Below are 56,577 nucleotides of genomic sequence, written 5' to 3' on the forward strand. Positions count from 1 at the left end.
GTCACCAGGCCGGATTGGTGCCCTATATTGTCTTCTTGGAGAAAGTGATGAAAAAGAATGGGAAGGTAAAACGTCGCTTTGTAAGGGATACTCCCAGTGAAAAATTTCAGCAACAAGTGTATGAGAACCTATTCATCAGTGATCGCTTTGAAGCAAAAATGAACCGTATGATCGACAGGTCCAAGGTTTCCGATGAAAAAAAATACAAGTATTCAGGACTTACCTTTCTCATCTATCCAAGGTTAATAGAACAACTCACCGGCACCGATTACGAAACCTATTTGGAGGAGAATTTCTATAAACCCCTTGGGTGTTATACTTTGGGTTACAATCCAAGTAAAAAGAATTATGTCAATGCCATTGTACCCACCGAAAATGATAGTGTATTCAGGAAGACTTTCGTCAAAGGTTGGGTCCATGACGAAAACGCTTCGTTAAAAGGTGGGGTATCCGGAAATGCAGGATTGTTTGGCACTGCAGACGACTTGGCCAAGATCATGATGTTTTATGAAAACTACGGTGCAGTAGGGGATAAACAAATTATCTCCAAGGAAATTGTAAAAGAGTTTGGCAGGGTCCAATATCCTGATAACGATAACCGAAGAGGACTTGGTTTCGACAAACCCTTACTTAACAATTCCGAGCTTGCTTTGGAAGATGCCTATCCCTCTCCCTTGGCAAGTCCAGAGAGTTTTGGTCACTCTGGATTTACTGGAACTTTTGTTTGGGCAGATCCAGAAAACAAGCTGGTTTATATTTTTCTTTCGAACAGGGTTTATCCCTCAAGGGAACATGGCCAAATATATCGTCTAAATATTCGGACAGCACTGCAAAATGTATTTTATCGTGCATCTTCCATGGATTAAATATATGGAGGGTTAAGCTCCTTAAAAAGTAGTAGTCGAAACATAAATTAATCTTTTTGGAAAAGTTTTGTAAGCTTTCCAAAATAGCACTCACTAATAAAGGGCATTCATTCAATAATTGAAAAATGTCCTTTATGGATTTTAAGCTTACTTCTTTTTGTGTTATTCTTGCTTTGCCCTTCTTAAGTTGTATTGGTGAGGATTACGTGGACGATTTTGTGGAGCCCACAATCCGTATCAACAATCCCATAACAGGTATCCAAATCTCGGATAGTCATCCCTACTCGGCTACATATTTGAACAATATTGGTCAACCTGAAGATGTAAAGGTCACTTGGTCTACCTCCAATGCATCCATCGTCACCATAGATGATCAAGGAGTAGCAACAGCCATTGCGGAAGGCGAGGCCACCATTAGTGCTACCATTCTGATTGACGGGAGCACGTTGACCGCCGAGGATTCCATTACCATTTCTTCTGATCCTGTTGAAAATAGCGAGGAATCCAACGGAGATGGAACCATTGCCACCACGAGTGCCTACGCCCTTGAGGGAACCTTTACCCTTCGGGCCGATAAGGGCAACCTCAACCTATCCTTCAATTCAGATTATAAAGCTTCATCAAGTTTACCTGGGCTTTATTTGTATCTATCCAACAACCCCAATTCTGTCAATGGAGCATTGGAAGTGGGTGCTGTAACCGTTTTTGAAGGGGCACATACCTATATCATTGAGGATGTTGGCCTCAATGAGTACCAATATCTTTTGTATTGGTGTAAACCCTTTAATGTTAAAGTTGGAGAGGGTCTCATTAATTGAATCATACATCGAACAGCCATGAAAATATACCAACTTGTTTTATTTGGGTTTTTAATACTTGGTCAAACCGTCCTTGGACAATGGACGCGCGAACGAGGAAACGGATACTACAAATTGTCTGCATGGTACCTTGAGGCCGACCAACATTACACGGATACCGGAGCTATAGAACCCAATGCCACCCGAGGGCAGTTCAATCTGAACCTGTATGCGGAATATGGCATAACCGATCGCTGGAATGTGGTGGGCTATGTTCCCTTTTTCTCCCGGACCTATCAGAACGATATTTTTTCAAAGACTACTGGAGAACTCATAACCTCAGGAGAATCGGTAAACTCAATTGGAGATATTGATCTTGGTATTACTTACGGACTGATTCAAAATGAAAAACTGGCCCTTTCAACCACATTGCTGTTTGGCATACCCTCTGGAAACGATTCTGGGGGCAGTGACGGGAGTTATCAGACCGGGGATGGAGAATTCAACCAAATGGTTCGGATAGCTGCAGGCAAACCCTTTTCCTTTGCCAAACTCCCTGCCTATGCCAAAGCATATCTAGGCTACAACAACAGAACCCAGAACTTCTCGGACGAATTACGGACGGGAGCCGAATTGGGTTTGCAATTTTTTAACCGCCTATGGGTCGCCGGAAAACTGGATGTGGTACAATCCATGCACAACGGCACCCTAAGTGCCCAAAATAGCCAAGGAAGTATTTTTGCCAACAATGTTGAATTTATTGGCCTTGGAGCCGAAGCTGCCTATTATATTTCTCCCAAATGGGGGATATCCGCAACCTATGGCGGGGCTCTGGATGGTCGTATTATTTATGCCGACCCTTCCTTTGCTATTGGAGTTTTTCTGGATATTAAGTAGCCCGTTTATAAAATGAAGGTAAGCAACTGCTTGGCTGTATGGAATTTTAGCTACTTTTGAATCAATACTTAGATTCATGGGACTACTACTATTCTACGCCCTTATTTCCATTTTCTTTTCTTTTTTATGCTCCATTTTGGAAGCAGTACTGTTGAGCGTCACACCAACGTTCATCAATCTAAAAAAACAGGAAGGCAAGGAATATGCTGGCACCTTGGAAGCTTTAAAAAAAGATGTGGACAAACCGTTGATTGCCATTCTTACCCTTAACACAGTTGCCCATACCGTAGGAGCCATATTAGTGGGAGTACAGGCCAAGGTAGCCTACGCCGATCTCTATGGAACCACAAAACGTACCATATTAGGGTTTCAATTTACCGAAGACCTTATGGTAGGTATTGTCTCCACTATCATGACTATTTTAATCTTGGTGGCTTCGGAAATCATTCCCAAAACCATTGGGGCCACCTATTGGAAACAATTGGCCAACTTTACCAGCAAAGCGCTTAGCATCATGGTATTTGCCCTCAAATGGACAGGGTTATTATGGGTCTTGCAACTATTCACCAAGTTGATTGGAGCGAAGGGAGAACATGGCAGTGTATTAAGCCGTGAGGATTTTACGGCCATGACCGATATTGCCCATGAGGAAGGGGTTTTTCATGAATCGGAATCCAAGGTCATCAAGAACCTCCTTAAGTTTGATGAAATATCGGCCAAAGATGTGATGACACCCCGAACCGTAATGAAAATTGCCTCGGAGGATACTACTATCCAAGCCTTTTTTGAAGCCAATCGTCCCTTGCGTTTTTCAAGGATTCCTTTGTACCAAGGTCGTATGGACAACATAACCGGTTTCTTTCTGAAAGATGAACTCATGGAGGCCATCATCAATAAAAAAGGAGGGGAAAAGCTTTCCACCTTGAAACGGGAAATCTTGGTATCTAACCGAAGCATCCCCATTCCTGAACTATTTGAAAAGTTTGTAGAGAAAAGGGAACACGTTTCCTTGGTGGTGGACGAGTATGGCTCCGTAAGTGGGCTGGTGACTATGGAAGATGTCATTGAAACCTTGTTGGGATTGGAAATCATGGACGAAAGTGACAACGTGGAAGACCTGCAAGTGTTGGCGAGAAGGAATTGGGAGACCCGGGCCAAGCGATTGGGAATCATTGAATCTAAAGGTAAAATAAAGTAATGGAAATTGCTTATTTACAAACACCTATAGGTTTTGCAGAATTTAGAGGTGATGAAAATGGGCTAGCCTCCGTGTCTGTATTTGACGATAAAAAACCTATTGGTATAATTCCAGAGGTGTTGGAAGACGCCATCTACCAATTCAAGGAATATTTTGAGGGTTCCCGAAAGGAATTTGACCTCAAGCTGAATCCTTCCGGCACCGATTTTCAAAAAAAGGTTTGGGATGCCCTTCTTGAAATCCCATTTGGAAAAACCATTTCTTATTTGGAACTTTCCAAAAGACTAGGCGATGTAAAAGCCATTCGTGCAGTAGCCTCGGCCAATGGCAAAAATCCTCTTTGGATTGTGGTTCCCTGTCATCGCGTTATTGGGACCAACGGAGACCTCACTGGATATGCAGGTGGCCTGCATAGAAAAAAATGGTTATTGGAACATGAGAGTCCTGCAAAGCAGACCACTCTTTTTTAATACGCTACCATGCTTTATAAACTTAACCTAGAGAATATCCTCTTTTTGGATATCGAGACCGTACCCCAAAATTCGAGTTTCCCAGATTTGGATGAAACCACCCAATTGCTTTGGGAACAAAAAACACAATACCAACGAAAGGACGAGATCAGTGCCGAAGACTTTTATGAACGGGCCGGAATTTGGGCCGAATTCGGAAAAATCGTTTGCATTTCGGTTGGGTATTTTGTGATTAAGGGAGAAAACCGAAATTTTCGAGTAACCTCTTTCCATGGAGAAGAGACGAACATTCTGAACCAGTTCAAGCAATTACTGAAAGACCACTTTAGCCAAGCAAAACATTTGTTGTGTGCCCACAATGGCAAGGAGTTCGACTTTCCCTATATTGCCCGCCGCATGGTCATCAATAGCATTAACCTGCCCTATAAATTGGACCTATTTGGCAAAAAACCTTGGGAAGTTCCCCATCTGGACACGATGGAACTTTGGAAATTTGGAGATTACAAACATTATACCTCCCTTAAATTACTGGCCCACATTCTTGGCATTCCATCCCCAAAAGAGGATATGGATGGCAGTATGGTGAAGGATGTCTATTATGAGAGCAAGGATATTGACAGGATCATCTCCTATTGCGAATTGGATGTGGTGACCACGGCCCAGGTCTTTCTTAGACTACGCAATGAGGAGTTGCTTTTCGAGGATGAAATCAAGAAGGTCTAATGATGAGTATGTTTTATTCAGATATCAGACGTCTGATGTCAGAATATTAGCCCTCGGTACAAATCATATCACTTTTATAATACCAATTTCCATTCTGAGTGTGCGATGAATCCCTTCAAATTGGATTTTTTGTGTTTCAGAAAAGTATGACAGGCAGCAAAAAGAGCTTGATGAACCACTCTGCCTTTCTTGCTTCCGATTCAATTACCTGTTTTGGGATGGAACCATTCATCTCCATTAATTTTTGTAAAACTTGGTACTTTTAATGCCCCCATAATCCTGCACGACCAAAACATACAAGCCCGAAGCCAGCGCAGAAACATTTATAGACCCCGTAATCTTTCCACTATCTATAATGTTCCCCGAGGTAGTAACTACAGAATACTCTGCATCAGGAGATAAATCTGATTGAATACTCAGGTAATCCACGGTTGGGTTGGGATATGCCTGTATTTGGTAATCTTGGGCATAGGTTAAAGATTCATAAACCATCGCTTCGGTATCCTCACCATTGAATTCGAACTGGAAAACTTCTGAAAATTCTGAAACCGCATTCTCAGTACAGATGGAACGGATTCGAGATTCATAAACCGTTCCAACCTCTAGATTGATAAGCTCAAGTTGATTGTCCCAAAGAAGTTCAGTAGTCCATTCATCCTTGTCAATAGCCTTGTATTGTACTTCAAAAAGAGTTTCATTGGCATCGGACCATGAGATGGTAGACCCTGTATCCGTTGATGAAACCAATTCAACATTGGATGGAATCTCAATGGAACACTGGGAAACCTGCGCCCCAGAAACAATTAACGAGAAATCTTGAAGTCCATTGGTCAAATTCCCCTTATGGGTAACGGTGATGGTATATTGTCCGTTGGCGTTCCCAATTTCGATTCGCTCATAAGGATCAACTGTATTGTCACCCTGCGTCGCTGCATCGTTGGCTTTCGCAGGATTCAATTTCCAAGGATAGTAGGTTTCCCCAGATTTGGTGATTCTGATGTCCAAATCGTTGGTAAGGGCAGCGGTGGTATTGTTCAACTCTCCCCTATTGATGTAATTTCCCTCAGGATCAGTCCAAGAAATGGAAGCCATTAGAGGCTCCGTCCCATTGGCCATAACGGTAATGGAAAAGGTTTCCCCGTTGGCCAGGCTTTCTTCATTGATCAAGGTGGTAAATTCTTTGTTCTGTAAAACTTCGGCAGCAGTCTTGGCGTTCATCACTCCCCACCCCATTTTATAATCAGGTCCTTGGGCATTTACATCATCAGCAGTATGTAGGGCAAGACCTTTCAAGGTTGCTGCCTTCATATAGGAACCAAACAATTCTTCATGGTATTGTTGTAACAACAAAAGCGATCCAGTAACCCCTGGCGCCGCCATGGAAGTCCCGGCAGAAAGTTGGTAACTGGAATTGGTTTCGGAACTGGTGGTTAGGATATTAGATCCATCCCCGGCCAAATCTGGCTTTATACGTCCATCATCAACAGGGCCAAAGCTGCTGTATCCAGCAACTGTAGCATTCTTCAACTCCCCTTTGCTGCCAATTTCAGTATTGGCGCCCGCAATGGTAAGTCCGTTTTTGGCTACGGTGAATCCGAGCAGAAGATCAAACCCATCTGCCGTTTTACCAAAGTTTGGGGAAGCGTTGTCGTAGGATTTCTGATTGTTTCCCGCAGCGGTTACCATTAAATAGTAAGGTGCGTTGTACATGATTCGGTCCCAATCTTGGGTCACTTTAATATAAGACCCAAAGTACCAATCCGGCACTCGGTCCGAAAGTATTCCATAGGAATGATTACTAAGCAACAGACCATTGGCTGCCGCTTCTGCCACTTCAATTTTGTCACGGGTCCAATCGTGGGTCATGGCTTGTGCACCATAGGCCACTCCTTTGGCGCTGGGCTCTACCCCAGATGCAATAAGGTTTCCTGTCACCAAAGTGGCATGTAAGCTTACTTCATCTGTATTGTCTGCATTAAGTGCGCGAGAATCAAACTCTTGATGGCTGGTCAATGCCACACCGGCATCCCAAACCCCAACTTGCATTCCAGTACCGTTCAACCCAAGATTCATAAGCCCATCGGCATAGAGAGTATATGCTCTTGCGGTCTTGGTCGATGGATCACTCAAAGTAGTATAGTAAAGAGGCGTGCCATCAGAACCTATGTCCTTAAGCGCTATCTGTCCACCATTGGCCGATTTTTCAGATTTTTTAAATCCTTTATTGGATTGAAGAAGTTGGTTTATTTTCAAGGTCTTGGACTGATGATCCTGTTCCATTTCGGAAATCAACGTTGCCATCTTTCCTTGGTTGTATGTAGTTTTGATCTGTTCCTTTGCTTTTTTGGATTGCCCCATTACAATAGAAACACCTAGAAGGGAAAATATGAAGGGGAGAAGAATTCCTGTCGCCCGAATAGGTTTTTTGTAGTCCATGTTGAAGTTTAGGTAAGATTTGGACTACGAATATATTATTGACAGTCAATAGCATCGACAAAAACCACAGTTTTTTCGATGAAATGCACATTCCTTTTCTCAAAGGTGTTGTGAAAATTCACTTTTGTGTTGTGTAGTATTTTTCTTAGTTAAATTATAGGTTTTCCTCCAGCACCACATACACGGGAAAATGGTCGCTATACCCGCCTAAATATTTTTCCCCTGCATAGGTCCTAAACGGGTTGCCCTTGTACTTCCCTTTCCACTCCTGAAGGAACTTGGGAGCAAACACTTCAGCCCTTACATAACTATGGGTACCCACTTCATAGTCCAAAAAAGTGTGTGAAAGTATCACTTGGTCGAAGAGACTCCATTCCCCTCTATAGTTGGCACTTCCGGAAAAGGGGGACAACAGCTTTTTCATGGGATTAATGAATCGGCCCGTCTCCATCAAGGTTTGTATACTCTCAGAGTTGGGGTCGTCATTAAAATCTCCCATGATGATACAATTGGGGTTATCATCTTCAAGGGTCTCCAATTTGTGCAGAATGGTCTCGGCCGCCTTTATCCGTTTGTAGCTGGTTTCAACACCTCCTGTCCTTCGGGAAGGCCAATGGTTTACAAAAACATGGACTTCTTCGGTATGCAATCTTCCATGGACATATAAAATGTCCCGGGTAAAGTCGCGCTCCCCACTGGTATTGTCAACCAACAAGGGAATGGTCTCGGCATCCAGCACCGTAAAATGTTTGCTGTGATAGATCAGTGCCGTATCTATGCCTCGTTCATCCGGGGATTCAAAGTGTACAAAATCATAGTCCACTCCTTTCAGCTCCTTGGTGTTGAGCAGGGTTTGGATGACTTGTTTGTTCTCCACTTCGGCAATGCCCAACAGCACCGGTGGAACATCGCTATCCTCCACACCTATTTCTGATATGGCCCGGGCTATTTTATGTGCTTTGTTGCTGTACTTGGATTCGTTCCATTCCCTATCCCCCTCCGGAGTAAAATCATCATCCAGTGAATGGGGGTCATTCTTGGTATCAAAAAAATTCTCAAGATTGTAAAAGGCTACGCTATATCGGTTCTTATGATGATACAATGAATCTTGTTTTTCTAATGAAGGATAATTCTAATAAAACCCAAAGTACAAAAAACCGCTTCCAAAACATTGATTAGATTTGCACTTTAATTGATTGCATGCTAGAAAAGAAAACCATAGACTACGAAAAAGCGGTACTCATTGGGGTCATCAACCAAAGTCAGGATGAGACCAAAGTAAATGAATATCTGGACGAATTGGAATTTTTGACCTATACCGCTGGTGGTGAGGTGGAAAAGCGATTTATCCAACGGGTTGAGGTGCCCAATCCCAAGACTTATATTGGAAGTGGAAAAATGGAAGAGGTGGAGCACTATGTTAAGGAGCATGAAATAGGCTCTGTCATCTTTGACGATGAGCTTACTCCTGCCCAGCAGAACAATATTGAGAAAATACTTCGCTGTAAAATACTGGATCGTACAGGATTGATCTTGGACATTTTTGCACAACGCGCCAAGACCAGCTACGCCCGTACCCAAGTAGAACTGGCCCAATACGAATATCTACTCCCACGACTGACAGGTCTTTGGACACACTTGGAACGACAACGCGGGGGTATTGGTATGCGTGGCCCCGGTGAAACCGAGATTGAAACGGATAGGCGTATCGTTCGGGACCGCATAGCACTTCTGAAGAAGAAGCTTACCAAAATTGACCGCCAGATGGAGACCCAACGTGGCAATCGTGGGGCTTTGGTCCGAGTGGCTTTGGTGGGGTACACCAACGTGGGCAAATCCACCTTGATGAACGTGATCAGCAAAAGCGATGTCTTTGCGGAAAACAAGCTCTTTGCCACGCTGGACACCACGGTACGAAAAGTAGTCATTGGCAATCTCCCTTTTCTATTGAGTGATACGGTTGGATTTATCCGAAAGCTCCCTACCCAATTGGTGGAAAGTTTCAAGAGTACCTTGGATGAGGTTCGTGAGGCCGATTTATTGTTACATGTGGTAGATATATCGCACCCCAACTTTGAGGAACATATCGCATCCGTGAACCAAATCTTGGATGAAATCAAAAGTTCCAATAAAAAGACCATTATGGTCTTCAATAAAATTGACCAATACCATCCAGAGACCATAGATGAGGATGATCTGGTCACCGAACGCACCTCCGCCCATTTTACCTTGGAGGAATGGAAGAATACCTGGTTCAACAAGATTGGGGACCGGGCCTTGTTCATCTCCGCTTTGAACAAGGAAAATCTGGATGAATTCAGAAAGCGTGTATATGATGAAGTAAGGGATATTCATGTAACACGTTTTCCGTACAACAACTTTTTGTATCCAGAGCACTTGGATGAATACTAAATCCGTATGGATGATGTGTTGAAATTCCTCGGCAAAACACTTCCTCTATCCTGTTCCACCACATATTTTAGGCAGTTCACAACAAAAGTTTAAAGGATAACCACATAAAAACTACTTTCATCCTGTTTTTAAGTCATTAGTGTCGACCCTTGATCTTCACATGATCTTAACCTACTTAGACCATGGTCTTAAAAACGGAAAAAATCATATTAGACCCCACAAAAAAGGCCCTCTTGATTGAGGGCTTTTTTTATGTTTTATATGTACGTGATTTCCTCTAGAACTTATAGCTCAATCCCAAGGTCCAATAGGTCTGTAACTTGTTGTCAATCGTATCAAAAGTGGCATTGGGGTCAGGTGTAGGGGCATTGTTGACCACATAATTCAAAGTTTCCTGCTTGTTGTTCCTCAAACCAAAATCAAACCCGACCCCGATCATCTTCCATAAGGTATAGCCAAAAGAGTTGGTCCAGGTCCAGTTGCTCAAATCGCTGCTCTCATAACTCTGGAAAAGGGACAGGTTACTCTTAAAGTTTACCGCTCCGATTTTCTTGGTATAATCGGCCACGATCTTGGCTCCCAAGGAGGATTCAAAAATGGTATCCTCACTACTGAACACAAAGTTGTAGTTGAGTGGATGAATCACCACTACCAAATCGGTTATGGGTGTCCATGTGGCCCCGATACCCAAATCGAGATACCCGGGATCATTGAAATTGCTCAAAAGCGTGGTCCTATATTCTGCCAAGGTAGATATGGCAAATTTCTCGCTCAGCTTTCTTCCGTACAAAGACGAAATATTGAACACGTCGGTCGCCTGTCTGAAACTATCATCGTCGGTGGGGTCGTCCTTATCGTCCAACTTTACCCAAGCAAGGTTTACCGTGGCCGCGTTTCTCCAAAAGAATTTCTCTTCTTGCAGATTGGCATAGGCATTCACCGTAAAGCCAATATTCCCTGATGAGTTGTTCGGGATACCTTGGGCATACCAATTATCAAAATTGGAAAAGTTCCCTCCAATGGTGCCAAAAGCGCCTATTTTCCAACCGGGCAGGGCATCCAATTGGGCCTGTAGGGCATTTACACGTCCCTGAATTGCGGCAATGGAATCTTTTTTAGGGGCAATCTGTGCTTTTAGCTCCTCTTCGGTCTGCGCCATAGATGCGGCCAGCACAAAAAACGCCGACAAGGTAAAAAGTAGTTTTTTCATAGTGTATGGAGTTTACTGTTTAGAACCACAAAAGTAAGAAATGTCACCTACAACATGCTCCGTTTCGCTAGATTCAACATTGCCTGTATCTTACTTACAGGGTCAATTTAAAGCCCCCATTCATCAATCCAAACCAGTGTTCCATCAACTGCGGATACCAAACTCCTCCTTTTTAGTGTTCCTTGGCGTTTTAAAATCTATACCATGAGAAAAATCATCCTAGGAACATCCTTTGTATTATCCTTTTGTTTAGTCATCTTTTCCTGTACAAAAGACGAAAACCCAGACCCGTCTGAACAGCAAGGCCCAAAAATTAGCAGTTTTAGTCCACTAAGTGGCCCTGTTGGCACCAATGTTTTTATCACAGGGAAAAATTTTGATCCTAAAGCGGCAAACAATGTGGTCAAAATTGGGGAGACCAAGGCAACAGTCACCAGTGCCAATGCCACAGAAATCTTCATTACTGTACCTGAAGGGGCTACCACTGGTAAAATCAGCATTTCCGTAAATGGAAATACCGATACAGGAGGGACCTTTACGGTTACACAACAGGAGTCGACTGCCTTATCCCTCGATAAGGAGACCTTGGAGCTTAGAACCCTGGAAGAGGGTATAATTGCCGCAACGGTCACCGGGGCCGGAGCCGAAGACCAAATCACTTGGGGTTCCGATGATGAAAACGTGGCCATTGTGGACGCCGAGGGAAGGGTTACCGCAACCGGGGCCGGCACCACCACCATTACGGCAACGGTTGACAATGCTTCTGCAAGCGCCATATTAACAGTCAATCCAGGAATTTTTGTTGGGGGTTATACTGAAAAAAACAATGGAGAATACGGTGTTGCAACGGTTTGGCAAAACGGTTTCTCACAAGAAATTTCGCAAATCAGCAGCTATGATACTTACATTGCCATCGAAGGGCCAAACCTGTACGCTACCCATGTTGAATATGGGGAAGGCACCAGACCTATAAAGGTTTACAAAAACAATACGCTATTTGAAACCATTGGAAGTCCTGAAGAAAACAACAAGGCTCCCAAGGGAATACAAGTCATTGATGGTCAAATACATATTTGTGGCCTTGAGGTAACCAACGGGACTCAATATGCCAAATATTGGGTAAACGGTGAGGAAACCCTTTTGAGTGAAGAGGGTCAACCTGCATCAGCCCAAGGCGCTTATGTCAAGGATGGGCATATCTATATTGCCGGAAGGGTTTATACCAACACACATAATGCCCTATATTGGGTTGATGGCAATACATATGATTTAACAGAGAACGTCTCTTCCAACACCTATGATATTTTTGTTGATGACAATAATGATGTTTATGTAGCTGGGCATATGGGTTCAGAGGCCACCATTTGGAAAAATACAGACGTATTGTATGATTTGGGCGATGGTATTAATAGCACGGCCACAAAATCTGTGGTTGTTCATGACAATAAAGTGTATGCAACTGGGGTAGATTGGACAAGCAACATGTCTAAATTTTGGATTGATGGGCAACTGGTTCACGAATGGCAAGCCGGTGGTGGCGCTGGTTATAGCGACATATCCGTGCATGAGGATAAGGTTTATGTGGCAGGTTGTAAATATGACCAAAATATGAATAGGCATAATGCCACTGTTTGGATCTATGACCTGAACGGTCAACTTCTAGAAGAATTGGATTACAGTGCGGTTAGTACAGATAGCTCTTATGCCACGTCCATCATTGTCAAATAACAAGTATCACTAGAGAAATTAAAGCTCCACAAACAAGTGTGGGGCTTTTTTATTTGCCTTGCTTGTATAATGGCACTGAGGAACAAGCCTCACCATACATCACAGTCTTGGCCACTTGTTGGATTTTGGCCATGGCCATGATATAGGCATTTTTAGGGACGGGTTTATTAGAGCACCCCTTAATAATTACAGGTTTGCCTTCAAATTGAGACACGTCCAAATCATCCAAAAGGGTTTGATAAAGCGAAGTTTCCATATCTTCCAAGGAACCTACAACTACTTTTTTGGCATAGGGATTCAGTCGTGAGGCCACCAATATAAAGGCCCAACCGGGAACAATGGCATCTGTGGAACATTGTAGAGCCACATAGGCATCTTGGTAGGTAGACCAATCGTGTCCCTCCACGTGGATTCTGAACTCCTTCTCACGAAGAATAAAGCCTTCGTGCAACCAGTCTTTTATATCCAATACCCTTCTCTCCCCGGGTGGATACAGGTCCTCCAGATCAAAAGTGACCAATTTGCTTTGGGCAACCCTATTTACAATTTCTTTTTCCATTCCGTCATTCCTGTGGAAGCAGGAATCTATTAATTTTAAGTTTGGATTCCGCATCAAGTGCAGAATGACATTATTCTTAAAGGAGCCCCAGTTCCAATTTAGCCTCCTCGCTCATTAATTCCTGGGTCCAAGGAGGGTCAAAGGTCAGCTCAACCTCCACATCTTTCAATTCGTCCAAAGATTTCACTTTTTCCTCAACCTCCACAGGCAGTGTTTCCGCCACAGGACAGTTAGGCGATGTTAGGGTCATTAGTATTTTAACATCGTAGTCTTCATTTACGAATACATCATAAATCAAGCCTAATTCATAAATGTCCACAGGGATTTCAGGGTCATAAATGGTCTTTAGTACCCTAACAATTTTTTCTCCCAGATCCTGTGTATCTATAGTGGTTTCTTCGCTCATTTTCTGCTATTTTAATTGTGTTTGATAGGCAACGGCATACAATTTCAGTTGCTTTACCATGCTCACCAAGCCATTGGCTCTTGTGGGTGATAGATGTTCCTTCAATCCAATTTCATCTATAAATGCTGTATCTGCATCAATAATGTCTTGGGGCTTTTGGTTACTGAACGCTCTGATCAAAATGGCAATGATTCCCTTGGTGATAATCGCATCACTATCTGCGGTAAACACCAGTTTGTCGTCATCCAGTTCTGCGTGTACCCAAACCTTACTCTGACAGCCTTTTATCAAGTTGTCATCTACTTTGTACTGCTCATCAATTATGGGAAGGGACTTTCCTAGCTCAATCATGTACTCATAACGTTGCATCCAATCATCGAACGTGGAGAACTCGTCTATGATCTCTTCCTGTATTTCTTGTATGGTCATGCTTTGGTTTTATTCAAAAATACAACTCGGCCAGTTGCTTATCAAGGATTTAAGATAAAGATAACTACTCTACTATTGTAGCATGCTTTTGGCCCTTTTCACCCCTTCTACCAATTTGTCCACTTCTTCTTTTGTATTGTAAAAGCTAAAGCTGGCTCTAACCGTTCCAGGTATTTTATAAAAATCCATAATAGGTTGTGCACAATGGTGCCCCGTTCTAACAGCAATGCCTAATTTATCCAGAATGGTACCAATGTCGTAAGGGTGTATACCTTCAATATTGAAAGAAATGACCGATGTTTTATGCTTTGCCGTCCCATAAATTTTGAGTCCATCAATAGCAAGCAATTGCGCTGTGGCATATTGGATAAGTTCATCCTCATATTGGGAAATCGCATCAAAACCAAGATGATTCATATAATCCAAGGCTGCCCCAAAGGCGATTCCACCGCAAATATTGGGTGTTCCCGCTTCAAACTTATGGGGCAAATCAGCATAAGTAGTCTTTTCAAAAGTGACTTCCGCAATCATCTCCCCACCTCCTTGATAAGGCGGTAGTTTCTTGAGCCATTCCTCCTTACCATAGAGCATCCCTACACCGGTAGGTCCACACATTTTATGGGCGGAAACGGTATAAAAATCAACATCCAAGGCCTGCAGGTCCGGTTTGATATGGGCCGCTGCCTGCGCACCATCAATCAAGACCGCTGCACCCACCTCGTGGGCCGCGTCAATAATCTCTTTAATGGGGTTAATGGTCCCCAACGCATTGGATACATGGTTGCAGAACACCAATTTGGTGTTCTCGCAGAGAAGCGATTGGTACTCCTCCATGACCAATTCCCCGTCCAAGTTCATGGGTATCACCTTTAATTGGGCACCGGTACGCTCGCAGAGCATTTGCCAGGGCACTATGTTGGAATGGTGTTCCATGGCCGATACCAGTACCTCATCCCCCTTCTTCAAAAAGGAGGTGAAACCGGTAGCCACTAAATTAATGCCGTGGGTAGTTCCCGAGGTAAAAATCACCTCATGGGATTTTGCGATGTTAAAATGCTTCTGGATTTTCTTCCGGGCCTCTTCATAGACATCGGTAGCTTCTTGCGAAAGACGGTGTACCCCACGATGAATATTGGCATTGTAGTTATGGTAATAGTCCACGATCACATCAATGACCTGTTGAGGGGTCTGAGATGTGGCCGCATTGTCCAAATACACCAAAGGTTGCCCATTGACTTCCCGGTTTAAAATGGGAAAGTCTTTTCGGATGGCCGCTATGTCCAAAGAGGTCTCTATCATGAAAATTGCCTAAAGATTGTTATAGGATTACAGCTCAAATCCAACACGAACACCTAATTTGTTGGCGATGATCTTGTTGATTCTGGTCTTCACCTCTGGAATACGCACACTTTCCAAAACGTTGTTGGCAAAAGCATACATCATCAAAGCGGTAGCTTCCTTTTTTGGGATTCCCCTGGACCGCAGATAAAACAATGCCTCATCATCCAACTGGCCAATGGTACATCCGTGGGAGCACTTTACATCATCAGCAAAAATCTCCAATTGTGGTTTGGTGTTGATGGTGGCCTTGTCGCTGATCAAAATATTATTGTTCTGCTGAAAAGCATTTGTTTTTTGGGCAATCTTGTCCACAATGATCTTTCCGTTAAAAACCCCTGTTGATTTCTCTCCAAAAATTCCTTTGTAATCCTGATGGCTCTCGCAGTTGGGTTGGGCATGGTGCACCAAGGTGTGATGGTCCACATGCTGCTTTTCACCCAAAATGGTAACTCCTTTCAAGGTGGAATCGATTCGTTCCCCATTCTGATAGAAGTTCAGGTTGTTCCTAATCAATTTACCTCCAAAGGAAAAGGTATGCACCCGCACTACACTATTGTCCTTTTGGGAAATATAGGTGTTGTCCACCAACGAGGCCGTATTGGCATCATTCTGCACTTTGTAATAGTCCACATTGGCATCTTTGGCCGCAAAAATTTCGGTTACGGAATTGGTAAAGACTTCGTTCTCCGTTAAACTTTGGTGTCGCTCAATAATCTGTACCTCTGCATTTTCCTCAACAACGACCAAATTTCTGGGTTGTAACATCAAAGCTGCCTCGTTACCCGTTGCCAAATGCAATATTTGGATGGGCTTCTTGGGCATTTTGTTCTTTGGAATGTAGATATAGGCTCCTTCTTTACAAAAGGCCGTATTCAAGGTGGTCAGGGACTCATCCTTGGAGGCCACTTGGTTAAAATACACATCTATCACCTGCCTGAACATGGGCTTGGTGAATGCAGAACTCATCAAGCAGACATCCACCCCATCATGGGTAGTCTCTGAAAGGTATGAGCTATAGACCCCGTCCACAAAAACAATCTTATAGGTGTCTATCTCGTGAAGGAAATACTTTTTAATATCCTTGTACTCCAAGGTGTTTTCCTGCTTTGGAAAAATACTGAAGTCTACTTTTTGAAGACTATTCAGGGAGGTATATTTCCAAGCTTCCTCTTTTTTGGAGGGAAATCCTTTTTCCTCAAAATTCTTTATGGCCTCTGAACGTATCTCATGGACCGGGTTCTCCAAATCCACATTGTTCTCAAAAGCCAAGAAAGAGGAAAGTAATTTATCTTTTAAATCCATTTCTTATTCAGTTGTCAGATTTCAAACATCACATATCCGATATCAGAAGTCTTTAAATTATTAAACCGTGGCCTCCTGCTTAATCCAGTCGTATCCTTTTTCTTCCAACTCTAATGCCAATTCCTTGGTGCCGGATTTTACGATCTTACCATCGTGAAGTACATGGACGAAGTCTGGAACAATGTAGTCCAACAAACGCTGATAGTGTGTAATTACGATGATCGCGTTGTCCTTACCTCTCAATTTATTGACCCCATTGGCCACAATACGAAGGGCATCGATATCCAATCCGGAATCGGTCTCATCCAAAATGGCCAGCTTGGGTTCCATCATGGCCATTTGGAAAATTTCGTTTCTTTTCTTTTCACCACCGGAAAATCCTTCATTCAAGGAACGGGACAAAAACTTTCGGTCAATTTCCAGCAGTTCCGATTTTTCGCGAATCAACTTGAGCATCTGGTTGGCCGGCATGTCTTCCAGTCCCCTTGCCTTTCTGGACTCATTGATGGCCGTTTTTATAAAGTTGGTCACCGTTACCCCGGGAATTTCAACAGGATATTGAAACGACAGGAAAATACCTTTGTGTGCCCTTTCTTCAGGGGCCAGTTCTTCCAAATCCTCGCCATCAAGGGAAATGGTCCCTTTTTTAATGTCAAATTCTTCCTTTCCGGCAATTACGGAGGCCAAGGTACTCTTCCCTGAACCGTTGGGTCCCATAATGGCATGTACCTCTCCCGCGTTCACCTCAAGGTTGATCCCCTTCAGGATTTTCTTATCCTCTATGCTTGCGTGTAAATTCTTGATCTCTAGCATTCTGTTCTTCTTCAAATATTATTGTAAATAGTTGGGTGCCTTGGGCAGCTTTTCAAAATCTTCCTTGGAGTGTTGTAAATATACTTTTGCCCCTTTTTCTTCGGCAAAAGCTTCAAACTCTCCCATACTTTTCTTGGTGAGGGCCACATCATAGTTGAAAATGGGCACTCTTCGAAACTCCCGGTTCTCATAAAAATGGTACATGTCCCCTGAAAGCATCAACGGTCCATGCTCTACCATATCCAAGTACAACACTTGATGGCCAGGGGTATGGCCCGGCATAAATTTCATTACCACACTTCCATCCCCGAACACATCGTAATCCCCATTGATCTTCTTCACGTTGGTAAGCTCTTTAATAGAATTATAGATGTCTGGATTGTTCTTTTGATTGTCCTCGCTTGTCACAAAGTCGTATTCCTTTTCCTGTACCAACCATGTGGACCCTGCAAATACGTTGGCATGGCCAATATGATCAAAGTGGGTATGGGACAATGCTATAAAATCAATATCATCAACGGTCATGTCGATACTGGCCAATTGGTTGGCCACAGAATCTTTTCGGGAAACGGTAAATGCTCCATCCGGTGATGTAAAGGGCTCTGGAAGACCCACCAAGCTTTCGGGAAGGCCTGCATCCCACATCAAAGTACCCTTTGGATGAACGATGACGTAAAATGCATCGGCAAATTCCTTGGACTGGCCCGTATAAGTGGTATCCTGTGAAAAGAGCTCCAACATATTGGCATTTACGGTACCTCCACTAAAAGCATAGAGCTTCAGTTCTGGCTTTGCTGCCTCGGTCATGCCTACTTCGGTTTCAGCAGCTTCCTTTTTGGCCTGCTTGCATGAAAATGCGCCAACAACCAATAGTAGTATAAGTAGCTTTTTCATATTCATTGTGTTGTTTGATTATCCTACTGATCCTTCCAAACTGATTTCCAACAATTTCTGGGCCTCCACGGCAAACTCCATGGGCAGTTTGTTCAACACCTCTTTGCTGAATCCGTTCACGATCAGAGCAATGGCTTTTTCAGTGTCGATACCCCGTTGGTTGCAGTAGAAAATCTGGTCCTCGCCAATTTTGCTGGTCGTGGCCTCGTGTTCTATTTGTGCCGTCTTGTTCTTGGCCTCGATGTACGGGAAGGTATGTGCCCCACATCGATTGCCCATCAAAAGGGAATCACACTGAGAAAAGTTTCTGGCATTTTCTGCCCGGCTATTCACCTGTACCAATCCGCGATAGCTGTTTTGTGACTGCCCGGCCGAAATTCCTTTGGAAATAATGGTACTCTTGGTATTCTTACCCAAGTGGATCATCTTGGTCCCGGTATCCGCTTGTTGAAAGTTATTGGTCACGGCAATGGAATAGAATTCCCCGATGGAGTTATCTCCCTTCAACACACAGGAAGGGTACTTCCAAGTCACGGCCGATCCTGTTTCCACCTGCGTCCAAGAAATTTTGGCGTTCTTTTCGCAAAGCCCACGCTTGGTCACAAAGTTGAAAACCCCTCCTTTGCCTTCCTTGTCGCCAGGAAACCAGTTTTGAACGGTTGAATATTTTATTTCGGCATCATCCATTGCAATCAGCTCTACCACGGCCGCATGCAATTGGTTCTCATCCCGTGAAGGTGCGGTACAACCTTCCAAATAACTCACATAACTACCCTCATCGGCAATGACCAAAGTGCGCTCAAATTGTCCTGTACCCGCTTGGTTGATTCGGAAGTAAGTGGACAGTTCCATGGGGCATCTCACCCCTTTCGGAATGTAACAAAATGATCCATCGGAAAAGACCGCTGAGTTCAAAGCTGCGTAGAAGTTGTCCTTTTTGGGAACTACTGTTCCGATATACTTCTTCACCAACTCAGGATGTTCCTGAATGGCTTCGGAAATGGAACAGAAGATGATTCCTTTTTCAGCCAAAGTCTTTTTAAAAGTCGTGGCCACAGAAACGGAGTCCATGACAATATCCACGGCAACACCGGCCAATTTCTTTTGCTCATCTACCGAGATTCCCAACTTCTTGAAGGTATCCAGCAACTCAGGATCTACCTCATCCAAGCTGTTGTATTTGGGCTTTTTATTGGGTGCGGAATAATAGGAAATGTCTTGAAAATCGGGTTTTTTATAGGTGACATTGGCCCATTCGGGTTCTTCCATTTCCTTCCATGCCTTGAACGCTTCCAAGCGCCATTCCGTCATCCAATCGGGTTCTTCCTTCTTTTTGGAAATGGCAATGACGATTTCCTCGTTCAACCCTTTCGGCAGGGTGTCCGATTCTATATCCGTGTAGAAACCATACTCATATTCTTTGGTTTCCAGTTCCTTTTTTAATTCTTCCTCTGTATACGCCATGTTCTGTCAATAAGTAAATTGGCAATGACCAATCATCAATTTCATTTATAAAGAAAAGCTCTCTCCGCAACCACAGGTGCGCTGTGCATTGGGGTTGTTAAAGACAAAGCCTTTCCCATTCAGTCCTCCTGAATATTCCAAGGTGGTGCCCACCAGGTATAAAAAACTCTTTTTGTCCACAATGATGCGTACATTATTATCCTCAAAAAGCTTATCGGTATCTGATGCAGATTTGTCAAATTTCAATTCATAGGACAAACCGCTGCACCCTCCACTTTTTACGCCTACACGCACAAAGTCGGTGTTGGCATCAAAACCTTCCTCGGTCATGAGCGACACGACTTTCTGCTTAGCTGTTTCCGAAACTTTGATCATCTTAACTGGATTTGTTCTAAATAGCCTACAAATATACTGTATCTGTAGGGTTTTACCATACATCCTAACATTATAATAACGAATATGGCCATAGGGGTTTTCTATAGTGAAGGCTCTCTGTTTTAAGTTAGGATTATCCTGTTTACTTTTGCCTTATGATAGAAGATAAAAATCCGCAGCGAACATCCTTGGAGGAAATGGGGGAGTTTGGACTTATTGACCACCTTACCCAAAATTTTAAACTGAACCAACCTTCATCCCTAATGGGTATTGGTGATGATGCTGCCGTTCTGGATTTTGCCGATAAAAAAACCGTGGTTTCCACTGATATGTTGGTGGAAGGTGTTCATTTTGATTTAAGCTATATGCCTTTGAAGCATTTGGGGTACAAATCGGTCATTGTAAACCTGTCCGATATCTATGCCATGAATGCCATGGCCACCCAGGTGACTGTTTCCATTGCGGTTTCCAATCGGTTTCCTTTGGAAGCACTTGAGGAGTTCTATGAAGGTGTTGCCACAGCCTGTAAAATATACCATGTGGACCTTGTTGGCGGGGATACGACCTCTTCCAATAAGGGTATGATCATCAGCGTCACTGCCTTGGGTGTGGCCGATGAAAAAGACATTGTTTACAGAAAGGGAAGCAAAGCCAATGATCTATTGGTGGTAAGTGGCGATTTGGGAGGAGCCTACTTGGGGCTGCAAGTGTTGGAGCGTGAAAAAGAAGTGTTCAAAGTGAACCCCAATAGTCAACCAGACCTGGAACCCTACTCCTACATTGTAGAGCGTCAACTAAAACCTGAAGCCAGAAAGGACGTTGTGGAGCTGTTAAAAAAACTGGAGGTAAAACCCACTTCCATGATTGATATTAGCGATGGACTTTCCTCAGAAATATTACACTTGTGCAAGCAGGGTGAAGTTGGTTGTAATCTGTTTGAAGATCAAATTCCATTGGACCCAACAGTCATCTCCACTGCCGAAGAATTTAAAATGGATAGCACCATGATTGCTTTGGGCGGTGGTGAGGATTATGAGCTGTTGTTCAGTATTGATCAAGAAGACTATCCTAAAATCAAGGCCAATCCCAATTTTACCGTTATTGGACATATGACCGAGAAAGCAGAGGGAGCACATTTAGTTACACGGGCAAAAACCAAAATTTCATTAACGGCCCAAGGATGGAACTCTTTTAGTGGCTAACAGAAAAAATCCCGAAAATCAAGGGTATCCACGTCATGGTCTTGGGGCACGCAACCGATAGCTGTAGGTACTTACTTAAGTTTCCGGGATAAATCAATACTTTCCCTAAAAGAAAAAAGGGCTATGCTACTTGGTGCACCACCCTACTTTTTCTTTTTCTGTACATGTCTTCCAATGTGCTGTTGATTTCCTGCATTTGGGGCGTAAGTGCAGAGAGTTTGCCACTTACATCGGTAGTGACCTGTTTTTGGCAATGGATACATTTGTATTCCTTGATGTGTTGGGTCACTTTTTTGGAGACCACATAATGGTGGCCAAAAAGGTTGCAGAAGAAAGAAGAGAATTTGTTGCCATTTTGGGTAGAGGAAGTCTTCATAGTCGGTGTTGTTTGGAGAGCATGTGCGATTTGGGGAATCGAAAAAATGCCGTAATTAGTTAACTGTAATTTTTTGTTATACGTTGGTTTTTAGTTGAACGGTTTTCTTTTTGAACGAATGTTAATAACTTTTTATTTTACGGATATTTCAGCAAATCATTTTTTTCGATGAAATACACTCTAATCGACAAAAAGTCAACTTATTTCGTTGAGTTGCACTTTCGAAATATAATACTTTAAGAAAATATTATCAACACTTTATGAACAAAAAATCATTAACAGTTACCTCCTTTGCTCTATTCTCCCTATTTTTTGGTGCAGGCAATCTTATTTTACCACCTCAATTGGGATTTAAGTCTGGCGAATTATGGTGGTTGGTCACCTTGGGGTTTTGCCTTTCAGCAGTGGTCATCCCTCTATTGGGTATTTTGGCCCATGCCCGTTTGCAGGGCACCATGTTCGATTTTGCAAAAAAGGTTTCTCCCGTATTCAGTTGGGTATACTGCTATATAGTCTATGCCATTGCCATTGCCCTTCCTTCTCCCAGGACGGCCTCCGTTACACATGAAATGGCCATTCAACCTTTATGGGACAGTCCAGCATGGATGACCAGCGTCCTGTATTTTGTCCTAGTCTATATTTTTGTAGTCAATCGCTCCAAAGTATTGGATTTAGTGGGAAAACTGCTCACTCCAGGCATCTTAATCATATTGCTGTTTATTTTCGTTATTGCGACTTTTTCTTTCGATTTTAACTTTACGGCCCATAGTTTAGATCATCCTTTTAGTCTTGGCATTTTGGAAGGTTATCAAACCTTTGATGCCATAGGGGCTGTTGTGGTAGGGGCCGTCATTATTATTTCCATCAATCTAAAAAACAAGGAGGCCTCTTTTGAATCCAAAAAAAGTCTCATCCGAAAAGCAGGATTTTTAGCAGGTTTAGGGTTGTTCTTGGTTTATGCCGGACTTATTTTTACCGGAGCTGTGTTTGGAGACTCCTTTGACCCTTCCATTTCAAGAACTGCACTTTTAAGCGGTATCAGTTTGCAGACCTTGGGCAATACTGCACATTTATTCCTTAGTCTTTTGGTAAGTCTTGCCTGTTTCACCACTGCCGTGGGTATAGTTACGGGAACTTCCGATTTTATTAGGGGCCAATTCAATGATTCCGTTTTAGCCTACCGTGTAACCGCGATCATAGGTTGTGTGTTGGGCGTTCTCATGGGGCAACTTAATGTGGACTATATCATTGCTGTGGCTCTTCCTGCCCTTATGCTCATTTATCCCATTACCATTGTGTTGATCGTACTGAATGTGGTACCTGAAAAACTTGCCTCGCCCAAGGTATTCCGATGGGTAGTTGGAACCACCATAGTTTTTAGTATCCCCGATTTTTTAGGAAGTCTAGGTTTTGGTTTGGCAACGAATCTATCCCCTGAGTGGGTGCCCCTAACCCATTATCAATTGGGGTGGGTGCTCCCCGCCTTAGTGGTTTTCGTGGCCTCCAATTTATTTCAGAAAAAAACCGGGTGATTGTTGTTTATTAGAACGATGCCGATAGCACCACTCCAAATGTTTCCCCTCCATGGAAGTCTATTTTAATGCCTCTAAAAAAGTCCTTATCCCCGAACACCATTTTCTTCACAAAAGGAGCAATTTTGTAGGCTAGCTTCGTGCTTAAAATCCCAATGCCCGCCCCCGTAACCACATCGGTAAACCAATGACGGTTGTTGTACATCCGCAAAAAGCCGGTACTCGCCGCCACTACATATCCAGATATTCCATACCAAATGGATACTTCCTTAAATTCTTGGTTCAAAAATTCCGCAGCCATAAATGCCGTAGCCGTATGCCCCGAAGGGAAGGCATTATAGGCCGTTCCATCCGGTCTTTGGATTGCCGTAAGTCTCTTAAGACCCTGCACCGTAGCCCCCATAATCACATATGCGGTGCCCAAGGCGATGGTCCTGTCCTTAAAATTACTTTTTCCCTTAACTCCTATAGCATTCAATGCATACACAGATACCATGGGAACGTACTGGGTATAATCATCTATATAAGTGCCCCGCTTCCGGATGGCGTTCATCTCACTTCTCATTTGCATATTAAAGCGTTTGATGCCTTCACTTTCAAGACCTATAAACCCATAGCTTATTAAAGCAGTAGGGATAATCAGTTTTTTGTAATTGAACTCGGAATCGATGTTTTGTTCTAGGGAATCTGGCTGTATGCGTTGTGCAAACAGATTCGGGCAAAACAAACAGAACAGTACTGCCAGTTTTATAAAATCTGTCATTCTTTTTTATTTGTGCACGCCTCCAAGGCATGAAGTAGGTTAAACTTAATTGATGCCAAAACTTGGGACAGTTCTGGAATAACGCTGTGAATTTCAACATTCTAGGTAGAAGCAATTAGCCCAAATTGATGAATGGCCCCTATGGGTTCACCAATCCCAGAAAGTAATTGATGAGGTTCATAGAAAACCATAAAAAAGAAGAATAGGTTTTGCGAGGTGAGCAAGAAGTTATGTGGGTTGGGAAGGGGAAAATGAAATGGTGTTGTATTTACCCTTGTTTTCAGAATCCAATATTTGATTTAAGTCTATGATTTTTGCGGAATCATACTACAATCAGATTCGGTTACAAGCCCAAATGTTGAATAGAGAAATTGAAACTCATGTTCAGTATAAATTTTATACGTGACAGCCCTGGTATATATTAAAATAATTAAGAGTATATTGGAGCATCTTATTCTTTTTTAGCTCAGTTTGTTAGGTATTGTAGTTGTTTTTGCTCTCTCATGGTTAATTCTTTGGTTAATTTCAAAAGAACACATCACTGTTCTAGGAATACTCCCAACCAATACACGCTTGAAAGGTTTTTTTATTGGATTGATTTTCATGGCGTTGTTTTGCGCTATTAATCTACTGGGGCAGTCCTATTTTAAAGATATTAGCTACATAAGAAATACAGATTATGGCATTTGGGAGAGTATAAATGGTATATGGTGGGCGTTTAAAGCCGCCTTATTTGAAGAACTTATTTTTCGAGGTGCGTTGTTATACCTGCTAATCAAAAGATTAGGGATTAATTGGGCATGCATCATTAGTGCATCGGCATTTGGAATATACCATTGGTTCAGTTATCAAATGTTTGGTAGCGGTCTCATTCCAATGGCCTATGTTTTTCTATTGACCGGAGCAGGAGGTTGGATGTTTGCCTTTGCCTTTGCAAAAACGAAATCCTTGTATGTTCCATTAGGATTACATTTTGGATGGATCGTGGTCAGTATCGTTGTTTTTTCCGCTGGGCCATTGGGCAATTCACTATTCATTGCGGATGGTGAAGGTGTGGATTTAGGTGGATGGGAACAATTAACGTTTTTTCTTTGGCAGGCATTGGTCGTGCCAGGAGTTGTAACTTGGTATCTTATCAAAAATACCCGTAAAACTGAATTAGAGTTCCCCAATCCCGTAGAGTAATTAACGGGGTGTCAAAAAATCTGCAAAAAAAGAATAAGAATAGCCCTACCGGTGTAGTTCGGATTTTAGCTTTACCAGCTCGCCCAACAATCGGGTTTCCTTTACCCGATCGGATAGGTTCATGGCCTGGGCCATTCGGTAAATTTCAAAGTTCAGGGTGTCAATTTCCGTTTCCCTTTTGTTGTTGATGTCCTGCAAGGTGGAGATAAACTGGCCGTCGGACATTCGGCTTATGGTCAATATCTGGTCTTCCAGTTCCGAAGTGCCCAAATCTACCCCTTTTTTGTTGGCAATGGTCACGCATTCCGTGATCACCCGTTGCGCAATGGCCAATACCTCCTTGTTCCTGTGGAAGATACCATTGTCCACTTCCAACAAGGGGCAAATGGAATTAAAGACGCTGTTGGCAATGGCTTTTTTCCAGATAGTGCGCTGGATATTCCTTTCCGCCACAAACCTGAAATTGGGCGTATCCAATAGGCCGACCACCGTTTCCAAGCTCGAAGTTTTTTGTTTGATAATCCCAATGGGTGATTCCGCAACAGGTTTGTAGCTAACAGTATTGGGAGCACTGTGCTGACTGGTCATAAAAAGAACACAGCGATACAGTTCACCAAAACCTTTTTCCAAAAAAGGTTGTTCCACGCCCAGTCCATTTTGCAGCAAAACTAAGGGTGATTTTTTGGCTATGCTTTCCAGCTTTTCGGCAAGTGCCTCGTTCCCAAACGACTTGTTCGTGAGGACCACCAATCCCTCCAATGCCTTATGGTTGTTCAAAGTACTGATTTTGATATCGGCCTCTATACTGGACCCATCCTTAAACTGCAAGGTGATTTTTTGCTGATGAGGTTTGCCCTGACCCTCACGACCTCGAATCAACTCCACTTCCTTTCCCTGATGATGGAGACAAACGGCCAATGTTTTCCCTACAGAACCTGCTCCAATAATGTACGTTTTCATACCTCTAAGTTATGTGTTTAACTTAAAAAGTAACGTGCACAAAGCATATTGCTTGGTTAATGTCTAACCCCGCTTCTTCTTATTGTAATAATAGAGAGCGTAAGCAATTCCTATTAGAATCACAAAGGGCAAATAACTCCCAATGACCACCCCAATTTCATAGGCGCTGTCTGGCGCTTCCTGTATTTTCTTTTCTATATCGGCTTGCTGGAGTATTAGGAAAAGTGGTTTCATGGTCATTTGGGTAGAAGTCAAAAAAATTTCCCCGCTAAAATACGATATAAAACATTGGGGCAACTTGAATTGCATCTTCAAGGCCGCCCCAATATCCATTACATCCTCAGTTTAATTATCTCATCTTACACATGGATAAAAACTTTGTTCACAATTTTCCAGCTTCCGTCTATCTGGGACAAGGAGAGGTAATCGTAATAATTATAGCCAGAAAAAGGCACATGCAGTTTGGCCATGGCTATCTTGCCTATTATCTCGAGGCCAATGACCGACATTTGAAATTCCTCTCCCAATGCACTTGGACTTTGGCGGTTTTTCACCGTTTCCAAATATTCCTGTTTGCTCTTTAGGTAGTCCGCCCCTTTTATATCGCCATAGAGGTGGGTGTTTTCATGAAAACATGCATCCAACTTGTCCACATCTCCGTTGAAGATACCATCAAAGTAATCGGTAATCAGCTGTTCAATTGATTCTCTACTTTCTTTATACATCATCCTTTCTTTAAATGGCATGCCCCACCGTATGTCCGCCTGCAACGTTAATGGTCTCCCCCGTAATAAAATCTGCCGAAGCCAAATAGTAGGCCGCCTCTGCAATTTCATGCGCCTCCCCAATCCGGTTCAGTAGGTGTAGACCGGCCAAGCTATCGGCATCCTCTACTCCTATTTTCCCTTGCAATGGACTTCTGATGATCCCCGGGGCTATGGTGTTTACCCGTATGTTCTGTTTTCCGAACTCAGCGGCCAATTGTCGCGTAAGGGCATGTATGGCCCCTTTGCTGGTAAGTGGTGCCGTGGCCGGAAACCCATCAATGGCATGGTCTACCAATACCGTTCCTATGTTGATGATGGAGCCTCCTCCCTGTTTTATCATGGTGGGGATGACTTCTTGGGATGCGATATAGGTTCCCATGAGGTTTACCTTCCAGAAATGCTCCAGTTCATCTTCCTTGACATCAAGGAAGGGTTTGGGGGAAAAAATTCCGGCATTATTGATAAGGACATCAACAGAACCAAATTTTTCCAAGGCTATTCCTGCCAATTTTTTTCCAGTTTCACGCTTGCTGATATCCCCGGCAAAATAGATTGCCTGCGATGGGCTTCCAAGCGAGCGATATGCATTTTCAAGATACTCCTCGTTGGAAGAGTTCATGACCACATTGCTCCCCTTTTCAATAAAATAGCGAGCCGTTTCCTTTCCCAAACCTGATGAGGCTCCTGTGATAATTATGGTCTTGCCTTTCATGCGTTCTGTTTCTTGGTTTCCGAGTATTGTCTCCCATTATGGCCCCAATTGTCCACCGATACCTCATCGATGACCACATGGGTGGTCTGTGGGTTCTTGTGGAGAACTTCTACGAGCAATTGGGTTACTCCTTCTATCAATTGCTGTTTTTGTGCTTTGGTCACCTGTTCATCGGTGACCTTAATGTTAACGTATGGCATAACATTCATTTTTAAATTAGTACCATACAAAGGTCTATGGAAAGGTAAAGACGTAAAAAGACCTATATCACATATTTGGTGTGATATAGGTCACACTAAAGTTATAATACTGTGACAGTTAAGGATGTAGTCGGCTGAGTGTCTCGCGGGAAACTCCAAGATAAGCTGCGATCAGTTTCTTCGGAACACGTTGAAAAAGACTGGGATACTCTTCCAACAAAAGGTCATATCGTTCTTTGGCAGAATTTTTTAAAAGCGATAAAATCCGGTTTTGCATGGCAACCGTTCCGTTCTTGCTCTTCTTGGCCCAAAAACGCTCCATCTTATGCATTTGGCTCGTTAGCTTTTCCCTATTCTCGTATGTAATGTACAAGAGGTCGGTGTCCTCAAGGCAATCTATGGACATCCTTGAGGGAGTACGCTTTACAAAGGATTCGTAATCCGTAATCCACCAATTTTCCATTCCAAACCTTAAAATGTGCTCCTTGCCATCATCATCCAAAAAATAGCTTTTCACACATCCTTTCACCACCCAATATTCCTTGTCCACAATATCGCCTTCCTGAACAAGATATTGGTGCTTTCGTTTTTGGATATGGCCAAAATGACTTTGAATAAAACCGAACTCATCGTCAGTCAATTCAACCACTTCTTCAATATGTTTCCTTAGGAAGTCCATCAGGCATTCATCAACTCCTCTATCTCTTCAATTTCAATGGGGATGTTGCGCATCAAATTGAACGGCTCTCCTTTTTCCTGGATGACTACATCGTCCTCCAAACGGATGCCCATACCCTCCTTTGGAATATAAATGCCAGGTTCTACCGTAAAGACCATATTGGCCTTCATAGGGGTTTTTAATGCTCCATAATCATGGGTATCCAACCCAATATGGTGACTGGTGCCGTGCATGAAGTATTTTTTGTAGGCGGGCCATTGGGAATCTTCGTTCTGCACATCAGCTTTATCCAAAAGTCCAAGACCCAATAATTCGGAAGTCATGATCTTGCCCACTTCTTTATGGTATTCGGCCCAAAGAGTTCCAGGCACCAACATTTTAGTGGCTTGGTCCTTTACCCTGAGCACTGCACTGTACACTGCTTTTTGACGGTCGGTAAACCTTCCGTTGGCGGGTATGGTCCGGGTAAGGTCACTGGAGTAATTGGCATATTCCGCAGCTAAATCCATCAAGATCATATCCCCGTCCTTTACCTGTTGGTTATTTTCCACATAGTGTAACACATTGGCGTTGGCGCCGGATGCAATGATAGGTGTGTAGGCAAAGCCTTTGGAGCGGTTGCGTACAAACTCATGGAGGAACTCCGCTTCCATTTCATACTCCCAAACGCCTGGTTTTACAAATCCCAAAATTCTTCTAAAACCTTTTTCGGTAATGTCGCAAGCGGTCTGCATCAACGCGATTTCCTCAGGTTCCTTTACCCCACGGATCTTCTGTAAGATCGGATTGCTCTTCGCCCATTGATGGGCAGGAAAATCCTGTTTACATTTTTGGATGAAACGGTCTTCCCGGGTCTGGGTCTCCACAGACTGACGATAATGCTCATTGGTGTTGAAATAAATCGTATCCGCCTCGGTCATCAAATCAAAAAAGACCTTGTCAAAATCCGTGAGCCAGTATACAGTCTCAATTCCAGATACGGCTGTGGCTTGCTCTTTGGTCAGCTTGGCCCCTTCCCAAACCGCAATATGCTCATTGGTCTCCCTCACAAAAAGGATTTCCCTATGTTTTTTGTCCAAGGAATCTGGAAAAAGTACCAAAATGGTTTCCTCCTGATCCGCTCCGCTCAGGTAAAAAATATCCCGTGCTTGCTCAAAGGGCATGGTACTATCAGCACTAATGGGATAGATATCGTTGGAGTTGAACACCGCAATGCTTTTGGGTTTCATTTGGGCCATAAATTTTTTGCGGTTCTTAATGAATAGGTTTCGATCTATAGGGAAGTATTTCATGTCAAAAAAGGATTTGTCCAAATGTAGGTAATTGTGTTCCCGAAGACAAATTCATACCTTCCCGTTAAAATAAAATCCATGCAGCTCACCCTAAGCATCCCTGCCCTCTTGTTCCCGGCCATTTCCCTGACCATGTTGGCCTACAATGCCCGATATTTGGCCATTGCGGCGCTGATCCGACAGTTGCACAAACAGTTTGAGGAAACCTCGGCCCAGCCCTTGAAACAACAGATTCACCAGCTCAGAAAACGTTTGGGGATTATCAAAAACATGCAGGCCACAGCCATCATAAGCTTTTTGTTGGCGGCGGTGACCATGTTCCTCATCTATGTGGAACTGAACGTTTGGGCCAATGTCATCTTTGGGGTCAGTCTGGTCTTTTTGGTCATTTCCCTGCTCCTGTCCCTGTTGGAAGTGCAGCTTTCCACCAAAGCATTGGGGATTCAATTGAAGAATATGGAAAAATGAGCCGTACGATGACGGAGGAATTCACAGTTTCATGAAACAAAGCAATTTTCGGGTCATTTTCTTCCAAGGCTTTTGCGTAATTTGGTGATGCTAAAATACACTTGTACAGAAGGTTATTCCTTTTGATAAAAACAACCATCAACACACATCATCATGCAGACCAACCGAAAAAACCGAATCAAATCCATTGACATGCTCCGAGGACTTGTCATGGTCATTATGGCATTGGACCATGTCCGTGATTATTTTCATTTCGATGCTTATTTCTTTGATCCAACGGACATGTCCCAAACCAATGTTCCTTTATTCTGGACCCGTTTCGTTACCCATTTTTGTGCTCCGGTCTTTGTTTTCTTGGCGGGCACCTCAGCTTTTTTTGTAGGACAGCGCATCACTAAAAAAACGCTCTCCACATGGTTGTTGAAACGTGGACTTTGGTTGGTGATCGCTGAGTTCACCGTCATAAAATTGGCATGGATGTTCAAGCTGGACTATTCCATCATTCTTCTTCAGGTAATCTGGGTATTGGGCATAAGCATGATATTTTTGGCCGGATTTATCCATCTTCCCAAAAAGCTTATGGTTGCAGTATCCCTTATTGTCATTTTTGGTCATAACCTGTTGGACTCCGTTGCTCCAACCGACCCAACGACCTCAATCCTATGGTCGTTGTTGCATGTATTCAATTTAGTGGATTTGGGTAGTTTCCAAGTCTTTGTAGGATACCCCATGATCCCTTGGATCTTTGTAATGCCCCTCGGATATTATTTTGGAAGCTTCTATTTACCTTCCTTTGATTCCAAGTTTCGGATTAAAAGGTTGTTCCAGCTGGGTGCTGGGATGGTTCTGATATTTTTTGCGCTGAGGGCCTTCAACACCTATGGCGACCCTTACCTTTGGGCAGGACAAGATAGTATTGGGCTAACCATAGCCTCCTTTTTTAATGTAACCAAATACCCCCCATCCTTGCTTTACTTATTAATCACCCTTGGTCCTTCTCTCATTTTTTTGGGCTTGGTGGAAAACTGGCAAAACCGCTGGACCCAAAAATTGGTGGTCATTGGTCGGGTGCCCATGTTTTTTTACATCGTCCATATTTATGTGATCCATATATTGGCCGTATTTGCTGCCATCTTTACCGGGTTCAGTTTTTCCGATATGGTCATCGATCTATGGGTCACCTTGCAACCTCAATTGAGGGGATATGGGTTCAGTCTGTGGGTGGTATATCTCATTTGGATTCTTCTGACTTTGGCCTTGTATCCTATTTGTAGTTGGTATAATGATTATAAGACCAACCATAGGGAGAAATGGTGGTTGACCTATATATAAAAGCCTTTTTAGATTAAAAAAAATTGTTCATAAAACGGTGTCGGAATACGTCTTGGGATTGATTAATTTTACGGTCCAAGTTTTTTTGGCATGCAGAAAACCGTCAAGAACATAGACTTTTTTAAGAACATCCGTGAAATACGGGAATGTGAGTTCGGGATTTTCTATTTCTTTGATGGATTGGTCATTTCTGAAATCAAGGAAGGAGTGGTCTTTAACTGGTCCATGGCCAAAAAAATCATAGACATTGCCTACGAAATCATTGGGAGGGATGAACCCGTTGCCTACATTTCCAATCGCATCAACCCTTACTCTGTTGTCCCCACGGATTGGTTGAAGTTTTATAGAAATCGACATCAACTCAAGTACTATTCCATTGTGAGCTATGACAAAGGTGGTTTGTCCAGCATTGTTTTGGAGCGACTTTTCTTCAAGGAAAAAATTCGCCAGTTTGAAGATTTGGAAAGTGCCATTGCATGGAGCCTTTCCAAAATTGAAGAGGAGAAGAAAGGCCTAACGCCCCAAATGAAATAGGGCATCTCCTTGGTTCACCACTGCTTGGTGGTTGATACAAAGCACATAACCATCAAATGGTGCCTTGATTTTTTTGTTCTTTTTCGCATAGGTATCCGTAACCAACCCCAAAACTTCTCCTTTTTGAATCGATTGTCCGTTCGCAATCTCTGGTATGAACATCCCGGCCCTTGGCGCCCTGACCCATCGGGTATACTCCAAGTGGACCGATTGCTTTTCTTCTTTTGGTTCACTTTTGGAAAACATGTTGAGGCCATTCAGTACATTTTGTATCCCCTGCATGCCAAACGCAATGGCATTTTCATCAAACCGCATGCTCTCCCCTGCTTCATACACCATGGTGGGTATGCCCATTTTAAAAGTCGTCTTCCGAAAAGACCCTGTTATCAGTTTGGAGGCAAAATGAAATGGCGCCCCGAAGGATTCCGCCAGCATCTTACTTTTGGGGTCTTCCTGGGTATATCGGGCTTGGGGATGGTTATGGCGTTGGCTTCCCCCGGTATGTAAATCGATTCCAAAATCCACTTGTGGCAATAGCTGGGAGGCATAGGTGTGGGCAATCCTGCTGGCCAGTGACCCTGTTTTGCGCCCGGGAAAACTGCGGTTCACATCTTTGCCATCCGGTACATCCCTTGAAAAATGGATAAATCCAAAAATATTGAGAATGGGTACCACCATCACAGCTCCCTTTTTCACATTGAACTTCTTTTCCTGAAGCATTCGCCGCAAGGTCTCCACCCCATTGATCTCATCACCGTGCAATCCGGCTTGGACCAACACGGTTGGACCGGATTTCTTTCCATTGAACACATGTACGGGAATATCGATCAGCGTTCCCGTGGGCAAACGGGCTATGTTCAACGCAACGGATTTTTGTTCCCCGGGAGCTATGCTTTCCCCGTTTATGGTGATGGTCTTGTTATCTTTTTCTACGTCCATTTTTTTCCACATATTGGATGATGTGCTTGGCCACGTTCACGTTTGTGGCAGCCTCTATGCCCTTTAATCCCGGAGAGGCATTTACCTCTATCAACAAAGGCCCCTTTTTGGAACGGATAAGATCTACTCCAGCAACTCCAAGACCCAGATATTTTGTTGCGTTCAGGGCAATATATTTTTCCTTTGGGGTCAACTGGACGGCTTCAGTTTCCGCACCACGGTGCACATTGGACCTAAAATCATCTATATCGCTGATCCGTTTCATACTGGCCACCACTTTGTTTCCCACCACAATGATCCGAAGATCCTCCCCATGGGCTTCCTCAATATATTCCTGCAATAAAATGCTCGTGTTCATATTGTAAAGCGTATCTATGATGGACTTGGCGGATTTTTTGCTCTCGGCCAGCATTACCCCTTTGCCTTGGGTACCTTCCTGCAATTTTATGATGACCGGACCGCCACCCAAAAACTTGATCTGTTCCTCAACATTGTGGGGGTTGATGGAAAATACCGTTTCGGGAATGGGGATTCCCTTTCTGGACATGATCTGGAGCGTCCGTACCTTGTTGCGGGCCCGGGTTATGCCCAAGGACCTGGCCGTACTGAAGATGTCGTTCATCTCAAATTGCTTCACAATGGCAGCGCCATGCCTGGTCACCGTTGTACCGATTCGGGGGATTATGGCATCGAACTCATCGGTAATATCCTCCGCATCCAGATAAATTTTGGGTTTGTCCGTACCCAACTGCACCGAACATCGGGTATGATCGATCATTTCCACATAATGTCCTGCATTTTGCGCCTCCTGTGCTATTCTCCTGGTGGAATGCACATTGAGGCTAACGGATAAAATGGCAATGTCCATGATAAGGTTTCGGTTGGTAATTATCGGTAATATCGGTCAAAATTTTCAGACTTAATGTCTGGATAAGGTTTTGAAAACGTAACCCTGGATTATTTTATAGTATTCGTCATTTCTATTGTTGGGAATCCAACAGCTTAAAATCAATCTAAATAAGCTGTTTTCCAATGTTGAAAGCTTGTTAAAAACTCGTCCGTGCTGTAAATTTGTCTCAAAACCAGCACTAATGAGTGGATTGATAAAATCTTCAATTGCCCGAAAAGTTGTGATGGCGCTTTCGGGTCTTTTTTTGGTTGTTTTTCTTACACAACATTTTACCATTAACATTACCTCGGTCCTAGACCCTGAAACCTTTAATGCTTGGTCCCATTTTATGGGATACAATCCATTGGTTCAATTTGTTCTTCAGCCCGTTCTGATTGCGGGGGTGATCATCCATTTTGTCATGGGTTTTGCCTTAGAGATCCAGAACAAAAAAGCAAGAGGCGGCAGTTATGTGAAATACAAGGGAAGCGCCAACGCGCCATGGGTGTCCAGAAACATGATCTATTCCGGATTGGTGATCTTGGCTTTTTTGGCACTCCACTTTTATGATTTTTGGGTTCATGAAATGGCCTACAAATACATAGAGGTTTCTCCTGAGGACCCAACGCGTTATTACCATGAAACCGTAGAGAAGTTTGCTCCCTTCTGGAGGACCATCATCTACATTGTTTCGTTTTTTCTTTTGGGTCTTCACCTGTGGCATGGCTTTGCTTCTTCTTTCCAGAGTATGGGATTGAATAACAAGTACACTCCGGGTATCAAGACATTTGCAAAAATATTTTCGGTGGTCATTCCTTTGGGCTTTGCTTTCATCGCCCTGTATCACCACCTTAACCCAGTAACACATTAAGTATGGGCATAATGGATTCCAAAATTCCATCTGGGCCTTTGGCCGACAAATGGACCAAACATAAGAACGACATCAATCTTGTAAATCCCGCCAACAAAAGGAACATCGATGTTATTGTGGTAGGAACAGGATTGGCTGGAGGTGCTGCTGCCGCTACCTTGGCCGAGTTGGGTTACAACGTTAAGACCTTCTGCTATCAAGATTCTCCACGCAGGGCACACTCCATTGCTGCCCAAGGAGGAATCAACGCAGCAAAAAACTATCAAGGGGATGGTGACAGTAACTATCGCCTTTTCTACGATACCATCAAAGGGGGGGACTACCGTTCCCGTGAAGCCAACGTATACCGATTGGCTGAGGTATCTGGAAACATCATTGACCAATGTGTGGCCCAAGGGGTTCCTTTTGCCCGTGAATATGGAGGGCTTTTGGACAACCGCTCCTTTGGAGGGGTATTGGTTTCAAGAACTTTTTATGCGAAAGGCCAAACTGGGCAACAGTTGCTTTTGGGGGCCTATTCGGCCATGAACCGACAAATCAATCGGGGTAAGATCCAAGCATACAACCGCCATGAAATGATGGACTTGGTCCTAGTGGATGGTAAAGCGCGTGGTATCATCGCCCGGGATTTGGTAAGTGGGGAAATTGAACGACACAGTGCCCATGCCGTGGTTTTGGCCACTGGAGGATATGGAAATGTGTTTTTCCTATCCACAAACGCCATGGGAAGTAACGTAATGGCGGCTTGGAGAGCACACCGAAAAGGGGCTTTCTTTGCCAACCCATGTTTTACACAGATCCACCCGACCTGTATTCCGGTTTCGGGGGAGCATCAATCCAAATTGACCTTGATGTCTGAATCCCTACGAAACGATGGTCGTATTTGGGTACCCAAGAAAATGGAAGATGCCGTGGCCATCCGTGAGGGTAAATTGAAGCCTACACAACTTGCGGAAGAGGATCGTGACTACTATTTGGAGCGACGCTATCCCGCTTTCGGTAACCTTGTGCCTCGTGATGTGGCTTCAAGGGCTGCCAAGGAGCGTTGCGATGCCGGATTTGGTGTAAACAAAACTGGCGAAGCCGTGTATTTGGATTTTGCTTCGGCCATCAAAAGATATGGAAAAGAAAAGGCCTTGACCTCTGGTATCAAAGATCCAGATGAGGCCACCATAATAAAATTGGGTGAGGAAGTCATTGAGGCCAAATACGGTAACCTGTTCCAGATGTACGAAAAAATCGTGGATCAAAATCCGTATAAAACTCCAATGATGATCTATCCTGCGGTGCACTACACCATGGGTGGACTTTGGGTGGATTACAACCTTCAGACCACCATTCCAGGTTGCTACGCGGCTGGTGAGGCCAACTTTAGCGACCACGGTGCCAACCGATTGGGAGCTTCGGCCTTGATGCAAGGTCTGGCCGATGGATACTTTGTACTCCCTTATACCATTGGTGATTATCTGTCCCATGATATCCGTACCGGAAAAATCCCAACCGACTCCAAGGAATTCGATGAGGCCGAGAAACAAGTCCGTGACCGTATGGAAAAATTGATGGGAGGTTCAGGAATCCATTCCGTGGATTACTATCACAAGAAGTTGGGCAAGATCATGTGGAACAAATGTGGTATGGCCCGAAACGCCAAAGAGCTGGAAGAGGCCGTCAAGGAGATTTCCGACTTGCGTAAGGATTTCTGGGAGAACGTAAAGGTTCCCGGCACCATCGACTCCAAAAACCAGGAATTGGAAAAAGCCGGACGAGTGGCCGATTTCTTGGAATTGGGCGAACTGTTTGCCAAGGATGCCCTGCACAGAAACGAGTCTTGTGGTGGACATTTCCGTGAGGAATACCAAACCGAGGAAGGTGAGGCATTGCGTGACGACAAGAACTTTAAATATGTGGCCGCTTGGGAGTTTGCCGGTGAGCCCAAAGATGCCAAATTGCACAAAGAGGATTTGGTTTATGAAAACATTGAATTAAAAACAAGGAGTTATAAATAGTTAAGAGTTGATGGTTGATGGGAAGCCCAACAACGAACAACGAACAACGAACAACTACATAACTATGAAATTATATTTAAAAATATGGCGTCAAAAAGACGCGTCCTCAGCAGGAAAAATAGTGGATTATACGCTTGACGGTGTAGAAGGGGACATGTCTTTCTTGGAAATGCTGGATATCTTGAACGAGGAATTGATTTCCAAAGGTGAGGAACCCGTAGAGTTCGATCATGATTGTAGGGAAGGTATCTGCGGAACCTGTTCCTTGCAGATCAACGGCGAACCTCACGGTCCAGACCGTTTGGTGACCACTTGTCAGTTGCATATGCGTAAGTTCAATGATGGAGATACCATTGTGATTGAACCATTCCGTGCCAAAGCATTTCCCGTAATCAAGGATTTGATCGTGGATCGTAGTTCTTTTGACCGTATCCAACAAGCGGGGGGGTATATCTCGGTAAACACCTCTGGAAATACCGTGGATGCCAATGCCATTCCTATCAATAAGCATGCTGCAGATGAAGCCATGGATGCCGCTACCTGCATTGGTTGTGGTGCCTGTGTGGCCGCTTGTAAAAATGCAAGTGCCATGTTGTTCACTTCTGCCAAGGTTTCCCAATTTGCGCTACTGCCCCAAGGAAGGGTCGAGGCTGTGGAACGGGTTCAGAACATGGTCCGCCAAATGGATTTGGAAGGTTTTGGAAACTGTACCAACACCGGTGCTTGTGAAGTGGAATGCCCCAAAGGGATTTCCTTGACCAACATTGCTAGAATGAACCGTGAATACCTATCCGCTACCGTAAAGGGCTAAGTGATAGACATCGTATATGGAAAAACCCAAACTCTTAAGAGTTTGGGTTTTTTGTTGGTTTGAATATTGTCAGGTCGAACGCAATCGAGACCTTACTGACAAGGTTAAAATAATACACACATCACTTATGTCATTTCGAAATGAGGAATGAAATGACGGTTGAGAAATCTTTAATCCTTTTTGATATTTCCCACTTCGATTTCGACTGCGCTCAATCTCACAGTTCGAAATGACGTACCCGCGTCATGCTGAACTCGTTTCAGCATCTCATATAGGTGATTGGATTTTACATTGTGTCTCGACTGCGCTCGACATGACATATTCGTGTCAAACCATTTTGTTGTCCACTAATCGATTCTTTCATTTGCTCAGAATGATATTTCAACAGTTTATTTTTGATCGAAACCTTCGTATATTCCAAGATGTCCAAAAAGTATCCCACACAGCGTATCAAAGTGCCTCGGTTCAATGAGGAGAGTGGGTTTTATACCACTCCGGAACGCTCCAAGATCATGGGCAAGATCCGCGGCAAGAACACCAAGCCAGAGCTTGCCTTTAGAAAAGCTTTATGGGCAGCGGGATACCGATACCGCATCGATTACAAAAAACTCATTGGAAAGCCGGATATCGCCTTAAAAAAGTATAGTACGGTCATCTTTATTGATGGAGAGTTCTGGCATGGCTATAACTGGGAGGAGCGCAAGCATAAAATCAAGACCAACCGTGAATTTTGGATCGCAAAAATTGAACGCAACATTCAACGGGACGGGGAGGTCAACGAAGCCTTGGAAAAAATGGGCTATACCGTGTTTCGGTTTTGGGAGACCGAAGTAAAAAAAGACTTGGAAAGTTGCTTGCAAAAAGTGCTTGACACATTAAAAGAACATGACGCCAATGATTGAACCATCATCCAAATTGCCGCAGGTAGGCACCACCATTTTTACCACCATTGGCCAATTGGCCCAAGAGCATAATGCCATTAATCTATCCCAGGGATTTCCCAATTTTAACCCGGACCCTAAACTGTTGGAGCTTGTGGGTGAATCTTTCAAAAAAGGTCATAATCAGTATGCTCCGATGCAGGGAGTGCTTTCCCTTCGGGAAGCCATTTCAGAGAAAACTGAACATCTCTATGGGCATTTTTACCGTCCCGAATCTGAAATCACCGTTACGGCAGGGGCCACGCAGGCCATTTTTACGACGATTGCCGCCTTTGTACGCCAAAACGATGAGGTCATTGTCATAGAACCCGCTTTTGATTGCTACGAACCGGCCATAACGCTTTTTGGGGGTAAAAGTATCCCAGTGGTTCTGGAGGGAAATGATTTTAAAATGAATTGGAGTGCTTTTAAATCAGCGATAAGTCCCAAGACCAAAATGGTCATCATCAATAACCCACACAATCCCACCGGTACCATTTGGTCCAAAAGTGATATGGTACAGCTTCAGGATATTTTAAGGGATACCAATATTATCTTGTTGAGTGATGAGGTCTATGAACACATTGTTTTTGATGGCAAGCCCCATCAAAGTGTGGCCAAATATCCCGATTTGGCAGCTAGAGCCGTCATCTGCTCTTCCTTCGGAAAAACGTTTCATGCCACGGGTTGGAAAATGGGGTATTGCGTGGCCCCAAAACCCTTGATGCAGGAGTTTCAAAAAGTACATCAGTTCAATGTATTTTCGGTCAACCATGCCATGCAGGTTGCTTTGGCACAATATGTAAAGGACCCCAAGCATTACGTAAACCTGGGTAGCTTTTATCAGGAGAAACGGGATGTTTTCCTAAAAGGTATAAAGGGCTCTAGGTTCAAAATGATTCCTTCAGGCGGTACGTATTTTCAATTATTGGAGTATTCCGATATCACGGACGAAAAAGATACGGTCTTTGCGGAACGTTTAATCAAACAACATAAGCTTGCCAGTATTCCGGTCTCTGTATTTTGCAAGGCAGATTATGACCAAAAATTTCTGCGGTTTTGCTTCGCCAAGACCAATGATGTTTTGGATAAAGCTTGCCAAATCTTGAATTCAATTTGAGTATTATAGGGCTAAAGCTGCTTTTTTACAATCATAAAGACCTGCAGTACATCTTCTAACGGCAGCTCAAAATCCTGATATTCTGGGGACGAATTTAGATTATGGCATTGTAAAGCTTTGGTTTCTTTGCGATATCCTGTAAGTTGCTTACAGGTAATCCGGTCTTTGCATACCAAAACATAGGGCTTATTCCAAAGTGTATCATCATTTTTAACCAGCCATTCCTTTTTTTGACCTAACCCTAGTACAAAAGCTTTATTGGGGATGGCATGTATGCTACCATCGTTCATAGAGTCTCCTGAAATTTCAAAAATACGGTGAGATTCTTTGGCCACGGAGTCAATAATAAATGCAGATTGAAAAGGTACCTTTGGATCATTCTTATCGGGCTTATCCAACGCCTCAATGTATTTATTGTACCATTCTACCAAAACCAAAGGGGCCATTGCCAAATATTTGCCATGTTCCAAGGGGTAAAAAACGCATCCGTGCTTTGTAAAGGGTTGGTCTTTGGTATAATTTTCACCCAGATCATTGATTTCCCGCAGATGAAGTTCCGCGATGGTCATATCAAAATATTGGGCAATCTTGGTTAAATTTTTAATGGGTATGTTCGCGTTCTTTCGCTCGTAAAGCTGTATGGTACGCAGGCTCACCCCTATTTTTTCTCCTAATTGCGTTTGGCTGATTTTCTTTTTGCGCCTTAATTGTTTAATTATAACCATAAAATTATTATATTGTGTAAAATTATTACGCAATACACTATAGCCGCAGCGATTCCGCCACTTTTCTGTAATTGGGTTACAAGCCAAATATAGAAAATAGGATCAGACCCCAATAAAATAATTACTAATCCCTTAAAGTATTTAAGTATGGGGTCAAGGAACAATTTGAACCTTGTCATCAAAAGTGATGACATTTTTACCACTGACGACTATGGAAAACCAATCGATGAAAGGCTTTCCGAAATTTTGCGCAGAAACGTCTCCAAAAATGATTTGGCAAACATCGCTATCCAAAGTAAAGTGAGCTTTTCAACCATTAGGGATGTTGTGTACCGAACCAACAGTCTTACAAAATCAAATGCGTTGGCAATTTCATTGCTTATCCATGCAGCGTTTGAAAATTCCATTGGTTTTAAGTTAAGGGCGGAAGGGGATATTCTGTTTTTAGGTGGATTGCTAAAGTTCTAAGCGTAAAAGCCAATCGGTCTGCTCATCGCTTCCAATAAGGTAAGGGTGTTCCCCAAATTTTTGGAAGCCATGTCTTTGGTAAAAGCGTATGGCCTTGGGGTTGTGCTCCCACACGCCAAGCCATAGGTATTTCTTTTGGTGCTCCCTTGCCAAGGAAATTATTTGCTTTAGCATTTGGCTACCAATCTGCTTGCCTTGATGTTCCCCCAAAACATAGATACGTTCTATCTCCATGGCATTTTTGTCATGCACATCAGTTTGGGCACCGCCGACGTTTAATTTAAAATAGCCCACCAAAATATCTCCGTCATATGCAAAATGGAACAGGGAATCTGTATTTGCCAGTTCAGCAGCAAGTGTTTCCTTATTAAAGGCGTTGTCAATATAGTCCTGAAAGTCTTTTGGGTTGTTATCCTTTTCGAAAGCGGCCACGAACGTACTTATTGATGTTTGCACCAAAGTGTCCAAATCAGATAATGTACATGATGGAAAGGATAGGTTCTTTGTGGTCATGTAGTAAAATTATCGCAAAAAAAAGAGCCTAACAATGTGTTGGCTCCAAATTTTTACAGGGGGGATTGTCAGTCTAAAGCATGAATAGCTTTTTGATGAGTAGCATAAATCCTGTGAAAAAATCGTTTCGGTAAACTTGAACGCTTTCGTCCATAGTTGTGTGGTTTAATTTGGTTGCCATGGTGCTGTTTTTACGGTTGTCAATTTGGGTAAAAAATTCAATATAACCAAATATAAAGTCGATGATTGGTAATCTAAAACTTATGTTGTGTAACGTGTTTTTTTTGTTGTAAAAAATCGAATGATATTTGCTAAATCTTCATTTCCGGGATTTCTTTTTCCACTATCAATTTTCCTTCGGTAGCATTCACAATGTCATCGACCGTGACCCCAGGTGCCCTTTCTAGTAGTTTAAATCCTTCCGAAGTAACTTCAAGAACCGCCAAATTGGTCACTATCTTTTTTACACAGCCCACTCCAGTAAGCGGCAGCGTGCACCGTTTTAAAAGCTTAGACTCTCCAGCCCTGTTGGTATGCATCATGGCAACGATGATATTTTCAGCCGAAGCTACCAAATCCATGGCACCACCCATGCCCTTAACCATTTTTCCTGGTATTTTCCAGTTCGCTATGTCGCCATTCTCAGCTACTTCCATGGCACCCAAAATCGTTAAGTCCACATGTTTTCCCCTAATCATCCCAAAACTCAAAGCCGAGTCAAAAAAAGAAGCTCCTGGCAATGTGGTTATGGTCTGTTTTCCTGCGTTAATAATATCAGCATCCTCGTCTCCTTCAAAAGGGAAAGGTCCCATACCAAGAACCCCATTCTCGCTCTGGAATTCCACACTGATATCATCCCGCACAAAATTGGCCACCAAGGTGGGAATGCCTATGCCTAAATTGACATAATATCCATCCTTTACCTCTCTTGCTATCCGTTTTGCTATTCCGTTTTTGTCCAACATAACTACTTTTTTGTCCTAACTGTTCTTTGCTCTATTCGCTTCTCAAATTTTTCTCCTTGGAAAATACGCTGCACGAATATTCCAGGGATATGAACTTGATTGGGATCCAAACTACCAGCCGGAAGCAGTTCTTCCACTTCGGCAACCGTAATCTTGGCAGCCCCACACATGCAAGGGTTAAAGTTTCGGGCCGTACCCTTGAATATGAGATTCCCTGCTTCATCTCCTTTCCAAGCTTTTACAAAAGAAAAATCAGCTTTAAACGCGGGTTCCAGAACATACATTTTCCCATCAAACTCGCGGGTTTCCTTTCCTTTGGCCACTTCGGTGCCATATCCTGCAGGAGTATAAAATGCTGGGAAGCCTGCTTGGGCGGCCCTACATTTTTCAGCCAGAGTGCCTTGTGGGGTCAATTCAACTTCCAATTCCCCACTTAACATTTGACGTTCAAACTCATCGTTTTCACCCACATAGGAGGATATCATTTTTTTAATTTGATGTTTTTGCAATAGAAGCCCCAGTCCAAAATCATCTACCCCTGCATTGTTAGATATACAAGTAATATCCTTGATGCCTAATCGAACCAGTTCAGCGATTGCATTTTCCGGGATTCCGCAGAGCCCGAATCCACCCAACATAAAGGTCATGCCATCAGCAACACCCTTTAAGGCTTCTTGGACGTTAGAAACAGTTTTATTGATCATAGGTCTTGTCTTTTTCCGATTGCTTGAAATTACGATTTAAATAAAAAAGCCCCAAGACAATACTGCTTGGGGCCTACTTTTTTTAGTATGTGATGATCAAAAATCGATGTCCTCTAAATCGTCCTCGGTATCCAAATCATCTTGTTCTTCCTGGGTTTGCTTGGTACAATCCACATTTATGGACATTTCCTCTGGTTCTTCAAAGGCATCCTTTGAAATTCCCAGCTCCTCGTTTTCATAATTCTTTTTCATATAAATTGCCCAAATAGGCAATGCCATGGACGCCCCTTGGCCATAAAGAAGTCTAGAAAAGTGGATGGACCTATCGTCTCCACCTACCCAAACACCGGTCACCAAATTAGGTACCATCCCCATGAACCATCCATCACTTTGGTTTTGGGTAGTTCCTGTTTTACCAGCAATCGGGTTTGTCAATTCGTAAGGATATCCTGTAACGATTTCTTTATATACGGTCTGATTCTTGGCATAGGAATGGCGCAATCTACCGCCAGAGCCATATAATGTAACCCCTTCCATAAGGTTGATCATGGCATAGGCCACATCTTTGCTAAGTACATCCTTTGTTTCAGGAGTGTATTCATACAGCACCGTTCCGTTTTTATCTTCAATGCGTGTTACTGTAACAGGCTTTACATAAACCCCTTGATTGGCAAATGTTCCAAAGGCCCCCACCATTTCGTATACGCTTACATCGGGAGTACCCAATGCAATGGCAGGTACTTCCTGGATCTCTTGGGTAATTCCCATATTCCTTGCTATGGTGGCTACTGACCCTGGCCCTACCCTGTCTATTAACTGGGCAGTAACGGTGTTCACGGAATTGGCCAAGGCACTTTTTAAGGTCATGTCCTCTCCAGAGTACTTTCCATCAGAGTTTTTAGGGCACCAAGCATCTATATTTCCATGTTTCCCAGGTTCAATACAATATTGATTATCGGGTAGGGTATAACATGGAGAATACCTTAATTGGTCCATGGCCGCCGCATATACAAAGGGTTTAAAAGTAGACCCGGCCTGTCTTGTTCCTTGAATCACATTATCATACTGAAAGTGCTTGTAATCCACACCACCGACCCAAGCTTTTACATGCCCAGTCTGTGGTTCCATGGACATCATAGCTGTTCTAAGGAATGTCTTGTAATACCGAATGGAATCCAAGGGTGTCATGATGGTGTCCTTTTCATAGGAATCACTGTTCCAATCAAAAACCGTCATTTCGGTTTTCTCGTGGAAGGAAGCTTCGATAGCTTCTTCAGACAAACCATCATTTTTTAAATTTTTCCATCTGGGCGAACGCTTCATGGCACTCCGCATAATCGTATCAATGGCCCCTTTGCTAATGTCCAAAAATGGGGCAGTCGGGTTTCTGTCCGGAGTATTCTGATGAAAGAACTCAGCCTGTAAATTTTTCATATGGGCCTCTACCGCTTCTTCCGCATTCTTTTGCATACGCGAATCGATGGTGGTATAGACTTTTAGACCATCCAGGTAGATATTGTACTTTTCCCCATCTGGTTTAGGGTTTTCCTTAATCCAACCATTTAGAAAACGCTGCAAATGCATTCTAAAATACGTGGCCAATCCCTCACGGTGTGATTCTGGATTAAAATTGATGTTCATCTTCAGCCCTTGAAGTGAATCTTTTTGTGTTTCGGTGATATAGCCATATTTGGCCATTTGCGCCAATACGGTGTTTCTTCGGTTAAAGACCAATTCTTCCCTACGGATTGGATTATAAAGTGAGGAGTTCTTTAACATTCCCACTAAGACCGCAGATTCTTCTGTCCTTAAATCAGAGGGTTCTTTTCCAAAATAAATTCTGGCCGCAGAACGGATACCATCGGCATTGTAGTGAAAATCATATTGGTTGAGGTACATAGATATGATTTCCTCTTTGGTATAGTTTCTCTCCAAACGGGTTGCAATGACCCATTCCTTGATTTTCTGTGTAACGGCCTCAAAAAGGTTTCTGGAACGAACCCCCACAAACAACTGTCTGGCCAGCTGTTGGGATATGGTACTTGCGCCTCCCTTACTGCCTAAAAAGATAAAGGCTCGCAATGTACCGCGAGCATCAATTCCTGAGTGTTGAAAATACCGGGCATCTTCTGTGGCCACCAAGGCATTTACCAAATTTTCGGGCAATTCTTCATATGCGACCGGAGTTCTATTGTCATCCAAATAGTATTTTCCCAAGGTTTCACCATCTGAGGAGATAATTTCTGTTGCCAGATTGGTGTTTGGGTTTTCCAAGTGCTCAAATGTGGGCATCGGACCAAAAACTCCCCATGACGCTAAAAGAAAAACCAATATGGCCATAAGAACACCGGACCCAAATAGAATCCAAAACCATTTAATGTAGGTAAAAAAGCCTTGCTGCTTTTTTTGTTTTGTTTTTGTCATTGCTTATTGGGTGCTTTTTTCAATTTCCAAACCAACATCTGTAATTCCTTTTAAAGTATGGAGGCCTTCCACATCGCCATTTTTTCGCATGGCATGGGAAATGTTCACTTTATATACGCCAGAATCTGGAAAAACGATGTTTTCACGGAACCAAAGTTTACTTTCTTTTACACCACCAAGACCTTTCCCCAACCATTCCCCCGTGGGTTCGGCCATTCTGTACTCCAAGGTGTCTTTAAGGGTGTTCCCGTCCGGTGATTCCAATTCCGTAATCAGGAAAAGATTGCTGAACGGGAAAGAATCATCATTTCTTATGTTGATGAACATGTTGTGCGTTACCGTCGAGTCCAACCCATAAAATTCAAACTCCACTTCAGAGTCCATATTCCATTCCCCTTTGTTTATGGGCTTGTATTCGGAAAACACCAATTGATCATCGCAGGATGACATAGCCATAGCAAATACAAGAAAAATTAGGACATTACGCATTGGAGGATGCTTTTGGATTGGGTTTTTTCCGGCGCTTTTTCTTTCGTCTCTTTTTAGGCCTGTCAAACCGGGTTAAACTGTCTTGCCCCACAACATTTTCAAATGTTGTTTTCTCTTCATCGATATTTTCTTGGGCAAAGTCTTCCAGACTATCAACCTTTTCATTCTTCTTGTTCAGTTCAAGAATTTCCAAAACCTGTTCTTTGTTCAGGGCATGCCACGTGGCGGGGTCGTCCTTGTAAGAAAACCATAGCGTTTCTTTAAAGATGTCCACTTTCTGACAAAAGGCCAATCCTTTTTTGGTCAACAACTTGCTGTCCTGAGACGGAAATCCTTTAAGTGCTTCCAAGTACATATCCAACTCATAGTTTAGACAGCACTTTAGTTTACCACACTGACCTGCCAATTTCTGTGGATTCAATGCCAATTGCTGATATCTGGCAGATGCCGTACTTACCGATCTAAAATCCGTTAACCAAGTGGAGCAACAAAGTTCCCGTCCACAGGAACCAACGCCTCCTAAACGTTGTGCTTCTTGGCGGTAGCCTATTTGGCGCATTTCAATTCGAATGCCAAAAGCCTTGGCCATGTCTTTGATCAATTGTCTAAAATCGACCCGATCTTCCGCCGTGTAGTAAAAAGTTGCCTTAGATCCATCACCCTGAAACTCAACATCACTGAGTTTCATTTCCAGCTTTAGTGAAATGGCAATTTCCCGAGATCGTTTTTTAATTTCCTCTTCCCGGTCCCGGCACTTTTGCCAGATGTCAATATCCCTTTGGGTGGCTTTTCTGTAGATTTTTGGGAGAGCTTTGTCATCCGCTGCGACCTTTTTTCGTTTCATCTGGATACGAACCAATTCCCCAGTAAGGGTTACCATGCCCACATCATGACCCGATTTGGCTTGGGTAGCCACCACATCACCTATGGATAACGGAAGATTGTCCGCATTCCTATAAAATTCTTTTCTACTGTTCTTGAAACGCACCTCAACGCAATCAAAAGATTTTTGACCGTTGGGCAACGACATATTGGAAAGCCAATCGAAGACCGTTAGCTTGTTACAACCATCAGTGCCGCAAGTCCCATTGTTCTTGCAACCACGCGGTTGTCCATCCTTGCCGGTTGAACAACTGCTACACGCCATATTTTGTATCTTGATTCAAGAAAAGGTATGCCCTTTTCCCAAATAGGGTTCATAAAAATTACTCAATTGTAAATATAGCACAATTTGTGGCTATCGTGAAATGCTAGTTTTTGTATTTCAACACGGGAGAACGTCCTTTTTTAAAAATCTTGTTGCTGACTTCCTTCCCCTTGCGGAGTTTCTTTTGCTCCTCATAAGGCAGGGCATGGATTTCTTGACATTCCGTAGAGCAGCAATTATCCATTGCCTTAGCACATTCCTCGCACTGGATAAACAGCAAATGACAGGCTTCATTGGCGCAATTGACATGGGTATCGCAAGGTTTACCGCATTGGTGGCAATTGGAAATGATGTCATCCGAAATACGCTCCCCTCTCCGGTGGTCAAAAACAAAGTTTTTGCCTAAAAATTTATTTTCAAGATTGTTGGCCTTGACCTGTCTGGTATATTCAATGATACCACCTTCCAACTGGTACACATTTTTAAAACCTTTGTGTTTGTAATAAGCGCTGGCCTTTTCGCAACGAATGCCTCCGGTACAGTACATGACCAATTTCTTATCTTCCTTGTGTTCGGCCAAATCAGCTTCAATAATATCCAAAGAATCCCTAAATGTATCCACATCCGGTGTAATGGCATTTTTAAAGTGGCCTATTTCACTTTCATAGTGGTTTCGCATATCCACCAAAACCGTATCAGGGTCCTCAATAAGCTCATTGAACTGTTCGGCGCCTACGTGAATTCCTTTGTTGGTGACATCAAAGGTGTTGTCGTTCAATCCATCGGCCACAATTTTTTCACGGACTTTGACTTTCAGCTTCAGGAAGGATTTATTGTCCTGCTCAATGGCAATGTTCAATCGAACGTTTTCCAAGAAAGTAATGCTGTCCAAGTGCGCTTTAAAGATTTCAAAATTTTCCGCAGGAACAGAAAGTTGCGCATTAATCCCTTCGTGGGCCACATAGATTCGGCCTAAAACCTCCATCTCATTCCAAGCTATAAAAAGATGGTTTCGTAAAATTTTGGGGTTCCCAATGTGTGCGTACTGATAGAAAGAGATGGTAAGCCGATCCTTGCCCGCTTCCTCAATAAGTTTCTCCCTTTCCTTTGCGCTTAATGTATTGTACAGTTGCATGCTATACCAATATTTTAAGTTAAAGAATGGCTCTCTAAAAATGATTGCAAAGATACAAATTCCCGTTGAGGTAAAAAGAAAAGGGTTTCCTTAATACAGAAACCCTTTTAAAACCACTTTGGTCTTTTTCACAGCTAAATTTTCTCCCTACCTTGAATGTCGAACTAATGTTCGCCCTATGGATATTGAGTTAGTACCCCTTAGATTCATATCTGATAAAAAGGTTGCGTGGCCTTTGTCGTATGAAGAAAGAAATGGTATTTTAGCCTTCCTAATCCATTGAACCATGAGCAACGAAAAAGAAGCAAAATTAAAAGCCCTTAAACTAACACTGGACAAGTTAGACAAGACTTACGGCAAGGGTGCCGTGATGAAAATGGGTGATAGTGTAGTGGAAGATGTTGAGGTAATCCCCACTGGATCGTTGGGATTGGACGTTGCTTTGGGCGTTGGCGGATACCCACGGGGAAGGGTCATCGAAATCTACGGCCCCGAATCGTCCGGTAAGACCACATTGACTTTACATGCCATTGCCGAAGCCCAAAAAGCTGGTGGTATTGCTGCCTTTATCGATGCGGAACATGCTTTTGATCGTTTTTATGCCAAAAAATTGGGTGTGGATATCGACAACCTCATCATTTCCCAACCCGATCATGGGGAACAAGCGTTGGAGATTGCTGACAACCTGATTCGTTCAGGAGCCATTGATATTGTTATTGTGGATTCTGTTGCGGCTTTGACTCCAAAAAGTGAAATTGAAGGAGAAATGGGCGATTCCAAAATGGGGTTACATGCCCGACTCATGTCGCAAGCCCTTAGGAAATTGACCTCTACCATAAGCAAAACCAAGTGTACGGTAATCTTTATCAACCAATTGCGGGAAAAAATCGGTGTCATGTTCGGAAATCCTGAAACCACCACCGGGGGTAATGCCCTTAAATTTTACGCTTCGGTACGATTGGATATCAGGCGTTCCACCCAGATAAAGAGCACCGATGGGGATGTCCAAGGAAATAAGACCCGTGTAAAAGTGGTCAAGAACAAGGTGGCACCACCGTTCAAGACGGCTGAGTTCGATATCATGTATGGCGAAGGGATTTCCAAAGTTGGTGAAATCATAGATTTGGGAGTGGCCTATGAAATCATCAAGAAAAGTGGTTCATGGTTCAGTTATGGTGATACCAAATTGGGCCAGGGAAGGGATGCGGTAAAAGCACTTTTATTGGACAACCCAGAACTATCCGAAGAACTTGAAACCAAAATCAAGGAAGCTATTTCCGCAGTTACTTCGTAAACCCAGCCCGATATATCCGGACAGGTTTAACTTTTTCCTGTGAAAATCCAACGCAACCCTTGACAATACTGTACATCTAGGGACTAAAAAGGATTTATATGAAAAAAGTGTTTGTGCCCATATTGGTACTTGTGGCATGTTCATTGTTCAGCTCTTGTAATCTGGACGATGATACCCCAAATTTTTATTTTACCACCTTGGCTGCCGTGGAAGCGGAAATGCCTGAGTCTTTTGAACTCAACCAAACCTACAACATCAAAGTTACCTATGTGAGGCCCAATGGCTGCACATTTTTTGAAGGATTCGATGTAACCAAATTGGGAGAAACTGACCGTGAGGTCGTTGTAGTGGGCTCTGTATTGACCGGTGAAGACACAGCATGCACAGAAGTTGTTCAGGAGGTTGAAGCCACTTTACCTTTCAGGGTAATTTTCACGGGAGAATACAATTTTAAATTTTATGCCGGCCAAGATGCCAATGATGAAGCTATATTCTTGGAATACACTGTACCGGTGAATGAGGCTCAAACTAATTAAAAATTTAGACAGTAACTATCCAAAATTGACCAACATTTGGATTTAGAAGAACTGATATATAACTGCAAAAAGGGGAAAAGGCACGCACAGGCCGAACTATACCGGAGATATTCCGGTATTCTTTTCGGTATGTGTCTTAAGTACTCCAAGAATAAAGCTGAAGCGGAGGATAACCTCCATGACAGCTTTATGACCATTTTCAGCAAAATAGATCAGTACAGTTTCCAAGGGTCTTTTGAGGGTTGGATCAAACGGATCACCGTAAATACCGTTTTACAGAAATACCGAAAAGAACAGTATTTGGACGTGGTGTCCGAAAATATGGGAGATGAGCCCGACTTGGAAGTTGAACAGACAGACGTAAGCCTGTCCACCCTATTGGGCTACATCCAAGAATTACCAACCAAGTACAGGCTCACGTTCAATCTTTATGTTTTGGACGGCTACAGCCATAAGGAAATCAGTGAGATGTTGGGGACATCCACTGGAACATCAAAATCCAATTTGGCCAGGGCCAAAATGATTTTGAGGGAAAAAATAGAGAAAGAAAAAATAAACATTGCTTAAAGCGCTTGATCATGGGGAAAAAGAATCTAGAGCAATTGTTCAAGGAAACCTTTGAGGGATTTCAAGAAACCCCGGACGATAACGTCTGGGAGTCCATTGAAGCTTCCTTGGACAAGAAGAAACGAAAAAAACGGGTTGTGCCTATTTGGTGGCAATTGGGTGGCGTGGCCGCATTATTGGCTATTCTATTCTACATTATCAGTCCGCTGGGAACAACCCAAGAAGGTGAAATCATCATCTCAGATACAGAAACTCCTGTACAAAATAATGCAACAGGTGAGGGCAACAATACCTCCACCAATGAAGAAGTACAAGGTTTAGTGGATTCTTCTTCGGAAGAAGATAAAACAAATGTGGAAAATGGCTCCGAAGGTACTATGAACTTTAATAGGAGTATCAATTCCAAAGAACAAGTGGTCGATACAGACTCCAAAAAGAGGGGTACTGCCAAAGCTGACCAAAATATTCCAGCACAGCTTCAAAATCAAAAAGATGTTGCTTTGGCTTTGAACGAAGATGTTCCAGAAGAAGGTCAAACACTTGATAAGATTCTAGACAAAGAAGAGGTAATTCCCCATACAGGGGACAAATCCCAAGAGGCAATAGCCCAAAACGATTCCACGGACAAAAACAATATTGAGCAACCTCATTCTGAAGCTTTGGGTCAAAAAAACAAGGAAGAAGCCATCGCTGCAAGTCAAAAAGAGTCAACAGAAAAGAAGTCCATTTATGATGCCATAAGAGAACAAGAAGAAGAGGAAATAGTCGTGGCCAACAACAACTCTGGCAAATGGTCCGTAGGCCCTTCCGTTGCCCCTGTATATTTTAATGCTACAGGAGATGGTTCTCCCATACATTCAGATTTTGCAAGCAACTCCAAATCCGGTAATTTTAATTTAAGTTATGGGCTTACCGTTGCCTATGAAGTTGGCAAGAAAGTAAAGGTGCGTTCCGGGGTACATAGGGTAAACTTTGGGTACGACACCAATGATGTAGTGTTCTCTTCATCTTCAAGGGTGTCATCAGATGAGAAGTTGGATAATATTAATTATAGCCAAAAATCGCAGACCTTGGTGGTGCAGAGTAAAAACAATCTACCCAACGATTTGCCAACAGATGCCTTTATAGAGCTTACATCCAACGAAATTCCTGTTCTGGATGGGAAAATGGTACAACAATTGGGCTATATAGAAATTCCTTTGGAAGTGGACTATGCCTTGATAGATAGAAAATTTGGCGTTGACCTTATTGGAGGAGTAAGTTCCCTGTTCTTAGTGGACAATTCGGTATTGCTGGAAGCGGAAGGTTTGGTTACCGAAATTGGAGAGGCCACTAATGCCAATGACGTAAACTTCAGTGCCAATTTTGGCATGGGATTCAATTACAAGTTTACCCCTAAAGTACAGCTTAATATAGAACCTGTTTTTAAATATCAAATGAACACCTTTTCCAAAACAGCTGGGGAATTTCAACCCTTTTCCTTGGGTGTATACAGCGGTGTAAGTTTTAAATTCTAGCTATAAAGAAGTTGGTTAGGAAGATTGCCCCTTTAGGCAATCACTTGAGTGCTCCAGACTTTGGAGCACTTTTTTTATGGCTCCATCTAAAAAAATATTTAGTACATTATGGCTGTAAACTAACCTATATCAACCTATGAATGAGCAGTTTGAGAATATTCTCATTTATTTTTCAAAATCATTGATGGGAAAGGCTAATGAAGAGGATATCCTATGGGATTTGGCCAAGAATTGTATTGCCAAATTAGGATTTGTGGACTGTGTGGTGTATCTGTTGGACCATGACAACCGGTTACTTGTACAAAAAGCAGCATATGGTCCAAAAAATCCAAAAGACCAGAAATTGTACAACCCCGTTGAAATAAATATTGGGGATGGAATTACTGGATATGTGGCCCAAAGCGGGCAAGCAGAAATCATCAAAGACACATCAAAAGATAATAGGTATATAGAAGATGATGCTCTACGGCTTTCCGAAATCTGTGTGCCCATTGTATACGAAGACACCATTTACGGAGTCATTGATTGCGAACATCCCCAAGCCAATTTTTTTACTGCCCATCACCTTAAAATGCTTTCGGCCATTGCATCTATCTGCGCCATAAAAATTAAAAGTGTCAGGGACAATTTGGCCTTGATGGAGGAAAAGGATAGATTACTTGAAATTAAGGAAGAAATGTTGGCGTTGAAGTTGAAAACCTTGAACTCCCAATTAAATCCTCATTTTGTTTTCAATGCGCTCAATTCCATCCAGTATTTCATCACTTCGGAAAAAAAGAGGTTGGCCTTGGAATACTTATCAACCTTCAGCAAATTGATTCGATTTTATTTAAAACAATTGGAACGGGACACAGTATCCCTCAAGGAAGAGATTGAGATGCTGAATGCATTCCTGAAACTCCAGAAGCTCCGTTATGATGACTCGTTTGATTTTGGAATCGCCATTTCCGAAGGTTCAGACAAAGTGGGTGAAGCTATAATTCCATCCCTTGTGGTTCAAACTTTTTTTGAAAACACTATAGAACAGTCCATGTCCAACCAACAAAAGAATCAGCATTTCAAAATCACTTTTAAAGTTTTTGAAAATTCGGTCACTATGGAGGTCCAACACAAAAAACAAAATACTGGGGCATTCTCCGAAAATCATCCTGAACACCGGCAGAATATTTTGCAATGGCAAGATCAAATTGATTTGTTGAACACCTTGAAACAGTACAACATTACCCATACCATTACGGAATCCAACAATGAAGGCAACTACATTAGAAACATGGCCTTAAAACTTCCCAATCTTACCTGAATCAATCTTTATAAACTTTCGGTCAGCTCCTTTAAAATCACCTCCCTTACCTCTTCCCTTAGGGTTGATTTATCCTCTTCCGCCAATATCCCAGTTTCAAAAAAATGGTGCACTTTGGCACGTATCCTACCAGGCCTTCCACTAAAAAATGTAAAAGAAAAACGTTTTTTGTTGTCATAAAACGTAATCGGGACTATGGGTATCTTATGGGCAATGGCCATTTTAAAGGCCCCATCCTTGAATTCATCCAGAAGAATATGTTCCTCTGGCACTCCCCCCTCTGGAAATATGCAGATGCTCAGGCCTTGGTCCAACCGTCGTTGGGCCCGGCGATATACCCCGGTCCTGCTCCGCACATCCTCGCGGTCTACCATAATGCAGACTCTTTTGTAGAAAAATCCAAAAACTGGAATCTTAACCAGTTCTTTTTTACCCACAAAAACAAAGGGGTTTTTGCTTACCACCAACATCAACATAATATCTAACATACTGGCATGGTTGGCCACCAACATATAGCTCTTCCCTTTTTCCATATCCTGCTCCCGTATAATCTTTGGGAAGCATCCCATACCATATAGAATGGGCTTTGCCCATAAGTTTTTGGCCATCCAGAAAAATTGGGAATAGGTCCTTTCTGATATTGTGGCCAACAGTAAAAAGGGAAAAAAAACAAAAATAGGTGCGGCCACCAGCACGTAAAACCAAATCCTGTACAGAGCATGCCCTGCATTTCTGATTATTGGAAGCATGTTTCAAAAGTAGAATTTTTCAATATCTTTATAAGGCTAACCATTAAAACTTGTAGCAATGGGATTACTTTATGCATTATTGATCGGAGCACTTGCTGGCTGGCTGGCCGGGAAAATTATGAAAGGGGGAGGCTTTGGCGTTCTACTGAACATTATTCTTGGTATTGTTGGCGGTATTGTGGGCAATTGGCTTTTTGGCACTTTGGGCATCAACATTGGCTCAGGGGTCATTGGTGATCTACTTACAGGGGTCATTGGGGCGGTTGTCCTTCTTTTTGTGGCCAGTCTGTTTAAGAAGTAGCTTTTTTCAAAGAAAACAAATTAGCGGCTTTTGCCGCTTTTTTTATACCCTACGGATGTGTACTTTTACGGGCAAAAATGTAACATGGCCCGTATCCTCACCGGAATCCAAAGTACAGGAACGCCCCATTTGGGAAATATCTTGGGTGCTATAATGCCTGCCATTGAAATGGCAAAAGACCCCAAAAATGATTCGTTTCTTTTTATTGCCGATATGCATTCGCTCACCCAGATCAAGGATGGGGAACTATTGCGAAGCAACACCCATGCCATAGCAGCCGCGTGGTTGGCGTTTGGGCTCGATATAAACAAAACCGTTTTTTATCGTCAGAGCGATGTGCCACAGACCGCCGAACTGGCTTGGTACCTTAGCTGCTTTTTCCCATATCAGCGGTTAACACTTGCCCATTCGTTCAAGGATAAGGCCGATCGGTTGGAAGATGTAAATGCCGGGCTCTTCACCTACCCCATGCTCATGGCTGCCGACATTCTATTGTATGATGCCGATATTGTTCCCGTAGGGAAAGACCAGTTGCAACATCTGGAAATGACCCGCGATGTGGCCTCCCGCTTCCACAACCAGATGGGAGAGACCTTTGTAATGCCAGAGGGCAAGGTCCATGAAGGAACCATGTACGTTCCCGGCACCGATGGGGAAAAAATGAGCAAGAGTCGCAACAATCTCATCAACCTATTTCAACCAGACAAAAAGTTGCGCAAACAGATTATGGGCATAGTAACGGACAGCACGCCCATGGAAGAGCCCAAAGACCCGAGCAAGGACAATGTCTTTGCCCTCTACAAACTTTTGGCCACTCCCGAACAGATAGAAGAGATGAGCGCCAACTATTTGGCAGGCAATTATGGCTACGGACATGCCAAACAAGCTTTATATGAGGTTATTGTTGAGAAATTTAAAAAGCCCCGTGAAAAGTTTGACTACTATATGAACCATTTGGATGAGGTGGATGAAGCCTTGGCTATTGGTGCCACAAAAGCCCAAAAAGTGGCCAATGGGGTTTTGGAACGGGTAAGGGAGAAGTTAGGGTATTGATCATTGGTCATTAGTTATTGTTTATTGATCAAATCGCCTCGAACAATTTACCGGGCAATGGTCGGATCAATCCTTTCATTTCCAAGTTCAAAAGAGTGGATGAGGTTTTAAAAATAGGTAGTTTACACTCCAAAGCTACGGTGTCCAGCAGTTGTTTCCCGTTCAACTGCAAGTACGAATAGACCGAATTTTCTGTTTCATCCAAATCGATGAAAAGCTGTTTTTGTAATGGGGATTTTTCCTTTTTTTCCTCCAATTCCCATCCCAAATGATAAATCAAATCCGCTGCGGAAGTAAGCAAATGGGCTTTTTGCCTTTTAATAAGGTCATTGCACCCCCTGCTATACTTATCCGTACACCTTCCCGGTGCTGCAAACACTTCCCGATTATACCCATTGGCCAAATCTGCCGTCACAAGACTTCCTCCCTTCTCAGCAGATTCCACTACCAAAGTTGCCTCACTCATCCCTGCTATGATACGGTTTCGCTTTAGAAAATTTTCCCGGTCCGGCTTGCTGCTGCTCCAAAATTCTGTGATGAATCCCCCATTCCGTTCCATTTGCGTCACATACTTTTTATGCGCTTTAGGGTAAATCTGATTGAGACCATGAGCCAAGCATGCCACGGTCTGCAATCCCCTTTCCATGGCCGCTTTTTGGGTGGCAATGTCCACCCCATATGCAAAACCACTCACCAAAATGGGGTCCAATGGAGCAATCTCCTCAACAAACGCCTCGCAAAAAGCAGTACCATAGCTTGTAATATTTCGAGTGCCCACTACACTGATAATCCTTCTTTCCCTTAAATTGATG

The 56,577-nt window shown here is 43.1% G+C and carries 60 protein-coding genes (2 of these 60 cut by a window edge); 27 read left to right on the forward strand and 33 right to left on the reverse strand.

Features of this window, described 5'->3' with window-relative positions; genetic code table 11:
- From EZV76_RS02065 to EZV76_RS02090, 6 genes are all read left to right on the forward strand, one after another.
- A protein-coding gene (locus EZV76_RS02065; protein ID WP_136564922.1) for a serine hydrolase domain-containing protein crosses the window boundary here: on the forward strand, positions 1–866 show its 3' portion. It extends 433 nt beyond the left edge of the window; only the last 866 of its 1,299 coding nucleotides appear in the window; its start codon lies beyond the left edge, outside the window; its stop codon occupies positions 864–866.
- A 134-nt stretch (positions 867–1,000) separates the two neighbouring features.
- Positions 1,001–1,684 (forward strand): Ig-like domain-containing protein, encoded by a 684-nt coding sequence (locus EZV76_RS02070; RefSeq protein ID WP_161594380.1) that lies wholly within the window; start codon positions 1,001–1,003, stop codon positions 1,682–1,684.
- 18 nt (positions 1,685–1,702) lie between these two features.
- Entirely contained in the window at positions 1,703–2,560 is an 858-nt protein-coding gene (locus tag EZV76_RS02075; protein WP_136564924.1) for a hypothetical protein, read from the forward strand.
- Between the two features lie 76 nt (positions 2,561–2,636).
- Positions 2,637–3,758, forward strand: a complete 1,122-nt coding sequence (locus EZV76_RS02080) for a CNNM domain-containing protein (protein WP_136564925.1) — start codon at positions 2,637–2,639, stop codon at positions 3,756–3,758.
- A complete protein-coding gene (locus EZV76_RS02085; protein ID WP_136564926.1) occupies positions 3,758–4,228 on the forward strand; it encodes a methylated-DNA--[protein]-cysteine S-methyltransferase in 471 nt (156 codons plus the stop codon). The genes EZV76_RS02080 and EZV76_RS02085 overlap by 1 nt, the downstream gene beginning before the upstream one ends.
- 9 nt (positions 4,229–4,237) lie before the next feature.
- Positions 4,238–4,951: a 3'-5' exonuclease gene (locus tag EZV76_RS02090; protein WP_136564927.1), complete on the forward strand. Its 714-nt coding sequence runs from the start codon at positions 4,238–4,240 to the stop codon at positions 4,949–4,951.
- 237 nt (positions 4,952–5,188) lie between these two features.
- Here EZV76_RS02090 and EZV76_RS02095 read toward each other — a convergent pair whose 3' ends face one another.
- The gene (locus EZV76_RS02095; RefSeq protein WP_136564928.1) at positions 5,189–7,387 is read right to left on the reverse strand and encodes a S8 family serine peptidase; all 2,199 of its coding nucleotides are present in this window, start codon (positions 7,385–7,387) and stop codon (positions 5,189–5,191) included.
- A 154-nt stretch (positions 7,388–7,541) separates the two neighbouring features.
- Positions 7,542–8,489: an endonuclease/exonuclease/phosphatase family protein gene (locus EZV76_RS02100; protein ID WP_136564929.1), complete on the reverse strand. Its 948-nt coding sequence runs from the start codon at positions 8,487–8,489 to the stop codon at positions 7,542–7,544.
- A gap of 98 nt (positions 8,490–8,587) precedes the next feature.
- Between EZV76_RS02100 and hflX the strand changes: the two genes are divergently transcribed.
- Entirely contained in the window at positions 8,588–9,799 is a 1,212-nt protein-coding gene (gene hflX, locus EZV76_RS02105; protein ID WP_136564930.1) for a GTPase HflX, read from the forward strand.
- Between the two features lie 277 nt (positions 9,800–10,076).
- On the opposite strand, the gene EZV76_RS02110 is transcribed toward hflX, so the two are convergent.
- Positions 10,077–11,009 carry a DUF3078 domain-containing protein gene (locus EZV76_RS02110; RefSeq protein ID WP_136564931.1) on the reverse strand — a complete coding sequence of 311 codons (933 nt, stop codon included), beginning with the start codon at positions 11,007–11,009 and terminating at the stop codon, positions 10,077–10,079.
- A 204-nt stretch (positions 11,010–11,213) separates the two neighbouring features.
- Here EZV76_RS02110 and EZV76_RS02115 point away from each other — a divergent pair, with 204 nt between their 5' ends.
- Positions 11,214–12,737: an IPT/TIG domain-containing protein gene (locus EZV76_RS02115; protein ID WP_136564932.1), complete on the forward strand. Its 1,524-nt coding sequence runs from the start codon at positions 11,214–11,216 to the stop codon at positions 12,735–12,737.
- Positions 12,738–12,786: 49 nt separating this feature from the next.
- Here the strand turns inward: EZV76_RS02115 and EZV76_RS02120 are convergent, their stop codons facing one another.
- The 9 genes from EZV76_RS02120 to EZV76_RS02160 all read right to left on the reverse strand — a co-directional run bounded on the left by EZV76_RS02120 (position 12,787) and on the right by EZV76_RS02160 (position 20,320).
- Complete coding sequence (locus EZV76_RS02120) at positions 12,787–13,296, reverse strand: DUF2480 family protein (RefSeq protein ID WP_136564933.1); 510 nt, start codon at positions 13,294–13,296, stop codon at positions 12,787–12,789.
- A gap of 76 nt (positions 13,297–13,372) precedes the next feature.
- Positions 13,373–13,702 carry a DUF59 domain-containing protein gene (locus EZV76_RS02125; protein WP_136564934.1) on the reverse strand — a complete coding sequence of 110 codons (330 nt, stop codon included), beginning with the start codon at positions 13,700–13,702 and terminating at the stop codon, positions 13,373–13,375.
- 6 nt (positions 13,703–13,708) lie between these two features.
- Positions 13,709–14,131 (reverse strand): SufE family protein, encoded by a 423-nt coding sequence (locus EZV76_RS02130; protein WP_136564935.1) that lies wholly within the window; start codon positions 14,129–14,131, stop codon positions 13,709–13,711.
- Between the two features lie 72 nt (positions 14,132–14,203).
- Complete coding sequence (locus EZV76_RS02135) at positions 14,204–15,430, reverse strand: aminotransferase class V-fold PLP-dependent enzyme (RefSeq protein WP_136564936.1); 1,227 nt, start codon at positions 15,428–15,430, stop codon at positions 14,204–14,206.
- A 27-nt stretch (positions 15,431–15,457) separates the two neighbouring features.
- The gene (gene sufD, locus EZV76_RS02140) at positions 15,458–16,774 is read right to left on the reverse strand and encodes a Fe-S cluster assembly protein SufD (RefSeq protein WP_136564937.1); all 1,317 of its coding nucleotides are present in this window, start codon (positions 16,772–16,774) and stop codon (positions 15,458–15,460) included.
- 60 nt (positions 16,775–16,834) lie between these two features.
- A complete protein-coding gene (gene sufC, locus EZV76_RS02145; protein WP_116216773.1) occupies positions 16,835–17,587 on the reverse strand; it encodes a Fe-S cluster assembly ATPase SufC in 753 nt (250 codons plus the stop codon).
- A gap of 18 nt (positions 17,588–17,605) precedes the next feature.
- Entirely contained in the window at positions 17,606–18,481 is an 876-nt protein-coding gene (locus EZV76_RS02150) for an N-acyl homoserine lactonase family protein (protein ID WP_136564938.1), read from the reverse strand.
- Between the two features lie 18 nt (positions 18,482–18,499).
- Positions 18,500–19,945, reverse strand: a complete 1,446-nt coding sequence (gene sufB / locus EZV76_RS02155; RefSeq protein WP_129653989.1) for a Fe-S cluster assembly protein SufB — start codon at positions 19,943–19,945, stop codon at positions 18,500–18,502.
- A gap of 45 nt (positions 19,946–19,990) precedes the next feature.
- Positions 19,991–20,320 (reverse strand): HesB/IscA family protein, encoded by a 330-nt coding sequence (locus tag EZV76_RS02160; RefSeq protein WP_136564939.1) that lies wholly within the window; start codon positions 20,318–20,320, stop codon positions 19,991–19,993.
- 155 nt (positions 20,321–20,475) lie between these two features.
- On the opposite strand from EZV76_RS02160, the gene thiL reads away from it, so the two are divergent.
- Positions 20,476–21,522: a thiamine-phosphate kinase gene (gene thiL / locus EZV76_RS02165; protein WP_136564940.1), complete on the forward strand. Its 1,047-nt coding sequence runs from the start codon at positions 20,476–20,478 to the stop codon at positions 21,520–21,522.
- Positions 21,523–21,643: 121 nt separating this feature from the next.
- On the opposite strand, the gene EZV76_RS02170 is transcribed toward thiL, so the two are convergent.
- A complete protein-coding gene (locus EZV76_RS02170) occupies positions 21,644–21,898 on the reverse strand; it encodes a DUF1660 family phage protein (RefSeq protein WP_136564941.1) in 255 nt (84 codons plus the stop codon).
- 260 nt (positions 21,899–22,158) lie between these two features.
- On the opposite strand from EZV76_RS02170, the gene brnQ reads away from it, so the two are divergent.
- The gene (gene brnQ, locus EZV76_RS02175; protein ID WP_136564942.1) at positions 22,159–23,430 is read left to right on the forward strand and encodes a branched-chain amino acid transport system II carrier protein; all 1,272 of its coding nucleotides are present in this window, start codon (positions 22,159–22,161) and stop codon (positions 23,428–23,430) included.
- A gap of 10 nt (positions 23,431–23,440) precedes the next feature.
- Here the strand turns inward: brnQ and EZV76_RS02180 are convergent, their stop codons facing one another.
- Positions 23,441–24,193 carry a phosphatase PAP2 family protein gene (locus EZV76_RS02180; protein ID WP_136564943.1) on the reverse strand — a complete coding sequence of 251 codons (753 nt, stop codon included), beginning with the start codon at positions 24,191–24,193 and terminating at the stop codon, positions 23,441–23,443.
- Positions 24,194–24,664: 471 nt separating this feature from the next.
- On the opposite strand from EZV76_RS02180, the gene EZV76_RS02185 reads away from it, so the two are divergent.
- The gene (locus tag EZV76_RS02185; protein ID WP_136564944.1) at positions 24,665–25,378 is read left to right on the forward strand and encodes a CPBP family intramembrane glutamic endopeptidase; all 714 of its coding nucleotides are present in this window, start codon (positions 24,665–24,667) and stop codon (positions 25,376–25,378) included.
- A 45-nt stretch (positions 25,379–25,423) separates the two neighbouring features.
- Here the strand turns inward: EZV76_RS02185 and EZV76_RS02190 are convergent, their stop codons facing one another.
- The 7 genes from EZV76_RS02190 to EZV76_RS02215 all read right to left on the reverse strand — a co-directional run bounded on the left by EZV76_RS02190 (position 25,424) and on the right by EZV76_RS02215 (position 29,988).
- Positions 25,424–26,338 (reverse strand): ketopantoate reductase family protein, encoded by a 915-nt coding sequence (locus tag EZV76_RS02190; RefSeq protein WP_136564945.1) that lies wholly within the window; start codon positions 26,336–26,338, stop codon positions 25,424–25,426.
- A 63-nt stretch (positions 26,339–26,401) separates the two neighbouring features.
- Entirely contained in the window at positions 26,402–26,572 is a 171-nt protein-coding gene (locus tag EZV76_RS17175; RefSeq protein WP_201741810.1) for a hypothetical protein, read from the reverse strand.
- A gap of 125 nt (positions 26,573–26,697) precedes the next feature.
- A complete protein-coding gene (locus EZV76_RS02195) occupies positions 26,698–27,066 on the reverse strand; it encodes a nuclear transport factor 2 family protein (RefSeq protein ID WP_201741811.1) in 369 nt (122 codons plus the stop codon).
- Between the two features lie 7 nt (positions 27,067–27,073).
- On the reverse strand, positions 27,074–27,817 hold the full coding sequence (locus EZV76_RS02200) for an SDR family NAD(P)-dependent oxidoreductase (protein ID WP_136564946.1): 744 nt from the start codon (positions 27,815–27,817) through the stop codon (positions 27,074–27,076).
- Positions 27,814–28,017: a tautomerase family protein gene (locus EZV76_RS02205; protein WP_136564947.1), complete on the reverse strand. Its 204-nt coding sequence runs from the start codon at positions 28,015–28,017 to the stop codon at positions 27,814–27,816. The genes EZV76_RS02200 and EZV76_RS02205 overlap by 4 nt, the downstream gene beginning before the upstream one ends.
- A 118-nt stretch (positions 28,018–28,135) precedes the next feature.
- Positions 28,136–28,696, reverse strand: a complete 561-nt coding sequence (locus EZV76_RS02210) for a Crp/Fnr family transcriptional regulator (protein WP_136564948.1) — start codon at positions 28,694–28,696, stop codon at positions 28,136–28,138.
- Positions 28,696–29,988 (reverse strand): aminopeptidase P family protein, encoded by a 1,293-nt coding sequence (locus EZV76_RS02215; protein ID WP_136564949.1) that lies wholly within the window; start codon positions 29,986–29,988, stop codon positions 28,696–28,698. Before EZV76_RS02215 ends, EZV76_RS02210 begins: the two co-directional genes overlap by 1 nt.
- A gap of 78 nt (positions 29,989–30,066) precedes the next feature.
- Here EZV76_RS02215 and EZV76_RS02220 point away from each other — a divergent pair, with 78 nt between their 5' ends.
- The 3 genes from EZV76_RS02220 to EZV76_RS02230 all read left to right on the forward strand — a co-directional run bounded on the left by EZV76_RS02220 (position 30,067) and on the right by EZV76_RS02230 (position 32,322).
- Positions 30,067–30,456, forward strand: coding sequence for a DUF2721 domain-containing protein (locus EZV76_RS02220; RefSeq protein ID WP_136564950.1), 390 nt, complete (start codon positions 30,067–30,069; stop codon positions 30,454–30,456).
- 153 nt (positions 30,457–30,609) lie between these two features.
- On the forward strand, positions 30,610–31,788 hold the full coding sequence (locus EZV76_RS02225; protein WP_136564951.1) for an acetyltransferase domain-containing protein: 1,179 nt from the start codon (positions 30,610–30,612) through the stop codon (positions 31,786–31,788).
- 90 nt (positions 31,789–31,878) lie between these two features.
- Positions 31,879–32,322 carry a hypothetical protein gene (locus EZV76_RS02230; protein ID WP_136564952.1) on the forward strand — a complete coding sequence of 148 codons (444 nt, stop codon included), beginning with the start codon at positions 31,879–31,881 and terminating at the stop codon, positions 32,320–32,322.
- Here the strand turns inward: EZV76_RS02230 and EZV76_RS02235 are convergent.
- Both EZV76_RS02235 and EZV76_RS02240 read right to left on the reverse strand, forming a co-directional pair.
- On the reverse strand, positions 32,302–33,261 hold the full coding sequence (locus EZV76_RS02235) for a succinylglutamate desuccinylase/aspartoacylase family protein (RefSeq protein ID WP_136564953.1): 960 nt from the start codon (positions 33,259–33,261) through the stop codon (positions 32,302–32,304). The genes EZV76_RS02230 and EZV76_RS02235 overlap by 21 nt on opposite strands.
- The gene (locus EZV76_RS02240; RefSeq protein ID WP_136564954.1) at positions 33,242–34,129 is read right to left on the reverse strand and encodes a RimK family alpha-L-glutamate ligase; all 888 of its coding nucleotides are present in this window, start codon (positions 34,127–34,129) and stop codon (positions 33,242–33,244) included. Before EZV76_RS02240 ends, EZV76_RS02235 begins: the two co-directional genes overlap by 20 nt.
- Before the next feature lie 223 nt (positions 34,130–34,352).
- On the opposite strand from EZV76_RS02240, the gene EZV76_RS02245 reads away from it, so the two are divergent.
- From EZV76_RS02245 to EZV76_RS02265, 5 genes are all read left to right on the forward strand, one after another.
- A complete protein-coding gene (locus EZV76_RS02245) occupies positions 34,353–35,021 on the forward strand; it encodes a succinate dehydrogenase cytochrome b subunit (RefSeq protein ID WP_136564955.1) in 669 nt (222 codons plus the stop codon).
- Between the two features lie 2 nt (positions 35,022–35,023).
- Positions 35,024–37,027, forward strand: coding sequence for a fumarate reductase/succinate dehydrogenase flavoprotein subunit (locus EZV76_RS02250; RefSeq protein ID WP_136564956.1), 2,004 nt, complete (start codon positions 35,024–35,026; stop codon positions 37,025–37,027).
- A gap of 64 nt (positions 37,028–37,091) precedes the next feature.
- Entirely contained in the window at positions 37,092–37,838 is a 747-nt protein-coding gene (locus EZV76_RS02255) for a succinate dehydrogenase/fumarate reductase iron-sulfur subunit (protein ID WP_136564957.1), read from the forward strand.
- Positions 37,839–38,233: 395 nt separating this feature from the next.
- Positions 38,234–38,740: a very short patch repair endonuclease gene (locus tag EZV76_RS02260; protein ID WP_313790941.1), complete on the forward strand. Its 507-nt coding sequence runs from the start codon at positions 38,234–38,236 to the stop codon at positions 38,738–38,740.
- On the forward strand, positions 38,733–39,878 hold the full coding sequence (locus tag EZV76_RS02265) for a methionine aminotransferase (protein WP_201741812.1): 1,146 nt from the start codon (positions 38,733–38,735) through the stop codon (positions 39,876–39,878). The genes EZV76_RS02260 and EZV76_RS02265 overlap by 8 nt, the downstream gene beginning before the upstream one ends.
- A gap of 11 nt (positions 39,879–39,889) precedes the next feature.
- On the opposite strand, the gene EZV76_RS02270 is transcribed toward EZV76_RS02265, so the two are convergent.
- Positions 39,890–40,603, reverse strand: coding sequence for an XRE family transcriptional regulator (locus tag EZV76_RS02270; RefSeq protein ID WP_136564958.1), 714 nt, complete (start codon positions 40,601–40,603; stop codon positions 39,890–39,892).
- Positions 40,604–40,750: 147 nt separating this feature from the next.
- Between EZV76_RS02270 and EZV76_RS02275 the strand changes: the two genes are divergently transcribed.
- The gene (locus tag EZV76_RS02275) at positions 40,751–41,071 is read left to right on the forward strand and encodes a hypothetical protein (protein ID WP_136564959.1); all 321 of its coding nucleotides are present in this window, start codon (positions 40,751–40,753) and stop codon (positions 41,069–41,071) included.
- Here EZV76_RS02275 and EZV76_RS02280 read toward each other — a convergent pair.
- The 7 genes from EZV76_RS02280 to trhO form a co-directional block, all read right to left on the reverse strand.
- Entirely contained in the window at positions 41,060–41,584 is a 525-nt protein-coding gene (locus tag EZV76_RS02280; RefSeq protein ID WP_136564960.1) for a GNAT family N-acetyltransferase, read from the reverse strand. The two genes, EZV76_RS02275 and EZV76_RS02280, sit on opposite strands and share 12 nt — an antisense overlap.
- A gap of 311 nt (positions 41,585–41,895) precedes the next feature.
- On the reverse strand, positions 41,896–42,549 hold the full coding sequence (locus EZV76_RS02285; RefSeq protein ID WP_136564961.1) for a 3-oxoacid CoA-transferase subunit B: 654 nt from the start codon (positions 42,547–42,549) through the stop codon (positions 41,896–41,898).
- Between the two features lie 2 nt (positions 42,550–42,551).
- Positions 42,552–43,253 (reverse strand): CoA transferase subunit A, encoded by a 702-nt coding sequence (locus tag EZV76_RS02290; protein WP_136564962.1) that lies wholly within the window; start codon positions 43,251–43,253, stop codon positions 42,552–42,554.
- 96 nt (positions 43,254–43,349) lie between these two features.
- Entirely contained in the window at positions 43,350–45,677 is a 2,328-nt protein-coding gene (locus EZV76_RS02295; RefSeq protein ID WP_136564963.1) for a penicillin-binding protein 1A, read from the reverse strand.
- Positions 45,678–45,680: 3 nt separating this feature from the next.
- Positions 45,681–46,166 (reverse strand): gliding motility lipoprotein GldH, encoded by a 486-nt coding sequence (locus EZV76_RS02300; protein WP_136564964.1) that lies wholly within the window; start codon positions 46,164–46,166, stop codon positions 45,681–45,683.
- Positions 46,159–47,313, reverse strand: a complete 1,155-nt coding sequence (locus tag EZV76_RS02305) for a PSP1 domain-containing protein (protein WP_136564965.1) — start codon at positions 47,311–47,313, stop codon at positions 46,159–46,161. The genes EZV76_RS02300 and EZV76_RS02305 overlap by 8 nt, the downstream gene beginning before the upstream one ends.
- A gap of 103 nt (positions 47,314–47,416) precedes the next feature.
- Positions 47,417–48,448, reverse strand: a complete 1,032-nt coding sequence (gene trhO, locus EZV76_RS02310) for an oxygen-dependent tRNA uridine(34) hydroxylase TrhO (RefSeq protein ID WP_136564966.1) — start codon at positions 48,446–48,448, stop codon at positions 47,417–47,419.
- Positions 48,449–48,734: 286 nt separating this feature from the next.
- Here trhO and recA point away from each other — a divergent pair, with 286 nt between their 5' ends.
- From recA to EZV76_RS02335, 5 genes are all read left to right on the forward strand, one after another.
- Positions 48,735–49,742 carry a recombinase RecA gene (gene recA / locus EZV76_RS02315; RefSeq protein ID WP_136564967.1) on the forward strand — a complete coding sequence of 336 codons (1,008 nt, stop codon included), beginning with the start codon at positions 48,735–48,737 and terminating at the stop codon, positions 49,740–49,742.
- A 98-nt stretch (positions 49,743–49,840) separates the two neighbouring features.
- Positions 49,841–50,278, forward strand: a complete 438-nt coding sequence (locus EZV76_RS02320; RefSeq protein WP_136564968.1) for a hypothetical protein — start codon at positions 49,841–49,843, stop codon at positions 50,276–50,278.
- 36 nt (positions 50,279–50,314) lie between these two features.
- Positions 50,315–50,845 carry an RNA polymerase sigma factor gene (locus tag EZV76_RS02325; RefSeq protein WP_136564969.1) on the forward strand — a complete coding sequence of 177 codons (531 nt, stop codon included), beginning with the start codon at positions 50,315–50,317 and terminating at the stop codon, positions 50,843–50,845.
- 11 nt (positions 50,846–50,856) lie between these two features.
- On the forward strand, positions 50,857–52,362 hold the full coding sequence (locus EZV76_RS02330) for a hypothetical protein (protein ID WP_136564970.1): 1,506 nt from the start codon (positions 50,857–50,859) through the stop codon (positions 52,360–52,362).
- 136 nt (positions 52,363–52,498) lie between these two features.
- The gene (locus EZV76_RS02335; RefSeq protein ID WP_136564971.1) at positions 52,499–53,662 is read left to right on the forward strand and encodes a histidine kinase; all 1,164 of its coding nucleotides are present in this window, start codon (positions 52,499–52,501) and stop codon (positions 53,660–53,662) included.
- A gap of 8 nt (positions 53,663–53,670) precedes the next feature.
- Here EZV76_RS02335 and EZV76_RS02340 read toward each other — a convergent pair whose 3' ends face one another.
- Entirely contained in the window at positions 53,671–54,411 is a 741-nt protein-coding gene (locus EZV76_RS02340) for a lysophospholipid acyltransferase family protein (RefSeq protein ID WP_136564972.1), read from the reverse strand.
- Between the two features lie 58 nt (positions 54,412–54,469).
- Here EZV76_RS02340 and EZV76_RS02345 point away from each other — a divergent pair, with 58 nt between their 5' ends.
- On the forward strand, positions 54,470–54,712 hold the full coding sequence (locus tag EZV76_RS02345) for a GlsB/YeaQ/YmgE family stress response membrane protein (protein ID WP_136564973.1): 243 nt from the start codon (positions 54,470–54,472) through the stop codon (positions 54,710–54,712).
- Between the two features lie 84 nt (positions 54,713–54,796).
- Positions 54,797–55,765 (forward strand): tryptophan--tRNA ligase, encoded by a 969-nt coding sequence (gene trpS / locus EZV76_RS02350; RefSeq protein ID WP_136564974.1) that lies wholly within the window; start codon positions 54,797–54,799, stop codon positions 55,763–55,765.
- A gap of 28 nt (positions 55,766–55,793) precedes the next feature.
- On the opposite strand, the gene dprA is transcribed toward trpS, so the two are convergent.
- On the reverse strand, positions 55,794–56,577 hold the 3' portion of the coding sequence (gene dprA / locus EZV76_RS02355; RefSeq protein WP_136564975.1) for a DNA-processing protein DprA. 323 nt of this gene lie beyond the right edge of the window; 784 of the gene's 1,107 nt are visible here — the last part of the coding sequence; its start codon lies beyond the right edge, outside the window; its stop codon occupies positions 55,794–55,796.

Origin of the sequence: Flagellimonas alvinocaridis, assembly GCF_004916895.1 — a bacterium.
GTDB lineage: Bacteria > Bacteroidota > Bacteroidia > Flavobacteriales > Flavobacteriaceae > Flagellimonas > Flagellimonas alvinocaridis.

Bases quoted from the DNA above. Each gene is read 5' to 3' on its own strand.
- EZV76_RS02270 (WP_136564958.1), bottom strand. From the start codon at position 40,603: ATGGTTATAATTAAACAATTAAGGCGCAAAAAGAAAATCAGCCAAACG.
- EZV76_RS02220 (WP_136564950.1), top strand. From the start codon at position 30,067: ATGCAGCTCACCCTAAGCATCCCTGCCCTCTTGTTCCCGGCCATTTCC.
- EZV76_RS02085 (WP_136564926.1), top strand. From the start codon at position 3,758: ATGGAAATTGCTTATTTACAAACACCTATAGGTTTTGCAGAATTTAGA.
- EZV76_RS02210 (WP_136564948.1), bottom strand. From the start codon at position 28,696: ATGGACTTCCTAAGGAAACATATTGAAGAAGTGGTTGAATTGACTGAC.
- EZV76_RS02345 (WP_136564973.1), top strand. From the start codon at position 54,470: ATGGGATTACTTTATGCATTATTGATCGGAGCACTTGCTGGCTGGCTG.
- EZV76_RS02215 (WP_136564949.1), bottom strand. From the start codon at position 29,988: ATGAAATACTTCCCTATAGATCGAAACCTATTCATTAAGAACCGCAAA.
- EZV76_RS02245 (WP_136564955.1), top strand. From the start codon at position 34,353: ATGAGTGGATTGATAAAATCTTCAATTGCCCGAAAAGTTGTGATGGCG.
- EZV76_RS02200 (WP_136564946.1), bottom strand. From the start codon at position 27,817: ATGAAAGGCAAGACCATAATTATCACAGGAGCCTCATCAGGTTTGGGA.
- EZV76_RS02115 (WP_136564932.1), top strand. From the start codon at position 11,214: ATGAGAAAAATCATCCTAGGAACATCCTTTGTATTATCCTTTTGTTTA.
- EZV76_RS02125 (WP_136564934.1), bottom strand. From the start codon at position 13,702: ATGAGCGAAGAAACCACTATAGATACACAGGATCTGGGAGAAAAAATT.
- trhO (WP_136564966.1), bottom strand. From the start codon at position 48,448: ATGCAACTGTACAATACATTAAGCGCAAAGGAAAGGGAGAAACTTATT.
- EZV76_RS02300 (WP_136564964.1), bottom strand. From the start codon at position 46,166: ATGCGTAATGTCCTAATTTTTCTTGTATTTGCTATGGCTATGTCATCC.
- EZV76_RS02340 (WP_136564972.1), bottom strand. From the start codon at position 54,411: ATGCTTCCAATAATCAGAAATGCAGGGCATGCTCTGTACAGGATTTGG.
- EZV76_RS02280 (WP_136564960.1), bottom strand. From the start codon at position 41,584: ATGACCACAAAGAACCTATCCTTTCCATCATGTACATTATCTGATTTG.
- EZV76_RS02250 (WP_136564956.1), top strand. From the start codon at position 35,024: ATGGGCATAATGGATTCCAAAATTCCATCTGGGCCTTTGGCCGACAAA.
- EZV76_RS02205 (WP_136564947.1), bottom strand. From the start codon at position 28,017: ATGCCATACGTTAACATTAAGGTCACCGATGAACAGGTGACCAAAGCA.
- sufD (WP_136564937.1), bottom strand. From the start codon at position 16,774: ATGGATTTAAAAGATAAATTACTTTCCTCTTTCTTGGCTTTTGAGAAC.
- recA (WP_136564967.1), top strand. From the start codon at position 48,735: ATGAGCAACGAAAAAGAAGCAAAATTAAAAGCCCTTAAACTAACACTG.
- EZV76_RS02190 (WP_136564945.1), bottom strand. From the start codon at position 26,338: ATGAAAACGTACATTATTGGAGCAGGTTCTGTAGGGAAAACATTGGCC.
- EZV76_RS02095 (WP_136564928.1), bottom strand. From the start codon at position 7,387: ATGGACTACAAAAAACCTATTCGGGCGACAGGAATTCTTCTCCCCTTC.
- EZV76_RS02075 (WP_136564924.1), top strand. From the start codon at position 1,703: ATGAAAATATACCAACTTGTTTTATTTGGGTTTTTAATACTTGGTCAA.
- EZV76_RS02080 (WP_136564925.1), top strand. From the start codon at position 2,637: ATGGGACTACTACTATTCTACGCCCTTATTTCCATTTTCTTTTCTTTT.
- EZV76_RS02180 (WP_136564943.1), bottom strand. From the start codon at position 24,193: ATGACAGATTTTATAAAACTGGCAGTACTGTTCTGTTTGTTTTGCCCG.
- EZV76_RS02235 (WP_136564953.1), bottom strand. From the start codon at position 33,261: ATGGACGTAGAAAAAGATAACAAGACCATCACCATAAACGGGGAAAGC.
- EZV76_RS02255 (WP_136564957.1), top strand. From the start codon at position 37,092: ATGAAATTATATTTAAAAATATGGCGTCAAAAAGACGCGTCCTCAGCA.
- trpS (WP_136564974.1), top strand. From the start codon at position 54,797: ATGGCCCGTATCCTCACCGGAATCCAAAGTACAGGAACGCCCCATTTG.
- EZV76_RS02195 (WP_201741811.1), bottom strand. From the start codon at position 27,066: ATGATGTATAAAGAAAGTAGAGAATCAATTGAACAGCTGATTACCGAT.
- sufC (WP_116216773.1), bottom strand. From the start codon at position 17,587: ATGCTAGAGATCAAGAATTTACACGCAAGCATAGAGGATAAGAAAATC.
- EZV76_RS02320 (WP_136564968.1), top strand. From the start codon at position 49,841: ATGAAAAAAGTGTTTGTGCCCATATTGGTACTTGTGGCATGTTCATTG.
- EZV76_RS17175 (WP_201741810.1), bottom strand. From the start codon at position 26,572: ATGAAACCACTTTTCCTAATACTCCAGCAAGCCGATATAGAAAAGAAA.
- EZV76_RS02160 (WP_136564939.1), bottom strand. From the start codon at position 20,320: ATGATCAAAGTTTCGGAAACAGCTAAGCAGAAAGTCGTGTCGCTCATG.
- EZV76_RS02265 (WP_201741812.1), top strand. From the start codon at position 38,733: ATGATTGAACCATCATCCAAATTGCCGCAGGTAGGCACCACCATTTTT.
- EZV76_RS02330 (WP_136564970.1), top strand. From the start codon at position 50,857: ATGGGGAAAAAGAATCTAGAGCAATTGTTCAAGGAAACCTTTGAGGGA.
- EZV76_RS02170 (WP_136564941.1), bottom strand. From the start codon at position 21,898: ATGAAGACTTCCTCTACCCAAAATGGCAACAAATTCTCTTCTTTCTTC.
- EZV76_RS02225 (WP_136564951.1), top strand. From the start codon at position 30,610: ATGCAGACCAACCGAAAAAACCGAATCAAATCCATTGACATGCTCCGA.
- EZV76_RS02090 (WP_136564927.1), top strand. From the start codon at position 4,238: ATGCTTTATAAACTTAACCTAGAGAATATCCTCTTTTTGGATATCGAG.
- EZV76_RS02150 (WP_136564938.1), bottom strand. From the start codon at position 18,481: ATGAAAAAGCTACTTATACTACTATTGGTTGTTGGCGCATTTTCATGC.
- brnQ (WP_136564942.1), top strand. From the start codon at position 22,159: ATGAACAAAAAATCATTAACAGTTACCTCCTTTGCTCTATTCTCCCTA.
- EZV76_RS02290 (WP_136564962.1), bottom strand. From the start codon at position 43,253: ATGATCAATAAAACTGTTTCTAACGTCCAAGAAGCCTTAAAGGGTGTT.
- EZV76_RS02295 (WP_136564963.1), bottom strand. From the start codon at position 45,677: ATGACAAAAACAAAACAAAAAAAGCAGCAAGGCTTTTTTACCTACATT.
- thiL (WP_136564940.1), top strand. From the start codon at position 20,476: ATGATAGAAGATAAAAATCCGCAGCGAACATCCTTGGAGGAAATGGGG.
- EZV76_RS02275 (WP_136564959.1), top strand. From the start codon at position 40,751: ATGGGGTCAAGGAACAATTTGAACCTTGTCATCAAAAGTGATGACATT.
- sufB (WP_129653989.1), bottom strand. From the start codon at position 19,945: ATGGCGTATACAGAGGAAGAATTAAAAAAGGAACTGGAAACCAAAGAA.
- EZV76_RS02240 (WP_136564954.1), bottom strand. From the start codon at position 34,129: ATGGACATTGCCATTTTATCCGTTAGCCTCAATGTGCATTCCACCAGG.
- EZV76_RS02120 (WP_136564933.1), bottom strand. From the start codon at position 13,296: ATGGAAAAAGAAATTGTAAATAGGGTTGCCCAAAGCAAATTGGTCACT.
- hflX (WP_136564930.1), top strand. From the start codon at position 8,588: ATGCTAGAAAAGAAAACCATAGACTACGAAAAAGCGGTACTCATTGGG.
- EZV76_RS02130 (WP_136564935.1), bottom strand. From the start codon at position 14,131: ATGACCATACAAGAAATACAGGAAGAGATCATAGACGAGTTCTCCACG.
- EZV76_RS02335 (WP_136564971.1), top strand. From the start codon at position 52,499: ATGAATGAGCAGTTTGAGAATATTCTCATTTATTTTTCAAAATCATTG.
- EZV76_RS02285 (WP_136564961.1), bottom strand. From the start codon at position 42,549: ATGTTGGACAAAAACGGAATAGCAAAACGGATAGCAAGAGAGGTAAAG.
- EZV76_RS02110 (WP_136564931.1), bottom strand. From the start codon at position 11,009: ATGAAAAAACTACTTTTTACCTTGTCGGCGTTTTTTGTGCTGGCCGCA.
- EZV76_RS02230 (WP_136564952.1), top strand. From the start codon at position 31,879: ATGCAGAAAACCGTCAAGAACATAGACTTTTTTAAGAACATCCGTGAA.
- EZV76_RS02070 (WP_161594380.1), top strand. From the start codon at position 1,001: ATGGATTTTAAGCTTACTTCTTTTTGTGTTATTCTTGCTTTGCCCTTC.
- EZV76_RS02135 (WP_136564936.1), bottom strand. From the start codon at position 15,430: ATGATAGAGACCTCTTTGGACATAGCGGCCATCCGAAAAGACTTTCCC.
- EZV76_RS02305 (WP_136564965.1), bottom strand. From the start codon at position 47,313: ATGGCGTGTAGCAGTTGTTCAACCGGCAAGGATGGACAACCGCGTGGT.